Origin of the sequence: Streptomyces sp. NBC_01515, from assembly GCF_045040345.1 — a bacterium.
Lineage (GTDB): Bacteria > Actinomycetota > Actinomycetes > Streptomycetales > Streptomycetaceae > Streptomyces.
On record NZ_CP109416.1, the window covers coordinates 9,361,592 to 9,417,615 of the forward strand.

Annotated in this window: 49 protein-coding genes and 3 tRNA genes (1 of these 52 cut by a window edge); 28 read left to right on the plus strand and 24 right to left on the minus strand. The window is 71.2% G+C overall.

Features of this window, described 5'->3' with window-relative positions:
- Positions 1–384, minus strand: the 5' portion of a protein-coding gene (locus OG407_RS41755; protein ID WP_405865532.1) for a CoA transferase subunit B. Its footprint begins 261 nt before the window's first position; 384 of the gene's 645 nt are visible here — the first part of the coding sequence; its start codon is at positions 382–384; the stop codon falls past the left edge of the window.
- Entirely contained in the window at positions 384–1,139 is a 756-nt protein-coding gene (locus tag OG407_RS41760) for a CoA transferase subunit A (protein ID WP_327399896.1), read from the minus strand. Before OG407_RS41760 ends, OG407_RS41755 begins: the two co-directional genes overlap by 1 nt.
- A gap of 222 nt (positions 1,140–1,361) precedes the next feature.
- Between OG407_RS41760 and OG407_RS41765 the strand changes: the two genes are divergently transcribed.
- The gene (locus OG407_RS41765; RefSeq protein ID WP_405865534.1) at positions 1,362–1,826 is read left to right on the plus strand and encodes a MarR family winged helix-turn-helix transcriptional regulator; all 465 of its coding nucleotides are present in this window, start codon (positions 1,362–1,364) and stop codon (positions 1,824–1,826) included.
- 17 nt (positions 1,827–1,843) lie between these two features.
- On the opposite strand, the gene OG407_RS41770 is transcribed toward OG407_RS41765, so the two are convergent.
- Both OG407_RS41770 and OG407_RS41775 read right to left on the minus strand, forming a co-directional pair.
- Complete coding sequence (locus tag OG407_RS41770) at positions 1,844–2,848, minus strand: DUF3048 domain-containing protein (RefSeq protein WP_405865536.1); 1,005 nt, start codon at positions 2,846–2,848, stop codon at positions 1,844–1,846.
- Positions 2,849–2,975: 127 nt separating this feature from the next.
- Positions 2,976–4,046, minus strand: coding sequence for an ATP-dependent DNA ligase (locus tag OG407_RS41775; protein ID WP_366492090.1), 1,071 nt, complete (start codon positions 4,044–4,046; stop codon positions 2,976–2,978).
- 75 nt (positions 4,047–4,121) lie between these two features.
- Here OG407_RS41775 and ligD point away from each other — a divergent pair, with 75 nt between their 5' ends.
- The 3 genes from ligD to OG407_RS41790 all read left to right on the plus strand — a co-directional run bounded on the left by ligD (position 4,122) and on the right by OG407_RS41790 (position 7,306).
- Positions 4,122–5,225: a non-homologous end-joining DNA ligase gene (gene ligD / locus OG407_RS41780; protein ID WP_405865539.1), complete on the plus strand. Its 1,104-nt coding sequence runs from the start codon at positions 4,122–4,124 to the stop codon at positions 5,223–5,225.
- 4 nt (positions 5,226–5,229) lie between these two features.
- Positions 5,230–6,159, plus strand: coding sequence for an ornithine cyclodeaminase family protein (locus tag OG407_RS41785; protein WP_405865541.1), 930 nt, complete (start codon positions 5,230–5,232; stop codon positions 6,157–6,159).
- Positions 6,160–6,259: 100 nt separating this feature from the next.
- Positions 6,260–7,306 carry a LacI family DNA-binding transcriptional regulator gene (locus tag OG407_RS41790; protein WP_403585818.1) on the plus strand — a complete coding sequence of 349 codons (1,047 nt, stop codon included), beginning with the start codon at positions 6,260–6,262 and terminating at the stop codon, positions 7,304–7,306.
- Positions 7,307–7,365: 59 nt separating this feature from the next.
- On the opposite strand, the gene OG407_RS41795 is transcribed toward OG407_RS41790, so the two are convergent.
- Positions 7,366–8,157 (minus strand): VOC family protein, encoded by a 792-nt coding sequence (locus OG407_RS41795; protein WP_405868871.1) that lies wholly within the window; start codon positions 8,155–8,157, stop codon positions 7,366–7,368.
- 287 nt (positions 8,158–8,444) lie between these two features.
- Between OG407_RS41795 and OG407_RS41800 the strand changes: the two genes are divergently transcribed.
- The 5 genes from OG407_RS41800 to OG407_RS41820 all read left to right on the plus strand — a co-directional run bounded on the left by OG407_RS41800 (position 8,445) and on the right by OG407_RS41820 (position 11,720).
- On the plus strand, positions 8,445–8,693 hold the full coding sequence (locus tag OG407_RS41800; protein WP_328676244.1) for a WhiB family transcriptional regulator: 249 nt from the start codon (positions 8,445–8,447) through the stop codon (positions 8,691–8,693).
- A 60-nt stretch (positions 8,694–8,753) separates the two neighbouring features.
- A tRNA-OTHER gene (locus OG407_RS41805) sits at positions 8,754–8,826 on the plus strand.
- A 10-nt stretch (positions 8,827–8,836) separates the two neighbouring features.
- Positions 8,837–8,908: transfer RNA gene (locus OG407_RS41810), tRNA-Ala, on the plus strand.
- Positions 8,909–8,937: 29 nt separating this feature from the next.
- The gene (locus OG407_RS41815) at positions 8,938–10,317 is read left to right on the plus strand and encodes an SDR family NAD(P)-dependent oxidoreductase (RefSeq protein ID WP_405865544.1); all 1,380 of its coding nucleotides are present in this window, start codon (positions 8,938–8,940) and stop codon (positions 10,315–10,317) included.
- Positions 10,318–10,349: 32 nt separating this feature from the next.
- Positions 10,350–11,720 (plus strand): ribonuclease inhibitor, encoded by a 1,371-nt coding sequence (locus OG407_RS41820; protein WP_405865546.1) that lies wholly within the window; start codon positions 10,350–10,352, stop codon positions 11,718–11,720.
- Here the strand turns inward: OG407_RS41820 and OG407_RS41825 are convergent.
- Positions 11,698–13,524, minus strand: a complete 1,827-nt coding sequence (locus OG407_RS41825) for an AAA family ATPase (protein ID WP_405865548.1) — start codon at positions 13,522–13,524, stop codon at positions 11,698–11,700. The genes OG407_RS41820 and OG407_RS41825 overlap by 23 nt on opposite strands.
- Complete coding sequence (locus tag OG407_RS41830) at positions 13,525–14,928, minus strand: DUF2201 family putative metallopeptidase (RefSeq protein ID WP_405865550.1); 1,404 nt, start codon at positions 14,926–14,928, stop codon at positions 13,525–13,527.
- Between the two features lie 92 nt (positions 14,929–15,020).
- On the opposite strand from OG407_RS41830, the gene OG407_RS41835 reads away from it, so the two are divergent.
- Positions 15,021–15,096 (plus strand) — tRNA-Trp (locus OG407_RS41835).
- A 25-nt stretch (positions 15,097–15,121) separates the two neighbouring features.
- Here the strand turns inward: OG407_RS41835 and OG407_RS41840 are convergent.
- From OG407_RS41840 to OG407_RS41855, 4 genes are all read right to left on the minus strand, one after another.
- A complete protein-coding gene (locus OG407_RS41840) occupies positions 15,122–15,964 on the minus strand; it encodes a hypothetical protein (RefSeq protein ID WP_405865552.1) in 843 nt (280 codons plus the stop codon).
- 80 nt (positions 15,965–16,044) lie between these two features.
- Positions 16,045–17,019 carry an acyl-ACP desaturase gene (locus OG407_RS41845; RefSeq protein ID WP_405865554.1) on the minus strand — a complete coding sequence of 325 codons (975 nt, stop codon included), beginning with the start codon at positions 17,017–17,019 and terminating at the stop codon, positions 16,045–16,047.
- A 215-nt stretch (positions 17,020–17,234) separates the two neighbouring features.
- Positions 17,235–18,011, minus strand: a complete 777-nt coding sequence (gene ddaH, locus OG407_RS41850) for a dimethylargininase (protein WP_405865556.1) — start codon at positions 18,009–18,011, stop codon at positions 17,235–17,237.
- A 135-nt stretch (positions 18,012–18,146) separates the two neighbouring features.
- A complete protein-coding gene (locus tag OG407_RS41855; RefSeq protein ID WP_405868873.1) occupies positions 18,147–19,766 on the minus strand; it encodes an ABC-F family ATP-binding cassette domain-containing protein in 1,620 nt (539 codons plus the stop codon).
- Positions 19,767–20,102: 336 nt separating this feature from the next.
- On the opposite strand from OG407_RS41855, the gene OG407_RS41860 reads away from it, so the two are divergent.
- Complete coding sequence (locus tag OG407_RS41860; RefSeq protein ID WP_405865558.1) at positions 20,103–20,960, plus strand: isocitrate lyase/phosphoenolpyruvate mutase family protein; 858 nt, start codon at positions 20,103–20,105, stop codon at positions 20,958–20,960.
- A 1-nt stretch (position 20,961) separates the two neighbouring features.
- Here the strand turns inward: OG407_RS41860 and OG407_RS41865 are convergent, their stop codons facing one another.
- On the minus strand, positions 20,962–21,378 hold the full coding sequence (locus OG407_RS41865) for an SsgA family sporulation/cell division regulator (protein WP_405865560.1): 417 nt from the start codon (positions 21,376–21,378) through the stop codon (positions 20,962–20,964).
- A gap of 280 nt (positions 21,379–21,658) precedes the next feature.
- On the opposite strand from OG407_RS41865, the gene OG407_RS41870 reads away from it, so the two are divergent.
- The 3 genes from OG407_RS41870 to mmpA all read left to right on the plus strand — a co-directional run bounded on the left by OG407_RS41870 (position 21,659) and on the right by mmpA (position 23,699).
- Positions 21,659–22,714 carry a WD40/YVTN/BNR-like repeat-containing protein gene (locus OG407_RS41870; RefSeq protein WP_405868875.1) on the plus strand — a complete coding sequence of 352 codons (1,056 nt, stop codon included), beginning with the start codon at positions 21,659–21,661 and terminating at the stop codon, positions 22,712–22,714.
- 69 nt (positions 22,715–22,783) lie between these two features.
- A complete protein-coding gene (locus OG407_RS41875; protein ID WP_405865562.1) occupies positions 22,784–23,473 on the plus strand; it encodes an endonuclease V in 690 nt (229 codons plus the stop codon).
- Between the two features lie 88 nt (positions 23,474–23,561).
- Entirely contained in the window at positions 23,562–23,699 is a 138-nt protein-coding gene (mmpA, locus tag OG407_RS41880; protein ID WP_199810979.1) for a morphogenic membrane protein MmpA, read from the plus strand.
- Between the two features lie 268 nt (positions 23,700–23,967).
- Here mmpA and OG407_RS41885 read toward each other — a convergent pair whose 3' ends face one another.
- Positions 23,968–25,146, minus strand: a complete 1,179-nt coding sequence (locus tag OG407_RS41885; RefSeq protein ID WP_405865564.1) for a saccharopine dehydrogenase family protein — start codon at positions 25,144–25,146, stop codon at positions 23,968–23,970.
- A 91-nt stretch (positions 25,147–25,237) separates the two neighbouring features.
- Here OG407_RS41885 and OG407_RS41890 point away from each other — a divergent pair, with 91 nt between their 5' ends.
- From OG407_RS41890 to OG407_RS41915, 6 genes are all read left to right on the plus strand, one after another.
- A complete protein-coding gene (locus tag OG407_RS41890) occupies positions 25,238–25,636 on the plus strand; it encodes an MmcQ/YjbR family DNA-binding protein (RefSeq protein ID WP_405865566.1) in 399 nt (132 codons plus the stop codon).
- Positions 25,637–25,742: 106 nt separating this feature from the next.
- Complete coding sequence (locus tag OG407_RS41895; protein WP_405865568.1) at positions 25,743–26,912, plus strand: CaiB/BaiF CoA transferase family protein; 1,170 nt, start codon at positions 25,743–25,745, stop codon at positions 26,910–26,912.
- Positions 26,913–26,936: 24 nt separating this feature from the next.
- Positions 26,937–28,151, plus strand: a complete 1,215-nt coding sequence (locus OG407_RS41900; protein ID WP_405865570.1) for an acetyl-CoA C-acetyltransferase — start codon at positions 26,937–26,939, stop codon at positions 28,149–28,151.
- A gap of 97 nt (positions 28,152–28,248) precedes the next feature.
- The gene (locus tag OG407_RS41905) at positions 28,249–30,426 is read left to right on the plus strand and encodes a 3-hydroxyacyl-CoA dehydrogenase NAD-binding domain-containing protein (protein ID WP_405865572.1); all 2,178 of its coding nucleotides are present in this window, start codon (positions 28,249–28,251) and stop codon (positions 30,424–30,426) included.
- Between the two features lie 98 nt (positions 30,427–30,524).
- A complete protein-coding gene (locus tag OG407_RS41910; RefSeq protein ID WP_405865574.1) occupies positions 30,525–32,156 on the plus strand; it encodes a thiamine pyrophosphate-binding protein in 1,632 nt (543 codons plus the stop codon).
- Positions 32,157–32,253: 97 nt separating this feature from the next.
- Positions 32,254–32,994, plus strand: coding sequence for an IclR family transcriptional regulator (locus tag OG407_RS41915; protein ID WP_405865576.1), 741 nt, complete (start codon positions 32,254–32,256; stop codon positions 32,992–32,994).
- 17 nt (positions 32,995–33,011) lie between these two features.
- Here the strand turns inward: OG407_RS41915 and OG407_RS41920 are convergent, their stop codons facing one another.
- From OG407_RS41920 to OG407_RS41930, 3 genes are all read right to left on the minus strand, one after another.
- Complete coding sequence (locus OG407_RS41920; RefSeq protein ID WP_405865578.1) at positions 33,012–34,514, minus strand: sugar ABC transporter ATP-binding protein; 1,503 nt, start codon at positions 34,512–34,514, stop codon at positions 33,012–33,014.
- A gap of 1 nt (position 34,515) precedes the next feature.
- Positions 34,516–35,577 carry a sugar ABC transporter substrate-binding protein gene (locus tag OG407_RS41925; RefSeq protein ID WP_405865580.1) on the minus strand — a complete coding sequence of 354 codons (1,062 nt, stop codon included), beginning with the start codon at positions 35,575–35,577 and terminating at the stop codon, positions 34,516–34,518.
- Between the two features lie 76 nt (positions 35,578–35,653).
- Entirely contained in the window at positions 35,654–36,703 is a 1,050-nt protein-coding gene (locus tag OG407_RS41930; protein WP_405865582.1) for an ABC transporter permease, read from the minus strand.
- A gap of 135 nt (positions 36,704–36,838) precedes the next feature.
- Here OG407_RS41930 and OG407_RS41935 point away from each other — a divergent pair, with 135 nt between their 5' ends.
- Complete coding sequence (locus tag OG407_RS41935; protein ID WP_405865584.1) at positions 36,839–37,564, plus strand: SDR family NAD(P)-dependent oxidoreductase; 726 nt, start codon at positions 36,839–36,841, stop codon at positions 37,562–37,564.
- Here the strand turns inward: OG407_RS41935 and OG407_RS41940 are convergent.
- On the minus strand, positions 37,550–38,290 hold the full coding sequence (locus OG407_RS41940; protein ID WP_405865586.1) for a MerR family transcriptional regulator: 741 nt from the start codon (positions 38,288–38,290) through the stop codon (positions 37,550–37,552). The genes OG407_RS41935 and OG407_RS41940 overlap by 15 nt on opposite strands.
- A 219-nt stretch (positions 38,291–38,509) precedes the next feature.
- Between OG407_RS41940 and OG407_RS41945 the strand changes: the two genes are divergently transcribed.
- Positions 38,510–39,442 (plus strand): adenosine kinase, encoded by a 933-nt coding sequence (locus OG407_RS41945; RefSeq protein WP_405865588.1) that lies wholly within the window; start codon positions 38,510–38,512, stop codon positions 39,440–39,442.
- Here the strand turns inward: OG407_RS41945 and OG407_RS41950 are convergent.
- Positions 39,439–40,200 (minus strand): TioE family transcriptional regulator, encoded by a 762-nt coding sequence (locus OG407_RS41950; protein ID WP_405865590.1) that lies wholly within the window; start codon positions 40,198–40,200, stop codon positions 39,439–39,441. The two genes, OG407_RS41945 and OG407_RS41950, sit on opposite strands and share 4 nt — an antisense overlap.
- A 58-nt stretch (positions 40,201–40,258) precedes the next feature.
- On the opposite strand from OG407_RS41950, the gene OG407_RS41955 reads away from it, so the two are divergent.
- Positions 40,259–41,512, plus strand: coding sequence for an erythromycin esterase family protein (locus OG407_RS41955; protein ID WP_405865592.1), 1,254 nt, complete (start codon positions 40,259–40,261; stop codon positions 41,510–41,512).
- Here the strand turns inward: OG407_RS41955 and OG407_RS41960 are convergent.
- Entirely contained in the window at positions 41,493–42,980 is a 1,488-nt protein-coding gene (locus tag OG407_RS41960; protein ID WP_405865594.1) for a M1 family metallopeptidase, read from the minus strand. The two genes, OG407_RS41955 and OG407_RS41960, sit on opposite strands and share 20 nt — an antisense overlap.
- A gap of 233 nt (positions 42,981–43,213) precedes the next feature.
- On the opposite strand from OG407_RS41960, the gene OG407_RS41965 reads away from it, so the two are divergent.
- Entirely contained in the window at positions 43,214–45,163 is a 1,950-nt protein-coding gene (locus OG407_RS41965; protein WP_405865596.1) for a Xaa-Pro dipeptidyl-peptidase, read from the plus strand.
- Positions 45,164–45,265: 102 nt separating this feature from the next.
- Here the strand turns inward: OG407_RS41965 and OG407_RS41970 are convergent, their stop codons facing one another.
- Entirely contained in the window at positions 45,266–46,219 is a 954-nt protein-coding gene (locus OG407_RS41970; RefSeq protein WP_405865598.1) for an FAD-dependent oxidoreductase, read from the minus strand.
- Positions 46,220–46,296: 77 nt separating this feature from the next.
- Here OG407_RS41970 and OG407_RS41975 point away from each other — a divergent pair, with 77 nt between their 5' ends.
- Together OG407_RS41975 and OG407_RS41980 are read left to right on the plus strand one after the other, a co-directional pair.
- Positions 46,297–47,322 (plus strand): oxidoreductase, encoded by a 1,026-nt coding sequence (locus OG407_RS41975; RefSeq protein ID WP_405865600.1) that lies wholly within the window; start codon positions 46,297–46,299, stop codon positions 47,320–47,322.
- 70 nt (positions 47,323–47,392) lie between these two features.
- A complete protein-coding gene (locus tag OG407_RS41980) occupies positions 47,393–49,036 on the plus strand; it encodes an ABC-F family ATP-binding cassette domain-containing protein (protein ID WP_405865602.1) in 1,644 nt (547 codons plus the stop codon).
- A 16-nt stretch (positions 49,037–49,052) separates the two neighbouring features.
- Here the strand turns inward: OG407_RS41980 and OG407_RS41985 are convergent, their stop codons facing one another.
- From OG407_RS41985 to OG407_RS41995, 3 genes are all read right to left on the minus strand, one after another.
- The gene (locus OG407_RS41985) at positions 49,053–49,706 is read right to left on the minus strand and encodes a DinB family protein (protein ID WP_405865604.1); all 654 of its coding nucleotides are present in this window, start codon (positions 49,704–49,706) and stop codon (positions 49,053–49,055) included.
- A 110-nt stretch (positions 49,707–49,816) separates the two neighbouring features.
- The gene (locus tag OG407_RS41990) at positions 49,817–52,216 is read right to left on the minus strand and encodes a Tex family protein (RefSeq protein ID WP_405865606.1); all 2,400 of its coding nucleotides are present in this window, start codon (positions 52,214–52,216) and stop codon (positions 49,817–49,819) included.
- Between the two features lie 93 nt (positions 52,217–52,309).
- Positions 52,310–53,179 carry an SCO6745 family protein gene (locus OG407_RS41995; RefSeq protein ID WP_405865608.1) on the minus strand — a complete coding sequence of 290 codons (870 nt, stop codon included), beginning with the start codon at positions 53,177–53,179 and terminating at the stop codon, positions 52,310–52,312.
- Between the two features lie 113 nt (positions 53,180–53,292).
- Here OG407_RS41995 and OG407_RS42000 point away from each other — a divergent pair, with 113 nt between their 5' ends.
- Positions 53,293–54,264, plus strand: a complete 972-nt coding sequence (locus tag OG407_RS42000) for a GlxA family transcriptional regulator (RefSeq protein WP_405865610.1) — start codon at positions 53,293–53,295, stop codon at positions 54,262–54,264.
- Positions 54,265–54,491: 227 nt separating this feature from the next.
- On the plus strand, positions 54,492–55,127 hold the full coding sequence (locus tag OG407_RS42005) for a DJ-1/PfpI family protein (protein WP_405865612.1): 636 nt from the start codon (positions 54,492–54,494) through the stop codon (positions 55,125–55,127).
- On the opposite strand, the gene OG407_RS42010 is transcribed toward OG407_RS42005, so the two are convergent.
- Complete coding sequence (locus OG407_RS42010) at positions 55,114–55,899, minus strand: enoyl-CoA hydratase/isomerase family protein (RefSeq protein WP_405865614.1); 786 nt, start codon at positions 55,897–55,899, stop codon at positions 55,114–55,116. The two genes, OG407_RS42005 and OG407_RS42010, sit on opposite strands and share 14 nt — an antisense overlap.
- Positions 55,900–56,024 lie beyond the last annotated feature (125 nt).

Sequence of the window (56,024 nt, forward strand, 5' to 3'; positions counted from 1 at the left end):
CCCGCCGATCCCGGTGATCATCTTCCCGGGGATCGCCCAGTTCGCCAGGTCACCGCCCGCCGACACCTGCATCGCGCCCAGCACGGCGACATCGATGTGCCCGCCCCGGATCATCCCGAAGGAGAGCGCCGAGTCGAAGAAGGAGGCACCCGGCAGGACCGTCACGGTCTCCTTGCCGGCGTTGATCAGATCCGGGTCGACCTGGTCCTCGGTCGGATATGGGCCGGTGCCCAAGATGCCGTTCTCCGACTCCAGGATCACCTCGACGTCCGGCGGGAGGTAGTTGGGGATCAGGGTCGGCAGGCCGATGCCGAGATTGACGTACTGCCCGTCCTGGAGTTCGCGTGCCGCGCGGGCCGCCATCTCCCCGCGTGTCCAGGCCATCAGCTGCTCACCGTCCGCTGCTCGATCCGCTTGTCGGCGGCCTGCTCGGGGGTGAGGGCCACCACCCGCTGCACGAAGATCCCGGGCAGGTGCACCGCGTCCGGGTCGATCTCGCCGGGCTCGACCAGCTCCTCCACCTCGGCGATGGTCACCTTGCCCGCCATCGCCGCGAGGGGGTTGAAGTTCCGGGTGGATTTGTTGAAGACGAGGTTGCCGTGCCGGTCGCCCTTGGCGGCGCGGACCAGGGCGAAGTCGGTGCGGATGCCGCGCTCCAGGACGTACTCGGTGCCGTCGAACTCCCGCACCTCCTTCGGTGGCGAGGCGAGCGTGACGCCGCCGGAGCCGTCGTAGCGCCAGGGCAGTCCGCCCTCGGCGACCTGGGTGCCGACACCGGCCGGGGTGTAGAAGGCGGGAATCCCCGCACCGCCGGCGCGCAGGCGCTCCGCGAGGGTGCCCTGGGGGATCATCTCGACCTCCAGTTCGCCGGCGAGGTACTGGCGGGCGAACTCCTTGTTGGCGCCGATGTAGGAGCCGGTGACCCGCGCGATCCGCCCGGCGGAGAGGAGGACGGCGAGGCCGGACTCCATCGCCCCGCAGTTGTTGGAGACCACGCCCAGGCCGGTCGTACCGCGCTCGTAGAGGGCCTGGATCAGCACGTTCGGTACACCGCTCAGACCGAAGCCGCCGACCGCGAGCGTCGCTCCGTCCGGCACATCGGCCACGGCCTCGTCGGCTGTGGCGACCACCTTGTCCATCCGTGAAGCTCCGTCCCGTTCGAGCGCCCGGTCAGTAGGTAATCAGGGCACTGAGCATTTCGGTGAAGTTTCCTTCACGCTGTCACTGTGGGGGCCCGCCGTCAAGACCTGGGAGAAGTGCGAGGTCAAGTACGGGGGCTTGTCGGTGCACGAGGCTGGACTCACCCTGCGGGCCTCCAGGTATCGTTCAGTGCACGGATGAATTTGACGTCGGGAGGGCACATGGCCGCGGTGGACCTCACCACCCACCCCGGGCACCTCGCCCGGCGACTCCAGCAGGCGCACTATCTGCTGTGGAACACCATGGTCTCCGAGGAGATCACCTCCCCGCAGTTCGCGGTGCTCAACGCGCTCGCCGAGGAGCCGGGGCTCGACCAGCGCACGGTGGGGGAGCGGGTGGGGCTTGACCGGTCGACCATCGCGGAGGTGATCAGCCGGCTGATCAGGCGCGGGTTGCTCGACAAGGTGCGTGATCCGCAGGACGGGCGGCGGTTTCTGCTGCGGCTCACCGGTGACGGCACGCGTGTCCACCGCAAGCTGGTCGTGCGGACGGCTCGGATGAACCAGGTTTTTCTGGCTCCGCTCTCCGCCGAGGAGCAGGGCGTCTTTTTTGACCTCATCCAACGTGTCTCGGATGCGGCGGAGGGGCTCCGCAATCCGGGGGAGCCCCTCGCCGTGCAACGTTAGGCCGTCGCCGCCCGGCATCACGCCTTCGCGAACACCACCCAGACCTGGCCCTTCGCGAAGTTCATGGGCTTGCCGTCCGCGGTGGTGAACTCCGTGCCGTCCGCGGCCTTTTGTCGCTTCCAGTCGACGCTGTACGTACGACCGTCCCGCAGCACGTCCGCCTTCCCGGAGCCGACGGTCTCCGTGTAGGGCGTGTTGTTGCCGAGGACGTCGTGGTACTTGGACTTGCGGATCTTGACGTACTGGACGACGACCGTCGCCGGGGCGACCCGCTTGCCGTTGGTCAGCACGGTGGGTGTGCCGTCCTCGGTGACCAGCCAGCGGTGCTTGGTTCCGGACCAGGTGAAGGTGAAGCGGGCCGCCGGGTAGCGGACGCTGCGGGAGGCCGTGGGCTTGCCGCCCGTAGGGGCCGCGCCGTAGTGGAAGCCGGTGGTCAGGGCCGCCGCGCCCGGGGCGGAGGGGAGCAGCTTGTTCGGGTGGAGGTAGAGGTTGTGCGGGGCGGACTTGCCGACGCCCCGGTAGTAGGCGGCGCCCTCCTCGTCGGGCGACGCCGATCGCAGCGGGGCCTTGGCGATCAGCGGCAGGAGCTTGTGCTGCGCCCCGGAGAAGGCGAGCGTCGGGTCGTCGAACTGGCGCAGCAGCTCCAGGTCGGAGACGCGGGCGCTGCGCACCGGGCCGACGGACTGGGGCAGCTTGGTGGCGAAGACCGCCATCAGCCGGCTCAGCCCGCCCTCGACCTGCTCCGCGTACACGATGTCCGCCGAGTCCAGGCCCGTCTGCGGGCGGGCCGCGGGCACGTTGTCGATCTTCACCGCGAGCAGCGGACCGGCCGCGGGGGCGACCGTGCCGCCGGCGCTCGGGCTCTGGGCCGGGGTCTGTGCGGGGGGCGGGCTCTGTCCGCGCCCGTCGTCGGCGGAGCTGCCGTGATGTGCCGTGCAGCCCACCGCCAGGGAGGCCGTCAGCGTGGCGGCCAGCAGCGCCGCTCTTCTCGCGCCGCGACGCTCAGGTGCCTTTTGTCCCATGCCCACCGTTGCCACCAAGTCTGTGTTTTCGATTGTGCGCTTATAAGTTCATTGGTGGCCATACCCGCTCGGTTGTGTTTGTGCGCGTCGAATGGGCCGATCGGCCCACCGGAAGATCCGGAAGGGGTCAGTCCGGCGGACCGAGGATCTCGGCGAGGTCGTAGCGGACCGGCTCCTCCAGCTGCGCGTACGTGCAGCTCTCGGGCGTGCGGTCGGGGCGCCAGCGGCGGAAGCGCGCCGTGTGCCGGAAGCGCGCGCCGTTCTCCATGTGGTCGTACGCGACCTCGGCCACCCGCTCCGGTCTGAGCGGCACCCAGGAGAGGTCCTTCTTGCCGGACCAGCGGCTCGGGGCGCCCGGCAGCCGGGCGGATTCGTGCGCGGCCTCCTCCGCCCAGGCCGCCCACGGATGCCCGGTCGGGTCGTCCATGCGCAGCGGCGCGAGTTCCTCGATCAGCTCGGCGCGCCGCTTCATGGTGAAGGCCGCGGACACTCCCACGTGTTGCAGGGCGCCCTGACCGTCGTAGAGGCCGAGAAGGAGTGAGCCCACGACGGGGCCGCTCTTGTGGAGGCGGTAGCCCGCGACGACGGCGTCCGCGGTCCGTTCGTGCTTGATCTTGAACATCGCGCGCTCGTCCTGGCGGTAGCGGAGATCGAGTGGTTTCGCCACGACACCGTCGAGCCCGGCGCCCTCGTACTGCTCGAACCACCGTTGCGCCACCTCGATGTCGGTGGTCGCGGGCGCCAGGTGCACGGGTGCGGTCACGCCGGACAGGGCCCGTTCGAGGAGCGCCCGACGGTCGCCGAGCGGCACGTCGAGCAGTGACTCGTCGGCCAGGGCCAGCAGGTCGAACGCGACGAAGGAGGCCGGGGTCCGCTCGGCCAGCGTCCGCACCCGCGACTCGGCCGGGTGGATGCGCTCGCTCAGCGCGTCGAAGTCCAGCCGCCCGTCCCGGGCGATCACGATCTCGCCGTCCAGGACGCACCGCTCCGGCACGCGCTCCTTCAGCGCCTCGACCAGTTCGGGAAAGTACCTGGTCAGCGGCTTTCCGGTACGGCTGCCCAGTTCGACCTCGGCCCCGTCCCGGAACACGATCGCCCGGAAGCCGTCCCACTTCGCTTCGTAGTGCATGCCCGGCGGAATCCTCGCCACCGACTTGGCGAGCATGGGCTTCACGGGCGGCATCACCGGCAGATCCATGCTCCCGATTCTGCTCTCGTCCATCGCTTGCCGCCCGGTGTGCGATGTCCGCGCGCCGGGCCTACGGTGGCTCGCATGGGCGAAGCGGTGGAACTGGAGGCGGGCGGCCGGACCGTACGGCTGTCCAGCCCAGGCAAGATCTTCTTCCCGGAGCGCGGCTTCACCAAGCTGGACCTCGCCCGGTACTACATCGCGGTCGGCCCCGGAATCCTCCGCGCCCTGCGCGACCGCCCCACCACCCTGGAGCGCTATCCGGACGGGGTCGAGGGCGAGAACTTCTTCCAGAAGCGGGCACCCAAGAACATGCCCGACTGGATCCCGACCGCCCACATCACCTTCCCCAGCGGGCGCAGCGCCGACGAGATGTGCCCCACCGAGGAGGCCGCCGTGCTGTGGGCCGCCCAGTACGGCACCCTCACCTTCCACCCCTGGCCGGTGCGCCGCGACGACGTCGACAGCCCCGACGAACTCCGCATCGACCTCGACCCGCAGCCCGGCACCGACTACGACGACGCGGTCCGCGCCGCCCATGAACTGCGCGCCGTACTCGACGAGTTCGGGGGTCTGCAGGGCTTCCCCAAGACCTCCGGCGGTCGCGGCCTGCACGTCTTCGTGCCGATCGAACCCCGCTGGACCTTCACCCAGGTCCGCCGCGCGGCCATCGCGGTCGGCCGCGAGCTGGCCCGCCGGATGCCGGACCAGGTGACGATCAAGTGGTGGAAGGAGGAACGCGGCGAGCGCATCTTCGTCGACTACAACCAGACCGCCCGCGACCGCACCATCGCCTCCGCCTACTCCGTACGACCCCGCCCGCACGCCCCCGTCTCGGCACCCCTGCGCTGGGACGAGGTCAACGCCGCGCACCCCCGGGACTTCGACCTCGCGACCATGCCGGTCCGTTTCGCCGAACTCGGCGACGTGCACGCCGACATGGACGACCACCGCTACTCCCTGGACGCCCTCCTCGAACTCGCCCGCCGCGACGAACACGACCACGGGCTGGGCGATCTGCCGTACCCGCCGGAGTATCCGAAGATGCCGGGCGAGCCGAAGAGGGTGCAGCCGAGCAGGGCGAAGAAGGCCGCGACGGCCGCGGATTCTGCCGCTGACTCCGCGACGGACTCCGCCGCCGACTCCTCCGGCTCCTGCGCCCCTGACTCCGCTTCCGACGGATCATGAGCGCATGACTCGCCTGCTGACGCGGAGCGCCCTCGGCGCCCTGTTGGAACCCTCGGCCTGCCTCGCCGCGCTGCGGGCCGGCTTCCTCGCCGTAGGTGCCCCGGTGGCGATCCCGGGTCAACGGGTGCGCACCGACCTGCCGTTCCCCGGTACGGCCACCGCCCTGATGCCCGGACTGCTGCCCGGCATCGAGGCCTACACCGTGAAGGTCAACGCCAAGTTCCCTGACGCGCGGCCCGCGTTGAGGGGCGTGCTGTGCCTGCACAGCGGCGTGGACGGCGAGTTGCTCGCCCTGCTGGACTCGGCGACGGTGACCGCGTGGCGTACGGGGCTCGCGGCTGCCCTGGGCACGCATGCCCTCGCGGGTTCGGCGGAGGGTGCGGTGGTGGGAGTGATCGGCGCGGGGGCGCAGGCGGAGTTGATGGTGAGGGGGCTGGGCGTGCTCCGGCCGTACGGCGAACTCCTCGTCCACGACACGGACTTGGACCGTGCGACCGAGTTCGCCGCCCGACACGGTGGCCGGGTGCTCGGCTCGCCGAAGGAGATCGCCGCGGTCGCCGACATCGTCCTCCTGGCGACCTGGTCCCGCACCCCGCTGCTGTCCCTCGCGGACACCCGGGAGGGACAGCACCTCACCAGCCTGGGCGCCGACGAGCCGGGCAAGCGGGAACTCGGCGCCGACCTGCTGGACGCGGCACTGGTCGTCGTCGACGACCGCCAACTGGTCGAGTCCGTGGGCGCGTTGACCCCGGCCCACATCGACACCACGCTCGGCGACGTACTGCGCGGAGACCATCCGGGGCGGACCGATGCCGGTGCGCGTTCGGTCTACGCCCCGGTCGGGCTGCCGTGGCAGGACCTCGCGGTGGCGTGGCTGGCGTATGAGAGGGCGGAGCGGGACGGAGTGGGGCGGCGGGTGGATCTGCTGGGGTGAACCGCTCTCCGGCAAGTGCGTCTCGCCGAACTGGGAGCGCTCTCACCGTCCTGTTCCGCCGCGGCTATCCTGATCCGCATCATCGAGGAGGGGTCCAACCGTGACCGAGACAGCACCGCGTCCCACGTTGGAGGCCGTGGCCGCGCGGGCGGGGGTGTCGCGGGCCACCGTTTCGCGGGTGGTCAACGGCGGGGACGGGGTGCGGGAATCGCTCGTCGAGCGGGTCCGGCAGGCCGTGGACGAACTCGGGTACGTCCCCAATCAGGCGGCCCGGAGCCTCGTCACGAAGCGGCACGACGCCATCGCCGTGGTGATCGCCGAACCGGAGACCCGCGTCTTCGCCGACCCCTTCTTCGCCATGCAACTCCGGGGCATCAGCAAGGAGTTGACCGCCCACGACTCCCAACTCGTGCTGCTCCTCACGGAAGGCCGCGACGACCACGCCCGCGTCGGCCGCTATCTCGCCGGCGGTCACGTGGACGGCGCGCTCGTCTTCTCCCTGCACCTCGACGACCCGCTGCCCGGACTGATCCAGCGGGCCGGTGTCCCCACCGTGTTCGGCGGCCGGCCCTCCTGGAGCGAGGGGACACGCGCCTCCGGACCGACGGTCTACGTCGACTGCGACAACCGGGGCGGCGCCCGCGAGGCCGTACGGCACCTCGTCGGGCTCGGCCGCACCCGGATCGCGCACATCACCGGCGCGCTCGACCAGACCTCCGCGGTGGACCGGCTCGACGGGTTCCGGGACGTCATGGTCGACGTGGATCCGCGGCTGATCGTGGAGAGCGACTTCACCCCGGGCGGCGGTGAGCGCGCGATGCGGGAACTCCTCGACAACTGCCCCGACGTGGACGCCGTGTTCGCCGCCAACGACCTCACCGCCTACGGCGCCCTGAAGGTGCTGCGCGAGGAGGGGCTGCGGGTGCCCGAGGACGTGGCCGTGATCGGCTTCGACGACATGCTTCCGGTCGCCGAGCAGACCGAACCGCCGCTCACGACGGTCCGTCAGGACATAGAGGAGATGGGCCGGTTGATGGCCCGCCTGCTGCTGCGCGGCCTCGACCGCCGGGGCGCCCCGGACGGCGTCGGAGGCGCGCCGTCCAGCGTGATCCTGCCGACCACACTGGTCCACCGCGCCTCCGCGTGAGCCGTGCCCGTACGTGGGCGTAGGACTGGCCAGCCAGCCCGCCCCCTCGGGGGGCGCCGTCAACCCTGCGGCGGCTCGCTCCTGATGACGGCGAAGCGGGCGCCGTGCGGGTCGGTCAGCTGGGCGATGCGGCCGACGCCCTCCATGCTGGTGGCCGGCACGGCGACCTTGCCGCCGGTCTCCTGCGCCTTGGCCACCGTGGCGTCCACGTCGGCGACCTCGAAGTACGCCAGCCAGTACGCCCCCGAGGCCGCGCCGTCCGGGTCGACGTCGAGCGGGACGACACCGCCGTACATCGCGTCCTCACCGCCATCGGACGGGTTGAGGCAGGTGTAGTCGCCGCCCGGCATGGGGACGGCGGAGGTCTCCAGGCCGAGCGAGGCGTAGTAGAACGCAGCCGCCGCGGCGATGTCCGGCGTGTACAGCTCGACCCAGGTCAGCGAACCGGGGTCGCCCATGACGTCAACACCCTTCATCTGGCCCGGCTGCCAGATGCCGAACGCGGCACCCCCCGGGTCCCTGAGGATCGCCATGTGGCCCTGGCCCATCACGTCCATCGGCTGGAACAGGACCGCGCCGTGCGCCTGCTCCACGGCCTTGGCCGTGGCCTCCGCGTCCGGGCTCTGGAAGTACACGGTCCAGGCGGACGAGTCGTGCTCCGGGGGCAGTGGCATGCCGCCGGCGACCGTCCTGCCGTCGAGTTGGAAGAAGCCGTAGCCGCCGGCCTCGGGTCCCGCCGACTGGAACTGCCAGCCGAAGAGACCGCCGTAGAAGGAGATGGCGCTGTCGATGTCGGGCGAGCCGACGTCGAGCCAGTTGGGAGCGCCGTTGACGAAACGGGTGGTGAGCATCATTGCCCTCCTCATTGAAGGGTCCCGTAGGAAGGGCCCGTTCTCTGCACTGCCGAGTCTTGCACCGCCCACTGACAATCGCTGCCGGAGCGCGGCGGCGGTTCGCGGATACGGCGTTGGTCACCCTCGGTGACCGCTGAAGTTCTCCGTGTTTTCATACCGGTTCCGCGCGCCGCCGTGCGCCGGTGCGGGCGCAGGGGTCATCATCGGGGCGGCCGGAGGCCTCGGAGCGCGGCGTTGATCCCGCGTTGATCGAACGTTTTTCGCCGGACGGCACGATCCTGGCCATGCACATCGACACGATCACCTCGCCCGACCTGGACTGGCAGCAGGAGGCGTTGTGCGCGCAGACCGGGGCGGACTTCTTCTTCCCCGAACCCGGCAGCTCCGTCCGGGAGGCCAAGCGGATCTGCGGCATGTGCCCGATCCGCTCGGCCTGCCTGGAGTGGGCCCTCGACCACGACGAACGCTTCGGCGTGTGGGGCGGTCTGTCGGAGAAGGAACGCCTGGAGATCCGACGCACCACCTCACGCTGAACGGGCGCGTTTATTCGGTGCGGCGCGCGCGGGGGAGTGCGGTTAGGATCCGGAGGCGCACCCGGGCGTAGCGCAGAGGCAGGCGCACGTCGTGCTCTGACGAATCACATCGGTTCGAATCCGATCCCCGGGCTGCGTTCGGGGGCCCTGTAGAGCAGAGGCAGACTCGCCGCCTTGGCAAGGTGGATACGCCGGTTCGAATCCGGCCGGGGCCCACTTCATGGCACGGCCGGGGCGGGAAGCGATGACTGACGAGGGCGGGATCACCGAGGCGGAACTGGCCGCCTTCCACCACGCGGTGGGCAGGCTGCGGGAGTTGCCCGTCGACGATCCGGTGCGCCTGCGCGCGGAACAGGTCGCCGTGTCCTTCGCCCGGGACGGCCGACTGCGGCGCCGCAAGGCCCGCGGTGCCGACGTGTCCGCGGCCGACGCGGCGACGATGGCGGCGACCGCGACGGGGGCGGTGGATCGACGCGAGGACGCTCCGCTGGGTGCCGCGGGTGAACTGGTCGGGCGTGCGGACGAGTTGGCGGGGCGTGCGGATGCCGCTGGGGGTGTCTATCGCAGGCCGCGCAGTTGCTACGTCTGCAAGTCGCCCTATCGACAGGTGGATTCCTTCTACCACCGGCTGTGTCCCGACTGCGCCGCCGACAACTCCGCACGCCGGGCGCTGAGTACGGATCTGAGCGGGCGCCGGGTGCTGCTCACCGGCGGGCGGGTGAAGATCGGTTTCCAGTTGGCGCTGATGATGCTGCGGGACGGCGCGCAGCTGCTGGTCACCTCGCGGTTCCCGCACGATGCCGTACGCCGGTTCCGTGCCGAGCCGGGCAGCGAGAAGTGGCTGGACCGGCTGACGGTGCTCGCCGTCGACCTCCGCGACCCCCGCCAAGTACTGGGCCTGTGCGAGGAGTTGAGGCAGGCGGGCGAACCGTTGGACATCCTCGTCAACAACGCCGCGCAGACCGTACGACGCCCTCCGCAGTCGTACGCGCTGCTGACCGCGGGGGAGCGTGACGCGCTGCCGGAGGGGGCATGGCAGGCGCCGGGCTTCACACCGATGCGGATGCTCGCGGGCGGCGCCTCGACGCTCCCCGTCGTACTCCGCGAGGCCGACGAGGCCGGACTCCTGCCCGACCCGTCCCCGGAGAACTCCTGGTCGGCCCGGCTCGGCGCCCTCGACCCGGCCGAGGTCCTGGAGACCCAACTCGTCAACGCCCTGGCCCCGGCCCTCCTCTGCGACCGCCTGCTGCCCCTGCTGCTCGCCTCGCCGCGCCCCCGCCGGTACGTCGTCAACGTCACCGCGGTGGAGGGCCGGTTCGCCGTCCGCAACAAGATGCCCGGCCATCCCCACACCAACATGGCCAAGGCCGCCCTCAACATGCTCACCCGCACCAGCGCCGCCGAACTCGCTCACCAGGGCGTCCACATGTGCGCCGTCGACACGGGCTGGATCACGGACGAGAACCCCGCCCCCAAGAAGGACCGCATGGCCGACGCCGGCTTCCGCACCCCCCTCGACATCGTGGACGGCGCGGCCCGCGTCTACGACCCGATCGTGCGCGGCGAGTCCGGCGACCCGGTGTCCGGGGTGTTCCTCAAGGACTATCGGGAGGCGGCGTGGTGAGCGGGGGCGTGGAGGACGCGGGAGGATCTGCTGTGGCGGGTCCGGGGGAGGGCGCGGGGGTCTCGGAGTCCCCGTCGCCCGGCTCGGGCGAGGCTCGTCCGGCGGATGCGTCGACCGGTCCGGAGGCGGCGACGTCCGTCCAACCGGGCGAACCGGACCCGGTACCCGTACCGACCGCCCCTGCCTCGCCGTTGCCACTTCCCCCGGCGATCACCTTCGCCGGTGTCCCGTACATCGTGCCGAGACCCGTCGCCGAACTCGCCCCGCTGCTCGACTGGTTGAGGGCGGGCCGACCTGCCGGAGAGCGCCTCGACTTCGCCGTAGGCACGGCCCTGCCCGACGGGCGGCTCGACCTGTGCAAGCAGGAGTTGGGGGTGGAGGGTGCCGCGCTGGTCGCCGAGGCGTTGGCCCAAGGACCTTCTCCCGTACGGCACTTGCTGCTCGGTACCGACGGGCTCGGGGACGAGGGGGCCGAGGTCGTGGCCGCGGGGAGTGGGGACGTCGAGACGCTCTATCTCGGCTGCAACGGGATCACGGCCGGTGGTGCCTGTCGGATCGCGGACCAGTTGCGGGCCTCGCCGCAGGTCGTCACCGGGGTGTGGCTCAAGCGCAACCCGTTGGGCAGCGGGGGCGGGCGGGCGGCGGCCGAACTCATCGAGTCCGCGCGGTCGTTGCGCACGCTCGACCTCGTGCAGACCGGGATCGATCCGGCGGGCGTCGTCGTTCTTGCTGACGCGTTGCTCGCGGCTGCCGGTAATGGGCGCCGTATCGAGCGCCTCTTCATCGGCGGCAATCCGCTCGGCGCGGACGGCGCCGCACCCCTCGCCGCCGTCGTCGCGGCGGGTGCGATCGACGAACTCTACGTATCCGCCGCGCAGTTGGGGGACGCCGGTGCCCTCCTCCTCGCCGACGCCCTGGAACGCGCGCCGTACGGGCGGCTCGCGCGGCTGTCCGTCGCCAGTAACGACATCGGTCCGCAGGGCGCGGCGCGGTTGGTGGCAGCCGCCACCGCGGCCGGGGTCGGCCTGCTGGACCTCGGTCGGGTGAGAGCGGCGGCTGTGCTCGGCGCGGCCGACAACCACGTTGATCTGCGCGCCGCCGAGAGCATCGGCCGGACCCTCGTCGCCGCCGAGCACCGCCTCACCCACCTCGTCCTGTCCCACACCGGGATGCGCAGCCGCGAGGCCCACCGCCTCCTCGACACGGCACCCCGCGCGGTCACCCCCACCCGCTTCGTCCTCGGCCAGGGGATCGCCGCCAGCGTCAAACGCCGCCTGGAGGCACTCGCCGCCCACATCCCGGCCCCCTCGCTCGCCCCGGACGTGGCGGCCGTGCGCAGCGTGCACCGCACCGCGCGGCCGGGGGAGGCCGAGCACGGGGTCAGCGACGCGCCAACCCCGTGAAGATGTCCGTCCAGAACCGCTGTTGTTGCGCTGAAGCCCCTACCAGATAGGTCGCCCGGAGCTTCGCCGGCAGCAGGGCCACCATGCGGGCCACCACCGGGCGGTGCTTCTTCAGCTGGGACAGCTCCGCGTTGGCGAGGATCTGGTGGACCACGTCGCTGTCGTCGCCGCCCTCGTCGGTGTGCTCGGCCGCGCGGCGCAGCCGGGCCTCCCAGAGGTCCGCGTCACGGGCCAACTCGCGCAGCCCCGTCACCGGGCGGCCCTTGAAGCGGTCGATCAGGGCGGTGAGCGGCACGGGCGCGTACTCGCCGTCGCCGAGGTAGACCGTCGCCATCTCCAGCGGCAGCCCCCGCCGGTGCAGCTTGATCAGCCGCTCCAGCGTGCGCTTGGTGATCCAGGCGCGGCCGTCGTCGTCGATGTCGTGCTTCCACCACTCCAGTACCGTCTCCGCGTCCGAGCCGTACCGCGCGAGCAGCCACTCGTTCGCTGGAATGTCCTCCGGGTCCACCGTCAGCGAGGCCGTGAACCGCGTCGCCTGGGCGATGTTGTTCCGCGACACCAGCAGCTTGCGGCCCAGGTGGTACGGCGGGTTCTGGACGGCGATCTGCGCCCGCAGGTTCTCGATCCGCCGTCCTGCGAGCGACCACTCCTGGGTGATCTCCATCAGTTTGGCGAACGCGGCCTTGTCCTTGGGGCGGTTGTACTCGTCCCACACGATCGCCTTGGGGCCGGGCCCGGTGAAGTTCGCGGCCAGCAGGTTGTCCAGGGTGCCGCCCGGTGACGGGATCGGCGCGCACAGGTCCTCGACGTTCGTCACCGGCAGCGAGAAGTACAGCGGCTCCCGGCCCAGGCCCGCGCGGACCGTCTCCCGGACCAGCTCCGTCTTGCCGCAGCCGGGCGGCCCTTGGAGCAGCACCGTCCAGCGGTTGCGCAATGCGGCCCGCACCACCTGCCGTACCGGGTCGGGGATCGTGGCCGGGTTGGGCACGCCCAGGGCCTCGGCGACGCGGTCCAGGATCTCCGCCGTGCGGTTCTGCCCGGGCCTGCCGTCCGGGCCCGGCTCGGCCAGCCGCAGCCGCTCGCCGTCGATCAGGGGCAGGCCCCAGCGGAGCGGGAAGCCCTCCTTCGCGTTGGCCAGGACGTGGTCCAGCGTGCGCGGGGACAGCAGTTCGCGCAGCGCGGGCGAGAGCGACGCCCAGACACTGAACACCGAACGGAGGTCCCAGGGGCGGTACTTGGCCGCCAGGTGCCGGCGCCAGGACGTGTCGTTCGCCGTGATCCGCATCGTGACCATGCGGTCGAGCAGCGCGAGGTCGCCGCGCCGGGCCGAGGTCTCGGACAGCGACTCGTTGTCCGTGAGGAAGACACCGACGCAGCCGAGCGCCCGCAGATCGTGCTCGCCGAGCGTCCAGTTGCAGGCGATCTGCATCAGCTGCGACTGGATCGTGTCGCCCGCCTGCAACGAGTCGTCGATGAGCAGCACGAACGGCGTGCCCGGCTTGAGCTGGCTCATCACCAGCTGGCGCAGCACGAGTTCACCGGTGTGCGGGTCCCGCACCGGCGCGTTGACGAGCAGGTCGTCCGGTGTCAGATTCGCCGCCGGGACGTACACCAGCGCGGTGCCCGGGTGGGCGCGGCCGATGTGCGAGAAGAACGTCGCCGTCTTGCCGATGCCGTGCTCGCCGAAGATCTGCCCGGTCTGCCCGATGTCGATCATCGCGTCGATGAAGGACTCCAGGCGCGACGGCTCACGCCGGCCGTGTCCGGCCTCCGGGGTCGTCAACTGCCCTGTCTCCGTGGTCATTTACGTCGATCCTGTCGTGACGCGATGGCAGTCCATCGCCGGGTTGTGCGTCTCGGGCCACTCGCTGCCGCCCTCGGTGATCAGCCAGATCCACTTGTCCGGCTCGGCGGGCGTGACCGGCGGCGCGTACCCGTCCGTGAGCACCACGACCGCGTCCGGGGTCACGTCGAACCGCCGGCCGTTCACCTCCGTACGCCCCTCCAGGTAGTCCGCGACGACCTGGAAGCTCGTGCCGCCACCGCCGTAGACCCGCTCGCCCGGCCTGAACGGCATCACCACGGCGTCGAAGGAGAGCCAGTGCGCCTCGACCCCGTCGATGCGGCCGACGAGTTCGGTGAGCCAGGTGATCACCCGGTGCGGCATCGAGCCCGAGGTGTCGTACGCGACGACCAGGACCTTGTCCCGGACCGGGCCGCGGCGCGAGAGCATCGGGTCCTGGCCGAGGGCCGCGAGCAGGGCGCCGCGCTTCTTCGGGTACACCAGCCGCTCGCCGTCGCGCAGTTTCGAGCCGAGGACGTCGACGAGCCAGCGCTGCCACCAGTGGACCGTACGCGTGCGTGCCGTCTCGCCGCGCAGGACGCCCGCGCCGAGGTTCCCCCAGATCCGGCCGGCCCGCGCGGAACCGTCCTCGGTGCGGCCCATCAGGTCGAGCAACTCCCGCTCCGCGCCCGCGTGTCCGCGCCGGGCCGCCAGCAGGGAGTTCAGCAGCGCGGACGACGCCACCGCGTCCACCGTCTCCTGGTCGGCCGGTACCCATCCGTCCACCAGGTGCACGCACAGCTGCCGCTCCGGGACCGGAGGGTGCCGCATGCGCTTCAGTTCGCCGAACACCTTCATGTCGGTCGCGATGAACTCCTCGTAGGGGACCGGCTCCAGGCCGTGTGCGGTGAGGTCGTCCCGGTACAGCCGGTGGATTCCGCGTGGGTCGATGCCTGTCGGTCGGCCGTCCAGCAGGGGCAGTTCGGTGCGGCCGAGGCGGACCAGGGCGACATGGTTGATGGATACCTCGGCGGCCAGTTCGAAGACCGGGTCGTCGCGCAGTTCGAGGTCGGCGAACAGATGGCGCTGCACCAGGTGCCGTGCCTCGTGGAAGAGCACGAACTTCACGCCGTCCAGGCCGAGTCCGACGAAGAAGTCCGGGTTGAAGAGCAGCAGGCAGGAACCGTCGCCGGAGGCGACCACGGCCGCCGTGTCCACGGCCGTGGTCGGGATCTGGTGATGGCACTTCGCGTACAGCCAGGACGCCACCGCCGACTCCGTCAGCCCGAAGTCCAGCAGCGCGGCCTCCTTCAGCCGCCGCGCCTCGGCGACCGACGCCGGGTCCGCCGGCCGGTACCGCTCCAGCGCCCTGCGGTCGGCCAGATCGACCAAAGGGTTACGCCGACCCCGCTCCCCGTACGCCATGTCACGCCCCCCCCGTGCCGCATTTCCCCCGTGCCCAATTGGTACCAGGCGGCACTGACAATGGGCCAAGGCATTACGCTCTGGTCCCAAGGGCGGGGTCGTAGCGCAGAGGCAGGCGCTCTGGTCTCCAGAACCGGAACACGCTGGTTCGAATCCAGCCGCCCCGCCCCCCTCGGCGACTCATGACCAGCGCTCAGGCGATCGCGCCCGCCGTCACCACCAGCTCCACCACGTTCCCGTGGAACGTGTCGATCAGCTGCGCCAGGACCGCCCAGGCGTCCTCGTGGTCGGCCAAGTGCTCGCGCACGAGCGGTCGTAGAGCGTCCTCGGCCTCGGCCGCGCGCGAGGGGAACATGAGTTGGCCCGTGGAGAGCACCTGAAGGACGTGCGACGCGGGGCCCCAGGCGGTCGCGTAGTCGGCGGGGCCGTCCAGGACGCCTGCCTCCTCCACCCGGTGGGTGAACTTGCGGTGGGTGCCGAAGTGCGCGCGCAGTGCGGGTGGGCAGTCCGGGCGTATCGACAGGGCCCAGCGGGCGTAGCCGGGCAGCGGGCGATCCTGGTCCGCCTCGGTGACCGCCTGCCAGTCGGAGCGCTCCAGGACCATCGACGCGGCCGTCCGCGCGGACTGCATAGAGGTGCCCTCGCGCAGGGCGCCGACCAGGCCGAACCGGGTGAAGTTGACGGGGACCGCCGGTTCGTCCGCCCGTTGCACGCTCTCGGCGACGGTCAACGGCTCTACGCGCGCGTGGCCGAACGGCACACCCCGCGCGATGGCGCGCCGCATCGCGTTGTCCGCGGAGACGTGCCGCCAGACCCACTGGTTCAGTTCCGGATCGTCCTCCTCCAGAACCCACAACAGCACGGAGGACGGCACGGCCGTCCTCGTCCAGGACCAGAGCAGAGTGTTGCGCCGGGCCTCGGAAGTTCCCTCGGCCTCCGGGAGGCCGATCCGCCGCCGTATCCGCTCGGCGTCCGCGCTGTCGATCAGGTGCAGCAGAAAGCCGACGGCCGCCCCCGACGTGCTGTTGTCACGCATGGCGGCATGATGCCGCAGCGGGGGCACGTCCCGCACCGGTAAATCGATCACCGGGCGGTTCGAGGGCGGCCGGGGGTCGGTCAGGCGCTCGCGCGGGCCGCCATGCGGGCCTTGCGGTTCGCCAGCTTCTCGTCGAACTTGGACGCCTCGGAGTCCAGACCGCCCATGTAGAGGCCGATCTCCTCCTGGGCCTGCTGGCCCTCGGGGCCGAGACCGTCGATGTCCATGACCTTCAGGAAGCGCAGCACGGGCTGGATGACGTCGTCATGGTGGATGCGCAGGTTGTAGACCTCGCCGATGGCCATCTGCGCGGCGAAGCGCTCGAAGCCGGGCATGCCGTGACCGGGCATCCGGAAGTTGACGAGGACGTCGCGCACGGCCTGCATGGTGAGGTCGGGGGCGAGGTCGAACGCGGCCTTCAGGAGGTTGCGGTAGAAGACCATGTGGAGGTTCTCGTCGGTCGCGATGCGGGCCAGCATGCGGTCGCAGACCGGGTCGCCCGACTGGTGGCCGGTGTTGCGGTGCGAGACGCGCGTGGCCAGCTCCTGGAAGGCGACGTACGCCACGGAGTGCAGCATCGAGTGCCGGTTGTCCGACTCGAAGCCCTCGCTCATGTGCTGCATGCGGAACGCTTCGAGCTTCTCCGGGTCGACCGCGCGGGAGGCGAGCAGGTAGTCCCGCATGACGATGCCGTGCCGGCCCTCCTCCGCCGTCCAGCGGTGCACCCAGGTGCCCCAGGCGCCGTCGCGGCCGAAGAGGGAGGCGATCTCGTGGTGGTAACTGGGGAGGTTGTCCTCCGTGAGGAGGTTCACGACGAGGGCGATGCGGCCGATCTCGGTGACCTTGGACTGCTCCTTGTCCCAGGCCTCGCCGTCCTCGAAGAAGCCGGGGAAGTTCCGGGCCTCGCTCCACGGCACGTACTCGTGCGGCATCCAGTCCTTGGTGACCTTGAGGTGCCGGTTCAGCTCCGTCTCGACGACTTCCTCCAACGCGTACAGCAGCTTGGCGTCGGTCCAGACTGCGGGGCTGCCGAGGTGCGGGGAAGTGATCGTCACGGGGACTCCAGGGGGACGTCGTACAAAACTGAACAAACCGGCGAGCGGTGCCGGGACCTGTGCAACTTACGGAATCGTAGGCTACGAAACCGTAGGTTACGAGACCGTAGGTTAAGGGCGCCGTAAAGATCGCTGTTCAGGCCGTATCGCCGGGGAATCCCGCGGAGTCGCAGGACCGCAGGTCCCGGCGCCGAACGGGCGGCTCCGTCACCCGTTCAGGCGTACAGATCCCGGAGTCGGACCGAGAGGCACGTCACACATCCTTCGAGTTTCTCGAACTCGCCGATGTCCACCACGACCGGTTCGTGGCCGAGGTCGGCGAGCAGATCGGCCGTCTTGGGCGCGCTCGCCGCCATCAGCACCTTGTCGCCGCCGAGCAGCACCACATGAGCGCCGGCCTCTTCGGGCACCGACAGGAAGCGCGGGAAGAGCGAGGGCCGGTCCACCTTCGGGATGTGCCCCAGCACCGTCCCCTCGGGCAGCGCGGTGACCGCCGACTTCAGATGCAGCACCTTGCTCACGGGCACGGTGACCACCCGCGCCCCGAGCGGCTCGAACACGGCCCGCAACTGCTGGACGCCGGCCGCGTTCGTCCGGCCGCCCCGCCCGACGTAGATCGTGTCGTCGACCTTGAGGACGTCGCCGCCCTCCAGGGTGCCCGGCTCCCAGACCCAGTTCACCGAGCAGCCGAGCCGGGCCACCGCCTCCTCGACCCCGCCCGTCTCCTCGCGCCGGGACTCGGCGCCGGGCCGGGCGATCAGCGCCACGTTCTTGTACATGACCACCGCGTCCTCGACGAACACGGAGTCGGGGCAGTCGTCGGCCGGATCCACCTCGATCGTCTCCCAGCCGTGCACCCGCAGCGCGTGCGCGTACGCCTCCCACTGCTCGACGGCCTGCTCGACGTCGACCTTCTCCCGCTCGATGTGCGTGACCAGCCCTTCGGCCAGGCGCGGGCTGGGGCGGCGGACGAGGGCCTTCTTGCTGGGCACGAGCGGGACTCCGTATCGGCGGGATCGTTTCGGCGCCCTTGTCGGGGCACCGGTTGGCCATCATGCGTCACCCGTCCGTGCCGACAAAACCCCTCACGTGAGGCTGTGGCCCTCCTGAGACGCGCGCGAATCACCTCAGGCCGGGTGTTCCACCTCCTCCGCCGTGATCGTCCGCAGCTCCCCGTCCAGCAGCAGCCAGCGGGTGATGCCGATCGATTCGAGGAACGGCACGTCGTGACTGGCCACGATCAACGCCCCCTCGTACGACTCCAGCGCCGTGGTGAGCTGCCGCACGCTCGCCATGTCGAGGTTGTTCGTCGGCTCGTCCAGCATCAGCAGCTGCGGGGCCGGCTCCGCGAGCATCAGCGCGGCCAGCGCCGCCCGGAAGCGTTCGCCGCCGGACAGGGTCGCCGCCTGCTGGTCGGCGCGGGCGCCCCGGAACAGGAAACGGGCCAGCCGCGCCCGGACCCGGTTGTTGGTGGCGCCCGGCGCGAACCGTGCCACGTTCTCCGCCACGGTCAGCTCACCGTCGAGCACATCGAGCCGCTGCGGCAGGAAGCGCAGCGGGACATGCGTCACCGCCTCACCGGACACCGGCTCCAGCTCCCCGGCGATCGTGCGCAGCAGCGTCGTCTTGCCCGCGCCGTTGCGCCCGATCAGCGCGATCCGCTCCGGCCCGCGCAGATCGAGGCCGCCCGCCCACGCGCCGTACGCGAGTTCCAGGTCCATGAGGGTCAGGACCTGACGACCCGGCGGTACGGCCGTGTACGGCAGGTCGACGCGGATCTCGTCGTCGTCCCGTACGGCCTCCACCGCCTCGTCGAGCCGTTCCTTCGCCTCGGCGAGCCGCTCCTCGTGCAGGATGCGGTGCTTGCCCGCGGACTCCTGCGCGGACCGCCTGCGCGCCCCCATGACGATCTTCGGCTCGCGCTTCTGCTCGAACATCTTCTGTCCGTACTTCTTGCGACGGGCCAACTTGACCTGGGCGTCGGACAGTTCGCGCTTCTGTTTGCGGAAGTCGGCCTCGGCGACGCGCACCATCCGTTCGGCGGCGTCCTGTTCGGTGCCGAGGGCCTCCTCGTAGGCGGAGTAGTTGCCGCCGTACCAGGTGATCTCGCCGGAGCGCAGATCGGCGATCTGGTCGACGAGGTCGAGGAGTTCACGGTCGTGGCTGACCACGATCATCACCCCGGGCCAGGCCGCGACGGCCGAGTACAGCCGCCTGCGGGCGTACAGGTCGAGGTTGTTCGTCGGCTCGTCGAGGAGCAGGACGTCCGGCCGGCCGAGCAACAGCGCGGCCAGCCGCAGGAGAACGGACTCGCCGCCCGAGACCTCGCCGACGGTGCGGTCCAAGTCGATGTGCCCCAGGCCGAGTTCGCCGAGCGTGGCGAGCGCTCGCTCTTCCACGTCCCAGTCGTCGCCGAGTGTCTCGAAGTGCTCCTCGGCCGCGTCACCGGCCTCGATGGCGTGCAGGGCGGCGCGTTGAGCGGCGATGCCGAGTGTCTCGTCGACGCGCAGGGCGGTGTCGAGCGTGACGTTCTGCGGGAGGTAGCCGACCTCGCCCGCGACCCGTACGGTGCCGTCGGCCGGGGTGAGTTGACGGGCGATCAGTTTCAACAACGTTGACTTCCCTGATCCGTTGACGCCGACGAGCCCGGTTCCGCCGGGTCCGAAGGCGGCGTCCAGGTCCTCGAAGACGGAGGTCCCGTCGGGCCACGCGAAGGAGAGGGACGTACAGGTGACGGAGGTATGCATGAGGGCCTCGCGGGTGCTTGACGCGGTCATGGGCCGACGCGTATCGAGACACCGCGAGGCGGGAGACCGGTCCCGGGGCAGAGGGAAAAGGCCCTGTTCCGGAGGACGGCTCGGACGCCGAGGTCGTACACGACGGACACACCTCACGGGTGTGTGCGCGGTGTCTCAGAACCTCAGACGAGCAACGTCCTACTCCGATCGACGGCAACAGAAGCGAGGACAACGCTACGAACGGCCTCGGGGGGCTGTCAACGCATTAAACGGGGTCCGCGACCCGCACGCCGATGTCGGATTCCTGCCAGCCAGGGCGCGCCCGCGACTGCTTGAGTGGGGCGTATGACGAACCAGAACACCCTCCGTGACCGGGCTCTGGCCTTCCGCGCGCTGCATGTGCCGGGACGTCCGCTGATCCTCCCGAACGCCTGGGACGCCGCGAGCGCCCGCATCGTCGAGGACGCGGGCGCGTCCGCCGTCGCGACCACCAGCGCGGGCCTCGCCTGGGCCCTCGGCGTCCCGGACGGCGACCGGCTGGACCGGGAGCGGGCCCTGGAGGCGGTCGCCCGCATCACCGCGACCGTCGCCGTACCGGTGAGCGCCGACATCGAGAGCGGCTTCGCGAAGGACGCGGCGGGCGTCGCCGACACGGTCCGCGCGGTGCTCGCCGCGGGCGCGGTGGGCGTGAACATCGAGGACGCGCTCTACGGCGCTGAGATCGACGCGCTCCACGGCGGTGAGGGAGTCCTGCGGCCGGTCGCCGAGCAGGCCGAGCGGATCGCCGCCGCCCGCGAGGCCGCCGACGCGGAGGGCGTGCCGTTGTTCGTCAACGCGCGTATCGACACGTTTCTGCGGGGCGTCGGGGGAGTGGACGCGACCCTGGAGCGGGCCGCCGCGTTCCGCGCTGCGGGCGCCGACGGGATCTTCGTCCCCGGGGTCGTCGAACCGGGAACGGTCAAGGAACTCGCCGACGGGATCGACGCGCCGCTCAATGTGCTGGTCGGCCCCGGAGCACCGCCGGTCGCCGAACTGGCCGCGCTGGGCGTCGCCCGCGTGAGCGCCGGCTCCAGCGTCGCGCTGGCCGCGTACGCCGTGGTGCGCCGTGCCGCGCGGGAGCTGCTGGACACGGGTACCTACGGCGCGCAGACGGGAGGGCTCGGCTACGGCGAGCTCAACTCCCTGCTGGCCCGGGAGGATTAGCTCAGCAGGCGTCCCGCATCAGCTCGGCGAGGTCGTGGTCCAGGTCGAGCTGGAGGTGTTCGAGACCGACGGGCACCAGCTCGCCGGTGGCCTGCAGGAAGCGGCGTATCTCGGACGAGTGGACGTGCACGACGGCGGTGCCCTCGGGGGCGTGGAATTCGAGGACGGTGCGGTCGAAGCCGTAGGGCCGCACCCGGACGTCGCCGTGGCCCTCGGCGTCGTGCAGACCGGCCGCGAGGAGTTCCCGGGCGAAGGTCCAGCAGACCTCGACGCCCTCCAGGGTGGCCGGTGCCGGGAAGGTCATCCGGACGGCGAACGGGTCCCGTCGGTCGTAGTGCAGGGTGGCGGGAATGCTCGGCATCCGCGGTGCGGCGGCGACGAGACGGGCCTCTACGGGCTGCTCGATGACGATGGACAACGCCTTGCTCCCTTGTGTGACGGCGGTGCGGACTGCGGTGACGACCGGACGGACTCCCGTACGTATTCCGGAGCGGACCCCCTGGTGGATGGGTCCGCACTGGAAGAGACGCCGGAACAGGCCCATTCGTGCACACGAATTTCGAGTGACCTCTGTCACCGCCGCCCAAATGCGCCCAAGGCGGGCGGGGGCATCTGGACGGCCCCCGGGGAGTGGGCTAGCTTCGCCCGCCATGAGGCGCATGGGGAAGACGCGACGGGTGGGACGTACGTACCGGGGCATGGCCGTGGCCATGGCGTGCGGGGCGGCGCTGGCCGCGCTGACCGCCGTACCGGCACAGGCGCGGGACACGGCGCACCGGGCTCCGCACTGGGAACTCAAGGACAGCGGGGCCGCCGATGTGCGGTTCCGGGGGCTGTCGGCGGTCAGCCGGAACACCGCGTGGGTGGCCGGGACCGCGGGCACGGTGCTGCGGACGACCGACGGCGGGGCGAGCTGGCGTAACGTCTCGCCGCCCGGCGCGACCGACCTGCAGTTCCGGGACATCGAGGCGTTCGACGCGCGGCGCGCGGTGGTCCTCGCGATCGGCGAGGGGGAGGCGTCCCGCGTCTACCGCACCGACGACGCCGGAGCGACCTGGACGGAGTCCTTCCGCAACACCGACGCGAACGCCTTCTACGACTGCATGACCTTCTTCGACAGCCGCCACGGCCTCGCGATGAGCGACCCGGTGGACGGCAAGTTCCGCATCCTCTCCACCGGCGACGGCGGCCGCTCCTGGAAGGTGCTGCCGAACACCGGGATGCCGGCCGCCCTCGACGGCGAGGCGGGCTTCGCGGCCAGCGGTCAGTGCCTGGTGAGTTCCGGGCCCCGTGACGTCTGGCTGGCCACGGGCGGAGGTGCACGCGCGCGTGTCCTGCACTCCGCGGACCGGGGCCTCACCTGGACGGCGACCGACACGCCGATCCCGGCCGGTGACCCCGCGCGCGGGGTGTTCGCCCTCGCCTTCCGCGACCGTACGCACGGCCTCGCGGTCGGCGGCGACTACACCGCGGACCAGCCGTCACCGCTGGCGGCGGCCGTCACCGGCGACGGAGGCCGCACCTGGCGCCCCGCCACGACCCCGCCGCCCGCCTACCGCTCCGGCGCCGCCTGGCTGCCCCGCAGCCGCTCCACCGCCCTCGCGGTCGGCCCCACGGGCACCGACGTCACGACCGACGCCGGCCGCACCTGGAAGACGGTGGACACCGGCTCGTACGACACGGTCGACTGCGCGGCGGACCTGGGCTGCTGGGCGGCGGGGGAGAAGGGGCGCGTGGCACGGCTGGAGGACTGACGGCGGTGTCCGGGTGGGAGGTCCTCGCGCCCACCCGTTCTCCGGGATCCCCGTACGCTCGGCACCACCATGACGACCGTAGACATTCCCGCGGGCTGGCCCGCGACCGAGGAGCAGGCCCGCGCCGTCCAGGACGAGTTGCGGGAGCGGGTGGTGACCGACGAGCCGGGGCCGCCGCCAAGGACCGGGCACGTCACGGGAGTTGACGTCGCCTACGACGACGAGCGGGACGTGGTGGTGGCCGCGGCCGTCGTGCTGGACGCGGCGGACCTCACCGTCGTCGCCGAGGCCACGGCCGTCGGCCGGGTCTCCTTCCCGTACGTCCCGGGGCTGCTCGCCTTCCGTGAAATCCCCACGGTGCTGGCCGCGTTGGAGGCGCTGCCCTGCCCGCCGGGCCTGGTCGTGTGCGACGGCTACGGCCTCGCCCACCCCCGCCGCTTCGGCCTCGCGAGCCACCTCGGCGTCCTCACCGGCCTGCCCACGATCGGCGTCGCCAAGAACCCCTTCACGTTCACCTACGACGATCCGGGCATCCCGCGCGGCTCCTCGTCGCCGCTCCGCGCGGACGCCGACGAGGTCGGCCGCGCGCTGCGCACCCGGGACGCGGTGAAGCCGGTGTTCGTCTCCGTGGGCCACCGGGTGACCCTGGACAACGCGTGCGCCCACACCCTCGCGCTCACCCCGGAGTTCCGCCTCCCGGAGACGACCCGCAGGGCGGACGCGTTGTGCCGGCGGGCGTTGCGGGAGGCGACCGCGTAAGCGGTTGGGGGCGGGTCGCGGTCTGAGTACCTGATCTGAGTACCTGTACGGATGTGGCCGCACCCGCGTGATCGGCAGGCTGTCCCGCATGACAACCCACCGTTCCCCGAAGCCCGTTGCCCACCCGAGCCAGCCCGTCGAGCGGGCCGTGATGGTCGCGCTCGTCCTGTCCGTGGCGGCGGGCCTCGCGTGGATCGGCGGGATGATCTACACGCTGTGGCCGTGAGGCGCGGGTCGTACCGGTGCGGGAAACACGCGAGCCCCACCCCGCAAGTAGCGGTGTGGGGCTCGGAGTTGAGCGCCGGGCAGGCCTTGCACCTGCATTTCCCCGCAGGAAGCGGGGCGTCTTTCCTTGGACCACCGACGCACGACCAGACCCCGGATACTCCGGCGACCGGCTCATGATCCATCGTATCCCATTCCGAGAGTCACTCCGAACTCCCCGATGGGCCCGGCCAGTTCGAGGCCCGACGCTCTGCGGCGGCCCGACACGCTCACCGGGTCGCCGCCACCCGGAACGTGATGCCCGCGCTGCGGAGCCGTTCGATGAGGGCGTCTCCCATCGCCGCAGCCGTCGTCACCTGGCCCGCTGTGGGCGGGAGTTCGTCGAGGGCGAGGGAGAGGGCCGACTCGGCGAACATCTTCGCCGTCTCGTCGTAGCCGGGATCGCCGCCCGCGACCTCCGTGAAGACCCGGCGGCCGCCGCCCTCGCCGACGAACTTCACGGAGAACCAGCTCTTCGCGCGCTTCTCGGGGCTCGGTCCGTCGCCGGGCTTCAGGCGGTCGGACAACCAGCGCCGGGCGGGCGGGAGTTGGGCGGCCGTGGCCAGCGCCCCGACCGCCGTGACACCGCCGAGTACCACGGGGAGGTGGCGCACGGCCGCGTAGTGGCGGTAGCGGAAATCGGGGCCGTAACGCTCCAGGGCCCTCGCGGATCGTTGAACGACCTGCGGGTCGATGGTCGGCAGGGGCACCGCCCAGGAGCCGACCTCCCCGGCGAACCGCGGTGCCCCCATGGGCGCGCCGGCCCGGCGCCCCACCAGCCGCGGTTCGTGGCGGCGCCGCTCCCGGGCGGCGGCCAACACCTGCCTGCCGCGCCCGAGTTGGGTCAGCGCCGTGGCGAACGTGCCGCCGGAGAACATCGCGTCGGCGGTCACGAAACCGTCCACCGTCAGAGGTACCCCCTCCGGCAGCTGCTGGACCGTGAAGTACGCCCCCAGGTCGTGGGGGATCGAGTCGAAGCCCGCGCAGTGCACCAGCCGTGCGCCGGTCTCACGCGCGCGTGCGTCGTGGCGGACGTACGTCAGGTCGACGAACTCCGGCTCGCCGCTGAGGTCGAGATAGTCCGTGCCGGTGTCCGCGCAGGCGGCGACGAGGTCCTCGCCGTAGGTGACGTAGGGTCCGACCGTCGTGGCCACCACGCGTGCGTGCTCGGCGAGTTCGCGCAGGGAGGCCGGGTCGGAGACGTCGGCCCGGAGCATGCCGACCGACGTCCCGCCGGGGAGCCGTTCGCGCAGCCGCTTCAGTTTGAGTTCGTCGCGGCCGGCGATCGCCCAGCGCAGGCCCTCGGGTGCGTGCGCGGCGAGATACTCCGCGGTGAGCACGCCGACGAAGCCCGTTGCTCCGAAGAGCACGATGTCGTAGGGACGGTCCGTCCTGTTCAGCCTGCTCATGACACTCCTGGATCCCGCAGCCCGTGCCGCTGTCGGTGGCTGAGGCTAGCGTGAAGAGTGCGGAGTCCGACGACGAGCCCGGAGGTATCAGGTGGCCGTGACCGACAACGCCCTGAAGAAGCGGGCGAAAGTACGCGAGTTCGCCCTCGGGCTGCCGGGTGCCGCAGAGGAGTTCCCGTGGGGCGAGACCGTCGCGAAGGTCAACAAGAAGGTGTTCGTCTTCCTCGGCGTCGACGACGGCAGCCACCCGCCGGGCATGACGGTCAAGCTCACCGACCAGGCGGCCCACGCCCACGCGCTCACCGCACCCGGCGCCGAACCCGCGGGCTACGGCCTCGGCAAGGCGGGTTGGGTGCACCTGCCGCTCGCCGAGCAGGGCGCCCCGGCCGCCGAGCTGCTGTGCGACTGGGTGGAGGAGAGCTACCGCGCGATCGCCCCGAAGCGCCTGATAGCCGAGTTGGACGAGCAGGGCACGGCCGGCCGTGACTAACGGCGGGTAACTTGGCTAAGCGCTTGCTCGCCCAGGTCTTGTGTCGGGTGGAACGTGTTCTTACCATCGCTGGTGTTACATCGGTTGTGTCACAGCTGGGGGCTGGATGACAGCGGCAACGACGCCCGGGCACGGCCCGCTCTCCGGCGTGCGCGTGGTCGAGCTGGCCGGGATCGGCCCCGGCCCCTTCGCCGCCATGCTCCTCGCCGACCTGGGCGCCGACGTCGTCCGCGTCGACCGGCCCGGCGGCCCGGTGCTCGCCGTCAACCCCGAGTACGACATCACCAACCGCAACAAGCGCTCGGTCCTCCTCGACCTGAAGACACCCGACGGCCCCGCGCGCGTGCTCGACCTGGTCGAACGCGCCGACATCCTCATCGAGGGCAACCGCCCCGGCGTCACCGAGCGCCTCGGCGTGGGCCCCGCACCCTGCCACGCCCGCAACCCCCGGCTCGTCTACGGCCGGATGACCGGCTGGGGCCAGGACGGCCCCCTCGCCGAGCGCGCCGGGCACGACATCGCGTACATCGCGCTCACCGGCACCCTCGGCATGATCGGGTCCCCCGGGGAGCCCCCGCCCGCCCCCGCCAACCTGCTCGGCGACTACGCGGGCGGCGCGCTCTACCTCGTCGTCGGTGTCCTCGCGGCCCTGCACCACGCGCGCGTGACCGGCACCGGCCAGGTCGTCGACGCGGCCATCGTCGACGGCACCGCCCACCTCTCCTCGATGATCCACGGCATGCTCGCCGCCGGCAGCTGGCAGGACCGCCGCGCCGCCAACCTCCTCGACGGCGGCTGCCCGTACTACGGCACCTACGAGACCGCCGACGGCAGGCACATGGCCGTAGGCGCCCTGGAACCGCGGTTCTACGACGAGTTCGTGGACCTGCTCGGCCTCGCGGACTTCGCCGACGCCCGCCGGGACTGGACCCGTTGGGGCGAACTGCGCGAGGCGGTCGCGGCCCGCTTCCGCAGCCGTACGCGGGACGAGTGGACCGCCGTCTTCGCGGGCACGGACGCGTGCGTGGCGCCCGTGCTGTCGCTGCGCGAGGCCCCGCACCATCCGCACCTCGTCGCGCGCGGCACCTTCACCGAGCACGGCGGGATCACCCAGCCCGCCCCGGCACCCCGGTTCTCCGCGACGCCCACCTCGGTGCGCGGCGGGCCCGCCCGGCCCGGCGCGGACACGTCCGACGTGGCCCGGGACTGGGAACTCCCCGGACTTCTCGACGCCGTTGACGCCCCTCAGCGAGGAAACCCCTCGGAGAGTCCCTGAACACCCCCAGTGAAAGGCTTGGCAGTGAGCACCGAAGCGTATGTCTACGACGCGATCCGCACCCCGCGCGGGCGCGGCAAGGCCAATGGATCCCTGCACGGCACGAAGCCCATCGACCTGGTCGTCGGGCTCATCCACGAACTCCGTGACCGCTTCCCGGACCTGGACCCGGCCGCGATCGACGACATCGTGCTCGGCGTGGTCGGCCCGGTCGGCGACCAGGGCTCCGACATCGCCCGGATCGCCGCGGTGGCCGCCGGACTGCCGGACACGGTGGCCGGGGTGCAGGAGAACCGCTTCTGTGCCTCGGGCCTCGAAGCCGTCAACATGGCCGCCGCCAAGGTGCGTTCGGGCTGGGAGGACCTCGTCCTCGCCGGTGGAGTCGAGTCGATGTCCCGGGTGCCGATGGCCTCGGACGGCGGCGCCTGGTTCAACGACCCGATGACGAACCTCGCCGTCAACTTCGTACCCCAGGGCATCGGCGCCGACCTGATCGCCACGATCGAGGGATTCTCCCGGCGCGACGTGGACGAGTACGCGGCGCTCTCCCAGGAGCGGGCGGCCACCGCCTGGAAGGAGGGCCGCTTCGACCGGTCCGTCGTCCCGGTCCTGGACCGCAGCGGCCTCGTCGTCCTCGACCAGGACGAGCACCTGCGCCCCGGCACCACCGCCGACTCCCTCGCCCGGCTCAAGCCGTCCTTCGCGGACATCGGCGAACTCGGCGGCTTCGACGCGGTGGCCCTGCAGAAGTACCACTGGGTCGAGAAGATCGACCACGTCCACCACGCGGGCAACTCCTCCGGCATCGTCGACGGCGCCTCCCTCGTCGCCATCGGCTCCAAGGAGATCGGCGAGCGCTACGGCCTCACCCCGCGCGCGCGGATCGTCTCCGCCGCCGTCTCCGGCTCCGAGCCGACCATCATGCTCACCGGCCCCGCGCCCGCCACCCGCAAGGCCCTCGCCCGGGCCGGGCTGACCATCGACGACATCGACCTCGTCGAGATCAACGAGGCCTTCGCCGCGGTCGTCCTGCGCTTCGTGCGCGACATGGACCTGTCCCTGGACAAGGTCAACGTCAACGGCGGCGCCATCGCACTCGGCCACCCGCTCGGCGCCACCGGCGCGATCATCCTCGGCACGCTCGTCGACGAACTGGAGCGCCAGGACAAGCGCTACGGCCTCGCCACGCTGTGCGTGGGCGGCGGCATGGGCATCGCGACGATCGTCGAGCGCGTCTGAAGTCCCCGGCGGCCACCGGAGATCTCTGCTGCGACCAGAGATTTCCCCGGCCACCCGAGGCTTCCGCGGCGACCAGAGACTTCTACGGAGAACCCTCATGACCGAGAGCACCACCATCCGCTGGGAACAGGACGACACCGGGATCGTCACCCTCGTCCTCGACGACCCGGACCAGTCCGCGAACACCATGAACGCGGCCTTCCGCGACTCCCTCACCGCGATCGCCGACCGCCTGGAGACCGAGCGGGACTCCATCCGCGGCATCATCGTCACCTCCGCCAAGAAGACCTTCTTCGCGGGCGGCGACCTGCGCGACCTCATCCGTGTCACCCCGGACACCGCCCAGGAGTTCTTCGAGGGCGGCCTCGCCATCAAGCGGAACCTGCGCCGCATCGAGACCCTGGGCAAGCCGGTCGTCGCCGCGATCAACGGCGCGGCCCTGGGCGGCGGTTACGAGATCGCCCTCGCCTGCCACCACCGGGTCGCCCTCGACGCCCCCGGCTCCAAGATCGGCTGCCCGGAGGTCACCCTCGGCCTGCTCCCCGGAGGCGGCGGAGTCGTCCGCACGGTACGGCTGCTCGGCATCGCCGACGCCCTGCTGAAGGTGCTCCTCCAGGGCACCCAGTACAGCCCGCGGCGCGCCCAGGAGAACGGCCTCGTCCACGAAGTGGCCACCACCCCGGACGAGTTGATCGCCAAGACCCGCGCCTTCATCGACGCCAACCCGCAGTCGCAGCAGCCCTGGGACAAGCCCGGCTACCGCATCCCGGGCGGCACCCCGGCGAACCCCAAGTTCGCCGCCAACCTGCCCGCGTTCCCGGCGACCCTGCGCAAGCAGACCAACGGGGCGCCCTACCCGGCGCCGCGCAACATCCTCGCCGCCGCCGTCGAGGGCGCCCAGGTCGACTTCGAGACCGCCCAGGTCATCGAGACCCGCTACTTCGTCGAGCTGGCGGTCGGCCAGACCTCGAAGAACATGATCCAGGCGTTCTTCTTCGACCTCCAGGCCGTCAACTCCGGCGCCAACCGCCCCCAGGGCATCGCGTCCCGCCCGGTCCGCAAGGCTGCAGTCCTCGGCGCCGGGATGATGGGCGCCGGCATCGCCTACTCGTGCGCCCGCGCGGGCATCGACGTCGTCCTCAAGGACGTCACTCCGGAGGCGGCGGCCAAGGGCAAGGCCTACTCCGAGAAGCTCTGCGCCAAGGCGGTCTCCCGCGGCCGTACGACACAGGAGAAGGCGGACGCGCTGCTCGCCCGCATCACCCCCACCGCCGACCCGCAGCACCTCGCGGGCTGCGACGCGGTGATCGAGGCCGTCTTCGAGGACACCTCGCTCAAGCACAAGGTGTTCCAGGAGATCCAGCACATCGTCGAGCCCGACGCGCTGCTCTGCTCCAACACCTCCACCCTCCCCATCACCGCCCTCGCCGAAGGCGTGGAGCGCCAGGCCGACTTCATAGGGCTGCACTTCTTCTCGCCGGTCGACAAGATGCCCCTCGTCGAGATCATCAAGGGCGAGCGCACCGGCGACGAGGCCCTCGCGCGCGCCTTCGACCTGGTCCGGCAGATCAAGAAGACCCCGATCGTCGTCAACGACTCGCGCGGCTTCTTCACCTCACGGGTGATCGGCCAGTTCATCAACGAGGGCGTCGCGATGGTCGGCGAGGGCATCGAGCCCGCGTCCATCGAACAGGCCGCCGCGCAGGCCGGCTACCCGGCCAAGGTCCTTTCCCTGATGGACGAGTTGACGCTCACGCTCCCGCGCAAGATCCGCAACGAGTCCAAGCGGGCCGTCGAGGAGGCGGGCGGCACCTGGCCAGGGCACCCCGCCGAGGCCGTCATCGACCGCATGGTCGACGAGTTCGGCCGCACCGGCCGCAGCGGCGGCGCGGGCTTCTACGACTACGACGAGAACGGCAAGCGCGCCGGTCTGTGGCCGGGCCTGCGCGAGCACTTCACGCGTGAGGGCGCTGAGATCCCCTTCAAGGACATGCAGGAACGCATGCTCTTCTCCGAGGCCCTCGACACCGTCAAGCTCCTTGAAGAGGGCGTGCTGACGTCCGTCGCCGACGCCAACATCGGGTCCATCTTCGGGATCGGCTTCCCCGGTTGGACCGGCGGTGTCCTCCAGTACATCAACGGCTACGAGGGCGGCCTGCCCGGCTTCGTGGCACGCGCGCGTGCGCTCGCCGAGCGCTACGGGGAGCGGTTCACGCCGCCCGCGCTGCTCGTGGAGAAGGCGGAGAAGGGGGAGCGGTTCAGCGACGCGCGCTGACGTATCGCTGAGCGACACGCTGCCCTTGCCCTCGTGGGGACGGGACCCCGACGCTGACCGGCGAACCGGTCACCGGTCCCGTCCCCCGAGGAGCCCCCATGGGATACCGTCCCGCCCTCGCCCTCCTCGACGTCCTGCGCGGCGAGGGCGTGGACCGGATCTTCGGCAACCCCGGCACCACCGAACTCCCGTTCCTGGCAGCCCTGTCGGAGGCCGAGAACGCCCCCGAGTACGTCCTCGGCGTCCACGAGGGCGCCGTCGTCTCCATGGCCGACGGCTACGCGCGCGGCACCGGCCGCCCCGCGTTCGTCAGCCTGCACATCGCCGCCGGACTCGCCAACGGCCTCATCGGCCTTCTCAACGCCCGCCGTTCACGCACCCCGCTCGTCGTCACGGCCGGCCAGCAGGACCGCCGCCACCTCCAGCAGGACCCCATGCTCTCCGGCGACCTGCTCGGCCTCGCGAGGCCCGCGGTGAAGGCCACGTACGACATCCAGCACGCCCGCGACCTGCCCCTCGCCCTGCGCCGCGCCTTCGCCCAGTCCCAACGGCCGCCCGCCGGGCCGGTGTTCCTCTCCCTCCCCATGGACCTCCTCGCCGAGGACACCGAGGTCGAGGTCCCCGCCCGTACCGCCCCGGCACGCCAGGGGCCCGCCACAGGGCTCGACCGGGCCGCCCTACTGCTCGGCGGTGCCGCGCGCCCCGCGATCGTCGCCGGGGACGGAGCGGGCCGCGAGGACGCGGTGGCGGCGCTCGTCCGCACGGCGGAGGCCTGCGGGGCGACGGTCTACCACCAGCCGATGGCGGACTGGCTCAACTTCCCTGCCACACACCCCCTTTACGCCGGGATGCTGCCGCCCCGCCACGACGCGATCCGGGACATGCTGTCGTCGTACGACACCGTCCTCATCGTCGGAGCCCACGCCTTCACACCCCACCACTACAGCCCGGGGCCCGCCCTGCCGCCCGGCATCACCGTCGTCCAACTCGACTCGGACGCCGACGAGATCGGCCGCAACTTCCCCGCCGACGCCGGGCTCGTCGGCGCCCTCGCGCCCTCGCTCAACCGGCTCGCCGAGCTGCTGCGCGAGCAGGTCCCCGACCACACCGCCAAGGCGCGCATGCTGCGCGCCGGTGAACGGCACACCGCCGAACGGGACCGCGCCGAGTCCGCCGCCCACGCCGCCTACTCGACGGCACCGCTCGCACCGTGGGCCGCCGCCCACGCCGTCGCGCGTGGCCTGCCGCCGGACGCCGTGGTCGTCGAAGAGGCCATCACCGTGGGCCTGTTGCTCCGCCGGCTGCTACGACTCGACCGCCCCGGCAGCTACACCCACGCCGTCGGCGGCGGCCTGGGCTGGGGCATCGGCGCCGCCGTCGGCCGCTCGCTCGCCGAACCCGGGCGACCCGTCGTCTCGGTCCTCGGGGACGGCTGCGCGCTGTTCGGACTCCAGGGGCTGTGGAGCGCGGCACGGCAGCAAGTACCGGTGCTGTTCGTGGTGATGGGCAACGGCAGCTACCGCACCCTCCAGGACACGTACCAGGCGATGGGCGGCACGGGCAGGTGCCCCGGAACCGAACTGGGGGACCTGGACTTCACCCGGGCGGCGCGGTTCTTCGGGGTCGACGCGGTACGCGCGGACAGCGCCGACCACCTGCGTGAACTGGTCGCCGGGGCATACGAGTTGACCCGGCCGCTGCTCGTGGACGTACCGCTTCGACCGTCGTGACGCCGTGAACTCGACGAGGTACCGCTTCGATTGCGGTTCCTGACTCACCGTCACCGACACCTTGTCACCCGTGCGCGACAGCGACCACCATCGGTCCATGACGGACGGGCCGCTGCCGAAGTCGGTACTCGCACGCGGGGTGTTGCTGCTGCGCGCCTGCGGCGACGCCGAGACCGCGCTCTCCCTCGCCGAACTGGCCCTGCGCACCGGGCTGCCCAAGCCGACGGCGCACCGGCTGATCGGCGAACTGGTCCGGCTCGGTCTGGTCGAGCGCACCCCCGAAGGCAGCTACCGCATCGGGCTCGCCCTCTTCGTCCTCGGCCAGTCGGCGCCGTCCGTACGGGAGTTGCGCACGGTGGCGCTGCCCTATCTGGGCGACCTGCACGAGGCGACCCACGAGAACGTGCACCTGGCCGTCCCGGACGGCACCGACACCCTCTTCCTGGAGAAGATCACCGGCCGCCGCGCCACCCCGATCGTCTCCCGCACCGGCGGCCGGCTGCCCGCCCACTGCACCGCCACCGGCAAGGTCTTCCTCGCGCAGGACCCACGCCCGGCCCGCCGCACCCTGGCCCGCCTCACCCCGCGCACCCTGGTCCTCCCCGGCCAACTCGCCCGCGACCTCGCCCTGACCCGGGCCCGCGGCTACGGGGTGAACCTGGAGGAGGCCGAGATCGGCATCTCGGCGGTCGCGGCCCCCGTGTACGCCCATGACCGCGGCCTCGGCCCGATCGCCGCGATCTCCGTCACCGGCGGTACCCGCCGCCTGGACGTGGACCGCATCGGGGCACGCCTGTTGGCGGCGGCGCGGGCGATCACGCGCATGCTCTCCGACTGACGGGCCGGGGCTGAAGTTCAGCGGTCGGCAGGGGAGTCGGTCCCGGTTCCTGAAGCTCCCGCCCCGTTCGTCCGCTGCATCGCCGCCGCCAGCCCGTGCTCGGTCAACCGCTCCCCGCGCACCTCCTCGGTGACCCGCCCGCGCACGAACACCAGCACCCGGTCACACACCTCCGTCAGCTCCGCGAGGTCGGTCGAGGCGACCAGGACGGCCGCGCCGCCCGCCGCCAACTCGCCCACGATGCGGTGCATCTCGGCGCGTACGCCGACGTCGACACCCCGGGTCGGATCGTCCAGGACGACGATCTTCGGGTCGGTCGCGAGCCACTTGGCGAAGACGACCTTCTGCTGGTTGCCGCCGGACAGCCGGGCGACCAGGTCGTACGGCCCGCCGCGCAGCCGCAGCCGCTCGGTCAAGTCGACCGTGCGGCGCACGAGTTCGGAGCGGGAGGGGGCGATCCCGCCCCGGCCCAGGGCCAGCCAGCTGACCGCCGTGGTGTTCTCCCACACCGTGCGGTCCACCATCAGCCCGTACCGTTTGCGGTCGCTCGGCACGAAGGCGACGCCCGCGCGCACCGCGCCCCGCAGCGAGCGCGGCAGCCCCCGGCCGCCGACGTCCACCCGGCCCGCGGAGATCGCCGTACGCCCGCACACCACCGCCAGCGCGTCGAGATGGCCCGCGCCCTGCAGCCCGGCGACCCCGACCAGCTCACCCGCCCGCACGGTGAACGTCACGTCGGTCAGCCGCCCGTCGACGCTCACCCGGGACAGCACCACGGGCGGCGGCCGGTCGGCCAAGGACCGTACCCGGCGCGGCGGTTGCTCCGGCCGGCCGCCCAGCATCGCCGACACCAGCTCCGGCACATCGACCTCGGCCCGCTCCACACCCGCCAGGACGACCCGCCCGTCCCGCAGGACCGTCACGCGCTGCGCGAAGCGCATCACCTCGTCCAGGAAGTGGGACACGTACAGGACGGCGATGCCCCGGTCGGTCAGCGCGCGCAGGACATGGTCGAGGCGGTCGACGGCGGCGGCCGGGAGCGCCGACGTGGGCTCGTCGAGGATCAGCAGCTTGGGGCGTCGGAGCAGAGCGCGCGCGATCTCCGTCAACTGCTGGTCCGCGAGGGGCAGTTCACCCAGTTCCGTGCGGGGGTCGACATCCAGGCCGAGTTCCGCGAGGACCGGTCGGGCCGCCCGGTCCATGGCGCTCCGGTCCAACAGGCCCAGGCGCCGGGGCGGATGCTGCGGGAAGAGGTTCTCGCGCACGGTGAGGTCCGGGAAGAGGCTCAACTCCTGGGAGACGACGGCGATCCTGGCATCCTCGGCCGTCCGCACCGTCCCGCCGTCCGCCGCCAGGATCCCCGACAGGATGCGTACCAGCGTCGACTTCCCGGCGCCGTTCTCACCGACCAGCGCGTGCACCTCGCCGCCGCGCAGCCGGATCGACGCCCCGTCCAACGCCCGTACCCCGCCATAGGACTTGACCAGTTCCTCCGCCGCGAGGATGTCGTCGTGAGTCATCTCAGCGCGCGTCCTTCAGCGGCTTGAGGCCGGCCGCCTCGTCGCCGAGGAGCTTGTCGATCGTCGGCTTGTACCAGTCGTACGCCGCCTGCGCCGACTTCTGCCGGGCGATGATCTCGTCGATGTTGGACGAGTCGACGACCCCGCCGGGCGACAGGAACCAACCGTCGGGCAGCTTGCCCTTCTTGTCGCGCACGGCCTCGATCAGCATCGCCGTGGACAGATAGCCCTTCAGGAAGTGCTGCGGGTCGATGGTGACGAAGTTGGAGCCGTCCTTGACCGCGTCCAGGGTCTTCGGGTCGACGTCGAAGCCGGCCGTCAGCCACTTTCCGTTCTCGGCCTTCTTGATCTTGGCGAGGTTGTAGCTGTCGGCGTCACCCACGCCGAGGAAGGCGAGCGCGTCCGGGTGCGCGTTCACCTGCGCGGACCAGGCGCTGTAGTTCTGGCCGGGATCGCTGTACGTCTGGAAGGGGCCGAGGACCTTGACGCCGGGCGCCTCCTTCTTGAACGTGTCGGAGATGCCCTTGGCCCGGTTGTCGAGCACCGGCGTCCCCGGGTTGGGCACGCCGATCACGATCTGGCCCTTCGGGCTGCTGCCGAGCCGCTTCAGCGCCTCCTTCGCCATTAGCTCACCGAGCGCGTAATTGTCGTTCCCCACATAGAAGTCGACCTTGCTGCCGTCGGTGGGGGAGGTGTCCAGGGCGACGATCGGGACGCCCTGGTCGACGGCGCGTGCGGCGGGCCGGGTGAAGATCGGCGGATCGAGGTTCTCCAGGACGATGCCGTCCTTGGCGACGGCGGTGAGGTTCTGAAACAGCTGCACCTCGGCGGGCCCGTCCGTGTTGGGCGGTCCTACGGCCTTGAAGTCGACCTTCCCCGCGTGACTCGCCGCGCTCTGCGCGCCCAGCACCATCTCGTGGGCGAAGTTCAGGGAGATGTTGGCGACCGAAATACCCATCTTCAGCCTGCCGTTGCCGCCGCCGGAACCGCTGCCGCAGCCTGCGGTGGCCAGCAGGACCAGGGCGCCGAGCGCCGCGGACCAGGTACGCGAACGGGAGTGCATCACGGCCTCCAAAAGGCAGGACCACAGGGGGACTTGACGACAGGGCGACATGGACGACTTGGACGACGGGGAGACTTCACTGGCGACGGCGTCCCGTGCGGCGCAGCGCGCTGTCGGCCGCGACGGCGACGAGGATCACCCCGCCGGTCGCGAACGACGTCCAGTTGATGGGTACTTCGAAGAAGACCAGGCCGGAGGCGACGACCGACAGGATCATCGCCCCGGCCACCGCCCCGACCACCGAGCCGCGGCCCCCGGCCAGCGGAGTGCCGCCGATGATGCACGCGGCGATCGCCTGCAACTCGTAGCCCTGTCCCAGAGTCGGGTCCCCGGCGCCGTAGAAGGCGAGCGCGAGGACGGCGGCGCACGCGGTGGTGAGCCCGGAGAGGGCCAGCGCCTGGACGCGGGTGCGGACGACCGGGATGCCGCTGAACGCGGCGGCGTCGGGGTTGGACCCGATCGCCCGCACCCGGGCCCCGAAGCGCGTCCGGGACAGCACGACCGCCAGCACGACGATCACGGCGAGCAGCACCCACAGGGCGAACGGCACCCCGCCCGGATCACCGCCCGCGAAGGTGAAGAACGAGTTGTCCAGGGGGAGATCGGTGATCTGCTTGCCGTCGGCCAGCGCCAGCCCGACACCCCGGAAGAGCATGAGCGTGCCCAGCGTCACGATGAACGACGGCAGCGCGAGCAGCGTCGTCACCAGCGCGTTGAACACGCCCAGCCCGATCCCGGTGACCAGCATCACCGGCACCGCCAGCCAGGGCGGGGTGCCGTCCCGGATCAGCAACGCCCCGACGACCAGGCACATCGCGTAGGTCCCGCCGACGGACAGATCGACCTCGCGCATCGACAGCGCGAACACCATGCCGCACGCCATCAGCGAGATGTAGACGGAGTTGTGGGCCGTGGACAGGAGGTTGTTCGTGCCGAGGAAGTCCGGGTACGGGATCCCGATCCCGGCGATCAGCAGCCCCAGCACGAGCAGCACACCGAACTCGTCCCGGACCAACCGGCGCGGACGCGGCCCGAGTCGGCGCCGGACGGTCGCCAACCGGCCCTGCCCGCCGCCCTGTTCGCGGGCGCGCTCGGCGTCGTCCACGGCACGCTCGGTCTCGGTCATCGGGCACGGCTCCCGTACGGCTGGTGCTGGGGTCGTCACGCAGGGTGGGCCCACCGGGCGCGGGCGGCAACAAGGGCGTTTCAGCGAGTGGAATGCGCTCTTGCCGTGCACTTGACGGGTCGTCACACTCGCCCCATGGAGACACGTACCGCCCTGGTGACCGGAGCGGCACAGGGCCTCGGGCGGGAGTTCGCCGTCGCGCTCGCCGGGCACGGCTGCCGGGTCGCCGGACTCGACCTCGTCGCACAGCCGGAGACCGCCGAACAGGTGCCGGGCTACGTGGAGTTGATCGGAGATGTCACCGACGAGGGCCAGATCCAGGGGGCGTTGGAACGCGTCATCGAAGAGTTCGGCACCCTGCACATCCTCGTCAACAACGCCGGTGTCTACCCGTCGTGCCCCTTCGAGGAGATCACACCCGGGGAATGGCGCCGGATCATGCGCGTCAACCTGGAGGCCCCGTTCCTGCTGACCCGCGCGGTCCTGCCGTATCTGAAGGCCGCCGGCTGGGGCCGTGTCGTCAACATCGTCTCGGCCGCCGTCCTCACCGCGCCGCCCACGATGGTGCCGTACGTCGCTTCGAAGATGGGCCTGATCGGCTTCACCAGGTCACTCGCCGCGGCGCTCGGGCCGTACGGCATCACCGTCAACGCGATCGCGCCCAGCATGGTGCGCACCGCGACGGCCGAGCGGACGGTCGGCGCGGACGGTGGCTTCGAGCACGTACGGGTCGGTCAGGTCGTCCCGCGCACGCAGGAGCCGTCGGACCTGATCTCGACGCTGCTGTACGTCGTCGACGAGGGCAGCGGGTTCCTGACCGGGCAGACGCTGAACGTGTCGGGCGGCTCAGCCTTCCTCTGACTCCCGCGGCCCCTCCGGCCCCTTGAGCCACTCACGGAGCTCCTCCCGCAGCGACCGCTGAAAGGCCGTCAGAAGGGCCTGCACGACCAGGGGTTGCATGTGCGCGGACAGGGACTTCACGTCCTGCGCGGCGCGTTGGGAGACCTCCCCGCGGAACACCTGCGACAACTCGTGGGCCGCCGCGCGGGAGTGCTCGATCAGGACGTTCCGGGACGCGAGGATCGCCTCCTGCGACACCGGTACGTCGAGCAGTCGTACGCCGAGCCGCAGCAGACCGGAGTCGACGCGGTAGGAGGCCCCGTCGAGCCCGACCACGCCCATCGCGACGAGCCGCTCCACGTCCTCCTCGCTCAGCGCCCGGCCCGCCCGCCGCTCCACCTCCCGCCTGCCCAGGGTCTCCACCGTGTCCGGCGCCCACGAGGCCACCACCGCGCGGTGGATCGCGAGGTCGTGCGCGCTGAGGTCCGGCGGCAGTTGCCCCAGATAGCGCTCGATCGCGGCCAGCGTCATGCCCTGGTGCTGCAACTCCTCGATCAGCGCGAGCCGCGACAGATGCTCCGGCCCGTAGTGCCCGACCCGCCGCGCCCCGATCACCGGCGGCGGGAGCAGCCCCTTGGTGCTGTAGAACCGGACCGTGCGGACCGTGGTACCGGCCCGCGCGGCCAGTTCGTCGATCGTGAGCGTCGGCTCCTCGGTGTCGGTATCGGTCTCGGCGTCGGTCGTCATACGCAGCAGTATCGCTGTCTCACCAACACTGTGAAACCGCACGAGGCCCGTTGTCAGTGGTGCCGCCTACGGTGGGTGTCATGGGGGAGATCAACTATGTCCGAGGTGACGCGACCGTTCCGTCGGTGTACGACCACGGGGACTGAGCCCCCGATCCAACTTGCCCCAGGCTGAAAGGAGTTGCAGAATCTTGCGCAACTGCAGGAAGGGCCGTGAGCCATGAGCCGTGACATTGATGTCCTCGTCCTGGGTGGCGCCGGAGTCGACACCATCGTCCACGTCCCCGAACTACCGCTCCCGTACGCCGACAGCTACATGATCGACCCCGGCATCCGCACCCGCGCCGGCCAGACCGGCGACTTCGTGGCCCTCGGCCTCAGCGCGCTGGGCCTGCGCACCCACCACCTCGACATGATCGGCGCCGACCCCGAGGGCGACCTGGTCCGCGCCCTGCACCGCGACCACGCCCTCCCGCTCACCGAAGTCCCGCAGGCCGCCGGCACCAAGCGCGCGGTCAACCTCGTCGGCCCCGACGGCCGGCGCCTCTCCCTCTACGACGCGACCCGCGCCCACCCCGACGACCGCCTCCCGGAACCCACGGTCCGCGCCCTCGCCACGACGAGCCGCCACGCCCACGTCTCCATCACCCAGCCCTGCGCCCACGCCCTCCCGCTGTTGCGCGAGTCCGGCACGACGATCTCGGCGGACCTGCACAACTGGGACGGCGAGAACCCGTACCAGGCGGAGTTCGCCCACGCCGCCGACATCGTCTTCCTGTCCACCACCGCCCTGACCGGCGACCCCGAACGCGCCATGCGCGCCATCGCCGAGCGGGGACGGGCCGAACTCGTCGTCGCCACGGCCGGAGCGGACGGCGCGTATCTGCTGGCCGACGACGAGGTGACCCACATCCCGACCACCACACCCCGGAGACCGGTCGTCGACTCCAACGGCGCGGGCGACGCCTTCGCCTCCGCCTTCCTCTTCGGTTGGCTGAACGGGGAGTCCCCGCAGCGGTGTGCCCGGTACGGCGCGATCGCCGGGGCGTACGCGTGCACGGTGCCGTCGACGGAGATCGACGCGATCGGGCGGGATGAACTCCTCGTCCAGGTCGCGGAGTTGGAGGCCTCGACGGTCGGCACGCCGCACTAGACCGTAGTCGACGAGGCGAGGGCAGAGACGCTCGGGCCGTCTCCGGGCGCCGGTGGGCAGCCGAGGTAGGCGTCCAGCGCGGCGGCGCCGGTGAGCAGGGCGCGCCCGCGGGCCGAGAGGCGGGCGTGCCAGTCGCGCAGCGTCGATGCGAGCGGCGCGACGCCTCCGGCGGAACGGACCTGGGCGATCAGCGGGGCGATCTGTTCGAGCAGGTGGCCGCCCCGTCTGAGCTGGTGGACCAGGAGGGCGTCGCGTACGTCGACCGGGCCGTAGACCCGGTAGCCCGTCCGCGGGTCGCGGCGCGGCTGGACCAGACCCGCGCGCTCCCATGTGCGCAGGGTCGCCGGACGGATGCCGAGCCTTCTCGCCAGCGGGCCGACGAACGTGTCGCCGCGTTCCTCCGGTACGGGCCGGAGGTCGCGAAGCGCGCCTTCGACGGCCTGGAGGGTGCGGCGGTCGTCGAGAAGCTGCACATGACTGTCGTCGATGAGCCGGAGCGCGTCCTCGATGGCGTCCCGGTTGACCGCCCGCATGATCGCCGCGGCCGTCTGGTGGCCGTGTCCGGGCACGAGCGCGAGAAACGCGTGCAGGGCCCGGGCGTGCCGCCGCGTGTAGGTGCGGTAGCCGTGCGCGGTGCGTTCGGCGGCCGGAAGGATGCCGGCCGCTTCGTAGTTGCGGACCGCCTGCGTCGACAGACCGTGACTGCGCGCCAGGTCGACCGGCCTGAGACGACCATCGCTTTGAGGGTTTCGCTTCACTTTCCCGCCACTGCCGACCAAAAGTCTCAACCGTCGCTTCAACGATAGCGTTGAAGGTATGACTCCCCGCATCACAGCTGCCGTCCACGCCCTCGACCCCGCCGCCGTCATGAGGTTGCTCCCGACCAGGCCACGGCTGCTCGCCCTGGGTGAGCCCACCCACGGCGAGGACGTGCTGCTCGACATACGGAACGAGCTCTTCCGCCACCTCGTCGAGCAGGAGGGATACCGCACGATCGCCCTCGAAAGCGACTGCCTGATGGGCCTGGTCGTGGACGACCACGTCACCTCGGGCACAGGCACCCTCGACGAGGTCATGGAGCGCGGCTTCAGCCACGAGTGGGGCGCCTTCGCGGCCAACCGCGAACTGGTGCGCTGGATGCGCGCGTTCAACGACGGCCGGCCCGAGTCCGAGCGGGTGCGGTTCGCCGGTTTCGACGGCCCGCTGGAGATCACCGGCGCCGCGAGCCCCCGGCAGGCCCTCACCGCACTCCACATCTACCTCACCGCCAGGGTCGACGCGGCTCTCCTTCCCTGCACCGCGGAAACCCTCGACGAGCTGCTCGGCGCCGACAACCGGTGGACCGACACGGCCGCGATGACGGACCCGGCCAAGTCCGTGGGACAGACTCCCGGCGCCAAGCAACTCCGCCTGCTCGCCGATGACTTGACGGCCCTGCTCGACACCCGGACGCCGCAACTGGTCGCCACGTCCACACCGGACGAGTGGCAGCGGGCGCGCCTCTACGGACGTACCGCCGTCGGGCTGCTGCGCTACCACTCCTCGATGGCCGACCCGTCACCGAGCCGCATGGCGCGGCTGGTCGCCCTGCGGGACTCGATGATGGCCGCCAACCTGCTCGCCGTCGCCGAACGGAGCCCGACGCTGGTGAACGCCCACAACGGCCACCTCCAGCGGAACCGGAGCACGATGCGGATGGGCGGCCGGCCGCTGGAGTGGTGGAGCGCCGGGGCGATCGTCGCCGCCCACATGGGAGAGGAGTACGCCTTCCTGGCCACCGCCCTCGGCACGATCCCCCACCAGGGAGTGGACGCCCCGCCACCCGACACCGTCGAGGGGCTGCTGTACGCGCTCCCGCAGGAGCGTTGCCTCGTCGACGCCCACCGACTGGCCGGCGCGCTCGCGGACACGACGCCGGTCCCTCGCGTGTCCCCTTGGTACGGCTACGCCCCGCTGGACCCCGCGCACCTGGCCGGCACCGAGGGGATCGTGTTCGTCAAGGACACGGCAACAGACCAGCAGCCCCCCCACCACCGAACCCGTCAGACGCTCAGTGCACGTCGTTCGTAGCCGCGATCTTCTTCCAGGACTTCGGCTGCACCGGAGCCACACCCACCCTCGCGATCGACGCACTGCGCGCAGCCGGAGCCGCAGGCTTGGTCGGCTGGAACAACCACGTGTCGAACAGCGCGCCAAGCGGCTTCCCCGACACCTGCTCGGCGAAAGCCCGGAAGTCCGCGACGGACGCGTTCCCGTAAGCGTGCTCCTTCGGCCACCCCTTCAGGATCGCGAAGAACGCATCGTCGCCGACCTCGTTCCGCAGCGCCTGGATGGCCAGCGCACCGCGGTCGTAGACCGGCAGCTCGAACTGATCCTCCGGACCGGGGTCACCCGGCGCGACCGTCCAGAACGCGTCGTCCGCCGGGTGCGAGGCGTAGACGTAGTCGGCGAGCTGCTGCGTCGTGCCCTCGCCCTCGTGCTCGGACCAGAGCCACTGCGCGTACCGCGCGAAGCCCTCGTTGATCCAGATGTCCTTCCAGCCCTTCAGGGACACGTCGTCGCCATACCACTGGTGGGCCAACTCATGCACCACGACAGAGGTGTTGGCGCCGTTCGCGAACTGCTTCTGGCTGTAGTAGACGCGGCTCTGGGTCTCCAGCGCGTACCCGGTGGTCGTGTTGGGGACGTACCCGCCGGCGTTGCTGAAGGGGTACGGACCGAAGTAGCCGCTCAGCCAGTCGACGATCTCGCCGGTGCGCTCGACGCTCGCCCGCGCCGCCCCGTCGTTGTCGCCGAGGTCCTTGCTGTAGGCGTTGATGACCGGGACGCCGCCGTCCGAGGTGCTGGTCGTGATGTCGAACTTGCCGAGGGCGAGCGTGGCGAGATAGGTGGCCTGGGGCTTGTTCTGGCGCCAGTTGTAGCGGGTCCAGCCGAGTTGTGAACTCGTCGACTGGAGCGTGCCGTTGGAGATGGCCTGGGTGCCGTTCGGCACCGCGACCGACACGTCGTAGGTCGCCTTGTCGCTCGGGTGGTCGTTGCTCGGGAACCACCACCACGCCGACTCGGGCTCGTCCGCCGCGACCGCGCCGTCCGGCGTGCGGTGCCAGGTGGTGAAGCCGTACGCGCTCTTCGTGGACGGCACCCCGCTGTAGCGGACCACGACCGTGATCGGCGTGCCCTTCGGCAGCGGGGTCCTCGGGGTGATCTCCAGCTCGTGCTGGCCGGAGGTCGCGAACGTCGCCGCCGCGCCGTTGACCCGGATCTCGCTCACGTCCAGCAGGAAGTCGAGGTTGAAGCGGGACAGATCCTGGGTGGTCTTCGCGAGGATCGTCGCCGTGCCCGCCAACTCGTCGGTGGCGGGCTGGTATTGAAGTCTGAGGTCGTAGTGCGAGACGTCGTATCCGCCGTTGCCGTAGGCCGGGTAGTAGGGGTCGCCGATGCCCGGAGCGCCGGGGGAGTAGCTTGCCGCCGACGCCGGGATCGCCAGCATGAGCGAGGCCGCCGCGAGTGCGCCCGGCGCGATGATTCTGCGGTGCACGAGAACTCCAAGTCGTAGGGCTCCACGAGAAGTTCGGAGAGCCGTGGGGGTCCACGAGGGTCGAAGAGCCGTAGAGGTCGGTCCACGAAGTCTGTACGAAGCCTATTCACCCCCTGTGGCCCCGCGCCTGTCCACGGCACCTCCTGTCACACGATCGCCATTCGGCCGTCATGACCCCGAACGGCCCGGAGTGCCTCTTCCAGCACGGGAGTTGACCGATGTACCGTCCGCGCATGCCGAAACGCACGCGCTTCACGATCTGGAGATCGCTCGCGACCGCGGCGATCGCCGCCCTCCTGGCCGCCTTCCTCACCCCGACAGCGGCCCAGAGCGCCCCACAGGAGAGCCAACCCGTCTACTCCTACGCCAAAGCCGTCCGCGAGGCCGTCTGGGTGGACACCGGCCTCGACGGCGACGGCGACGGAAAGACCGACCGGGTCGCCGTCGACATCGTCCGGCCGAGCGAACCCGCCCGCCAGGGCCGCAAAGTCCCCGTCATCATGGACGCCAGCCCCTACTACTCCTGCTGCGGCCGCGGCAACGAGAGCCAGCTGAAGACGTACGACGCCAGCGGCAACGTTGTCCAGATGCCGCTCTTCTACGACAACTACTTCGTGCCCCGCGGCTACGCCTTCGTCGGCGTCGACCTCGCCGGCACCAACCGCTCCGACGGCTGCGTCGACGTCGGCGGACGCTCCGACATCCAGTCCGCGAAGGCCGTCGTCGACTGGCTCAACGGACGCGCCAAGGCGTACACGACACGCACCGGAACCGTTCGCTCGCAGGCGAGTTGGACCAACGGCAAGACCGGGATGATCGGGAAGAGCTGGGACGGCACCATCGCCAACGGCGTCGCCGCCACCGGCGTGAAGGGCCTGAAGACGATCGTCCCGATCAGCTCCATCTCCTCCTGGTACGACTACTACTTCGCCCAGGGCGCCCCGCTCTACGACTCCGGCCCCGACTGGCTGTCCGACGCCGTCGAGAGCCCCGACGCGCAGGCCAAGTGCGCGGCCGTACAGCAGAAACTCGTCGACGGCGCCCCGCGCACCGGCGACTGGACCCCGCTGTGGACCGAGCGCGACTACGTGAAGGACGCGAGCAAGGTCAAGGCCAGCGTGTTCCTCGTGCACGGCATGCAGGACCTCAACGTCCGTACCAAGAACTTCGGTCAGTGGTGGGACGCCCTCGCGAAGAACGGCGTGGAGCGCAAGATCTGGCTCTCCCAGACCGGCCACGTCGACCCCTTCGACTACCGTCGCGCGGACTTCGTGGACACCCTGCACCGCTGGTTCGACCACGAACTCCTCGGCTACGACAACGGGATCGACCGCCAGCCGATGGCCGATGTCGAACGCCACCCCGACCAGTGGGTCACGTCGTCGACCTGGCCGCCGAGCGGCACCGCGACGACCACCCTCCACCCGGCGCGGGGCACCCAGGCGGGCGTGGGCACGCTCGGCCTCGGCACCGGCGCGGGCACCGAGACGTTCACCGACAACCCGCAGGAGAGCGAGACGGACTGGGCGGCGGCGATCGACAAGTCGACCGCGGACAAGGCCGGTTTCGTCACGCGTCCGCTCACGAAGGACCTGCGTCTGTCGGGCTCCTCGAAGGTGACGATCACCGCGACGCCCACGACCTCAACGGCCCATCTGTCGGCGGTACTTGTCGATGTCGGCCCCGACACCATCCGCGACTACGCCGACTCCGCCGAGGGCATCACCACGCTCACGAACCGCACCTGCTGGGGTGAGAGCACGGCGGGCGACAGCGCGTGCTTCCTCGCAACTCAGGCCAAGACCAAGGCAGTCGACTACAACGTCTTCAGCCGGGGCTGGGCCGACCTCGGCCACTACGCCTCCGCCACGAAGGGCGTACCGCTCACCCCGGGCAAGGCCTACACCATCACCCTCGACCTGGCGGCGACCGACCACGTCGTCCCGGCCGGACACCGCCTCGCCCTGATCGTCGCGGGCACGGACAAGGACCTCATCGACCCCCCGTCCACCACCCCGACCCTCACCCTGAACCTGCTCCGCACCACGGCCCAACTCCCGCTCGTCGGCGGCCCGTCGGCATTCGCCAAGGCCACAGCGGGCAGCAAGTCCGTCACCTCAGACGCCGAGCTCCTCGACGGCGTACGCGCACCGCGTTCCGCACAATGGGTACCGGGCAACTGACCGCGGCTGGACGGCTCGACGGCTGGACGGCTCGACGGGGGCGGCGGAGCGAGTGGGCTCCGTTGCCCCCGTCACGCGGGTGCGCCGAGGCGGCCGAAATCCTCAGGCCGCTCCCGCTCCCGCTCCCGCCAACTCCGCCGCCTCCCGCGCACACCCCCACGCCACCGTGATCCCCGCCCCACCGTGACCGTAGTTGTGCACCAACATCCGCCCGTCGCGCAGCACTTCACGCTCCAGCCGTACCGAGGGCCGTGTAGGCCGCAACCCCACCCGGTGTTCCAGCACGCGGGCCTCCGCGATCTCCGGGCGGATCGCCGCGCAGCGGGCGATGATCGCCTCGGCGACCGCGGGATCCGGTGTCATCGACCAGGCGTCCTCCTCGGCCGTGCCGCCCAGGATCAGGCCGCCCGGCTGCGGAAAGAAGTACGTGGAGGTGTCCGCGGAGTGGTCGACGGACGTCAGCCAGGTCGTGATCCCCGGGTTCTCCACGACGACCAACTGCCCGCGCACCGGCCGTACCGAGGGATCCGGCACGAGGTCCAGGGAGTCCAGCCCCGTGCAGTTGACGACGACGGCCGCCGGCACCTCCGTGAGGTCCACCACGGACTGCTCCTCGACGGTCCCGCCCAGCTCCAGGAACCGCTCGCGCAGCCACGGCAGATGGGCCGGCATGTCGATCAACGGCAACCGTGCCCACAGCCCGCCGCCCGCGTACTCCTCGGCCAGCGCAGGCCGCAGCCCCGGCACCCGGGTCGCCCAGGACCCCAGCTCGTCCAGCCGGGTCTCACCCTGTACGCCCTCGACCATGCGTACGCCCGTCTCCCCGGGCCGCGCCGCCAACTCCTCGTACACGACGAGCGATTGGAGCGCCCACTCCCCGACGAGCGCCTCCGGCTCGATCCGGTACGGCCACCACAGCGCGCCCGCGACCGCCGAGGTCGTCAGCTCGACAGGCTCCCGCGTCCACACCCGCACCCGGGCACCGCGCTCCGCCAGCACGACGGCCGTCGTCAACCCGATGACGCCCCCGCCGACCACGATCACATCGCCACTCATCCCGCTCTCCATGCGCGGACGGTAGCGGAATACGCCATGCAGCGCTCAGGTCCCCCAGTGCTGGGGATACTCACAACATGTCTGCCGAACACGCCGCCTTCGGCCTCGCACCGGCGATGCGCGCCGGTGAAGTCCTCGCCGACGGCGGCTACCAGGTGCACCGCGACTTCGTCGACTTCATCGTCGACGGCCGCCCGCTGCTGTTCCAGCTCACCGACCTGGACGCCGTCTCCCCGCTCGCCTCCGACGTCCCGCCCGCGATCTTCACCGCCCAGGTCCGCAGCCTCCTCCTGGAGACGGACCCACCCCTGAAGGGCGGCCGCTACGTCATCTACGGCTGCCCCGAGTGCGAGGACCTGGCCTGCGGCGCCGTCACCGCCGTCATCCAGCGGGACGGCGCCGACTTCATCTGGCGCGACTTCGCCTGGCAGACCGACGAACACGCCGACCTGGAGCGCAACGGCTACCACGGCATAGGACCGTTCCGCTTCGCCGGAGCCGAGTACCGCGCGGCCCTCGACTCCCTCATCGACGGCACCGAGCCCCCGGTGGCCAAACGCCGGGTCCTGCTGATCGGCGCCCGCGTGGCCGTTCTGAACAAGCTCGCCGCCGCCCTGCGCGCCATCGGCATCGGCGCCGACATCACCGGCGACGCGACCCACGTCCCCGCCGACGAACTCCGCGGCTACGGCGCCGTGGCCTTCGGCCGGGCCGTCACCCAGGCCGAACGGGCCGCCGTACAGGCCGCGTTCGACCGCGCCGGGGTCGACGTGGCGTACGTCGACGGTCTCGCCCCCATCGTCCCGCTCCTCGTCGCCCAGATCGAACACGCCCTGGACCGCCGCCCCGCCGACCAGCACCGGCTGACCCGCCTGGACGCCGCCGACGGCGAGGCGGGCATCGAGGTCACCTCACCGTGCCGGGTGCGCGTCACGGCGTACCGACTCGACCGCCTGTACCGCGGCCACACGCGGGACGTCTTCGACGGCGTACTGGAACCCGGCCGCCACCGCATCGCCCTGGACGCGAAGGCGGTGAAGGGCGAGTCGTTCGTGGTGGCCCGGACGACCGGGAGCGTGCTGGTGGAGGCGATGGCGCGCTGAAAACCGCGGCGCGGACGGAGAAGAACCGCGGCGCGGGCGGCGAAGGGGACCGATTAGGATCGGCGGTCTGATGACTGCCACTCTCGTCGCCAAGAATCTCGCCGCCGGACACGGCGACCGCGCCCTCTTCACCGGGCTCGACCTCGTCGTCGCCCCCGGCGATGTGATCGGCCTTGTCGGTGCCAACGGCGCGGGCAAGTCCACCCTCCTCAGGATGCTCGCCGGCCTGCTCACCCCCGAGGAGGGCGAACTGCGCCTGTCCCCGCCGGCAGCGACCGTGGGCCACCTCCCGCAGGAACCGGAACGGCGCCCGGGCGAGAGCGTGCGCGCATTCCTCGCGCGCCGCACAGGAGTCGCCGAGGCCCAGCGGACCATGGACGAGGCCACGCAGGCACTCGTCGACGGCGCACCCGGCGCCGACGACGCGTACTCGACGAGCCTGGAGCGCTGGCTCGACCTCGGCGGCGCCGACCTCGACGAGCGGGCCGAGGAGATCGCCGACACACTCGGCCTCTCCATCGACCTCGACCAGCCGATGACGTCCCTGTCCGGCGGCCAGGCGGCACGCGCGGGCCTGGCCTCCCTGCTCCTCTCCCGCTACGACGTCTTCCTCCTCGACGAGCCCACCAACGACCTGGACCTCGACGGCCTGGAGCGACTCGAACGCTTCGTCTCCGGCCTGCGCGCGGGCACGGTCGTCGTCTCGCACGACCGCGAGTTCCTCACCCGCACGGTCACCAAGGTCCTCGAACTCGACCTGGCCCAGAACCAGATCAACCTCTACGGCGGCGGCTACGAGGCGTACCTGGAGGAGCGGGACGTGGCGCGCCGGCACGCCCGCGACGACTTCGAGGAGTACGCCGACAAGCGCTCCGCGCTCCAGGACCGTGCGCAGATGCAGCGCGGCTGGATGGACAAGGGCGTCAAGAACGCCCGCCGCAAGGCGAACAACGACAACGACAAGATCGGCCGCAAGTTCCGCAGCGAGGCGAGCGAGAAGCAGGCGGCGAAGGCGCGGCAGACGCAGCGGATGATCGAACGCCTCGATGTCGTCGACGAGCCCCGCAAGGAGTGGGACCTGCGGATGGAGATCGCGTCCGCGCCGCGCTCGGGTGCGGTCGTCGCCACGCTGCGGGACGCGGAGGTACGGCGGGGCGACTTCAGCTTCGGGCCGGTGTCCCTGCAGATCGACTGGGCGGACCGGGTTGCCGTGACCGGTGCGAACGGTGCGGGCAAGTCGACGCTTCTCGGTGCGCTGCTCGGCCGTATCCCCTTGGACGCGGGGCACGCGACGCTGGGCTCGGGTGTTCTGGTGGGCGAGGTCGACCAGGCCCGGCAGTTGTTCCACGGTACGGAGTCTCTGCTCGACGCGTTCTGTGCGGCCGTGCCGGACACGGAGCCTGCCGAAGTCCGTACGCTGCTGGCCAAGTTCGGGCTGAAGGCGCAGCACGTGATGCGGCCGGCGGGGACGCTGTCACCGGGGGAGCGGACCCGTTCCGCGCTCGCGCTTCTCCAGGGCCGGGGTGTCAACCTCCTGGTCCTGGACGAACCGACCAACCACCTCGATCTGCCTGCCATCGAGCAACTGGAGTCGGCGCTCGACGCGTACGAGGGCACGCTGCTGTTGGTCACCCATGATCGGCGGATGCTGGACGCGGTTCAGGTGACTCGGCGGTTGGAGGTGGCGGACGGGAAGGTGACTGAGCAGCGGTGAGGTGCGGGTCGTTCGTTCACTGCGGGTCCGTCGTGGCTGGTCGCGCAGTTCCCCGCGCCCCTGAAGGGGCGCTGTTCGCACCGGAGTTGAGGCGCTCGGCCTCTTTTGCGGCCTGCTCCACCCGGTCGCGATGTTGCGCCCACCAACTCGCGTTGCCCGGAGCCATGTTGGTGCCCCCGACGCGTTGGCCCACCGTCCCGTCGATGAGTTCCCGTACGACGTCGGCGTGGCCTGCGTGGCGGGACGTCTCGTAGGTCATGTGGACGAGGGCGCGGTGCAGGGTGATGTCGTTCCCCCGCTCACCGGGTATGCGGCCGACCGCGTCCAAGGGCAGCGCTTCGATCGTCGCGTCAGAGTGCGCGCACACGCGGCGATAAACCCCGACGATCTGCTCACGCGTTTCATCGGGCGTCGCCCACAGATCCGCGTTCGGCTCGGCGTCCCCCGCGATCCACAACTCCGGCGCGTCGACCGGCCGTCCGAAGACCGTCCCGAAGTAGAACCCCTCGGCCCCCGCCAGATGCTTGACCAGCCCCAGCAGATTGGTGCCGGTCGGTGTCATCGGCCGCCGGCTGTCGTACTCCGACAGCCCTTCGAGCTTCCACAGCAACGTGTCACGGGCGTCCTGGAGGATGACGCGCAAGTCGTCCTTGAAGTCCGGTGAGATCATGCCCCCAGTCTGTCGCAGGGCGCTACGCGCCCTGTAGGGGCGCGGGGAACTGCGCGACCAGCCCCCACCGGCCCGCAGCTCCCCACAACACAACCTGACCGGCGAAGCCGTCAGCGCTTGCCCTTCTTGCCGGGGTCCAGCAACCCCGCCTTCCGCAGGGCATCAGCCATCGCACTGTTGCCCGGCGGCGGAGCCGCCTGCCGCGATCCACCGCCCTGGCCACCCTGCCGCTGCTGCTGGCGTTGCTGCGGCGGACGCCCACCGCCCTGCTGCCGACGCTCGCCACCCCCGCCCTGCTGTCGCCGCTCACCGCCGGAGGCCGGCGCCGCCGCCTCGTCGTCCAGCCGCAGCGTCAGGGAGATCCGCTTCCGGGGGATGTCGATGTCGAGGACCTTCACCTTGACGATGTCACCCGGCTTCACCACGTCCCGCGGGTCCTTCACGAACGTCTTCGACAGGGCGGACACGTGGGCGAGGCCGTCCTGGTGGACCCCGACGTCGATGAACGCCCCGAACGCGGCGACGTTCGTGACGACACCCTCCAGAACCATCCCGGGCGCGAGGTCGGAGATCTTCTCGACGCCGTCCTTGAACGTGGCCGTCTTGAACGCGGGTCGCGGGTCGCGCCCCGGCTTCTCCAGCTCCTTCAGGATGTCGGTCACGGTGGGCAGACCGAACGTCTCGTCCACGAACTCGGTCGGCTTCATCGAGCGCAGCACCGACGTGTTGCCGATCAGCGAGGCGACCTCGCTGCCCGCCGTCTTCACCATCCGCCGCACCACCGGATACGCCTCGGGGTGCACGCTGGAGGAGTCGAGCGGGTCGTCGCCACCCCGGATGCGCAGGAAGCCCGCGCACTGCTCGTACGCCTTCGGGCCGAGCCGCGCCACCTTCTTCAGCTGGGTACGCGACTTGAACGGGCCGTTGGCATCGCGGTGCGACACGATGTTCTCGGCGAGGCCGGAGGTGATGCCGGAGACGCGTGAAAGCAGCGGCGCGGAGGCCGTGTTGACGTCCACGCCGACGCCGTTCACACAGTCCTCGACCACCGCGTCCAGCGAGCGGGACAGCTTCACCTCGGACAGGTCGTGCTGGTACTGGCCGACACCGATCGACTTCGGGTCGATCTTCACCAACTCGGCGAGCGGGTCCTGGAGTCGGCGCGCGATGGAGACGGCGCCGCGCAACGACACGTCCATGTCGGGCAGTTCCGCCGAGGCGAACGCGGACGCCGAGTACACGGACGCGCCGGCCTCGGACACCATCACCTTGGTGAGGTTCAACTCCGGGTGCTTGGTGATGAGTTCACCGGCGAGCTTGTCGGTCTCGCGGGACGCCGTGCCGTTGCCGATCGCGATCAGCTCGACCGAGTGCTGCGCGGAGAGGTGGGCCAGCTTGGCGAGGGCGTCGTCCCACTTGTTCGCCGGGACGTGCGGGTAGATCACGTCCGTGGCCACGACCTTGCCGGTCGCGTCGACGACGGCCACCTTCACGCCCGTACGGAAACCGGGGTCCAGGCCGAGCGTCGAGCGGGTGCCGGCCGGGGCGGCGAGCAGCAGGTCCCGCAGGTTCGAGGCGAAGACGTTGACCGCCTCGTCCTCGGCGGCCGTACGCAGCCGCAGCCGCAGGTCGATGCCGAGGTGCACGAGAATGCGGGTGCGCCAGGCCCAACGGACCGTGTCCTGAAGCCACTTGTCGCCGGGACGGCCCCGGTCGAGGACCTGGAAGCGGTGGGCGACCATCCCCTCGTAGGAGGAAGGCCCCTCGGTGTCCTCCTCGGGCTCCAGGACGAGGTCGAGGACGTCCTCCTTCTCGCCGCGCAGCATCGCGAGGATGCGGTGCGAGGGCAGTGCGGTGAACGGCTCCGAGAAGTCGAAGTAGTCGGCGAACTTGGCGCCCGCCTCTTCCTTGCCGTCCCGCACCTTCGCGGCGAGACGCCCGCGCCCCCACATCCGCTCACGCAGCTCGCCGATCAGGTCGGCGTCCTCCGAGAACCGCTCGGTGAGGATCGCCCGCGCGCCGTCGAGAGCGGCCTGCGGATCGGCGACACCCCTGTCGGCGTCGACGAACGCGGCGGCAGCGGCCAGCGGTTCCACGCTCGGATCGCCCAACAGCCCCTCCGCGAGCGGCTCCAGGCCGGCCTCGCGCGCGATCTGGGCTTTCGTCCGCCGCTTGGGCTTGTAGGGGAGGTAGATGTCCTCAAGGCGCGCTTTGGTCTCCGCCGCGCGGATCTGCGCTTCCAACTCCTCGGTGAGCTTGCCCTGTTCGCGCACCGATTCGAGGATCGCGGTCCGCCGCTCCTCCAGCTCCCGCAGATACCGCAGCCGCTCTTCGAGCGTGCGCAGCTGCGCGTCGTCGAGCATCTCGGTCGCTTCCTTGCGGTAGCGGGCGATGAAGGGCACCGTCGAACCGCCGTCGAGCAGCTCGACGGCAGCCCTCACCTGCCGCTCCCGTACGCCGAGCTCCTCGGCGATCCTGCCTTCGATGGACCCTACGAGGGGTGTCGTCACGCCCGTACCGCCTTCTCCACTGAGGTTGCGCGGCAATTGTGGCAGGTGACACTGACAACCGGGGATCAGGGCGCTTTCCTGCGGGTCCGGTGGCTAGCTCTTGCCGAGCAGATCCCGGGGAAACGCCCCGGCGGCGAGCGCGAGCCGCGCGAACCCGGTCGCCAGTTCGGTCAGACGTACGACTCCTTCGGCGCCCAGGTGCTCGTACGGAGCCCGGTCCAGCCGGTCGGTCTCCGCCTCGATCCCGGCGCGCAGCGCGACCCCCGCCTCCGTCAACTCGCCGTCCCCGTCGAGCAACCCGCGCTCCCGGAGCCGTCCCGAAGCGGCGTCCCACTCCTCCTGGTTCCACCCGCGCGTGCCGAACACCCACTTCGGGGTCATGCCCTTGCCGGTCGCGGTGTGGGTGACCACGGCCTCCAGGCCGTCGAGTCCGGCGGACATCAGGGCGGCCAGGTGACCGTCGCCGCGGTGTTCGCGCAACAGCGTGGCCGCGTGGAAGTAGGCGAGGTGCGGCTCCTCGGGGACCGGCAGATCGGCGTGGGCGGCGTACAGGGGCCGGGCGGAACGGGCACACGCCTCGGCGGCCCGCAGCGCCAGCCGCGCGGCCTCCGCCATCTCCTCCGACGCCACCGCGTCCTCGCCGAGCAGGCGTCGCAGGGTCGCGTCGACGGCACGCGCGCGTGCGTGGAGGCACTGCTCCGGGGAGGCGGTCTCCCACACGGCGGGCACGTGCCGGGCCACGAGGTCGTACTTGTAGTTGTAGAAGGTCGCCGTCACCGTGCCGGGACCGACGGCTCCCATCGCCGCCGCCCGTACGGCGAAGTTGACGGCCCCGGGGTGCGTGACTCCGAGTGCGCCGAACTCCTTCCCCAGGTCGGGCGAGAAGTAGAGCGTGGAGTGCAGGGAGTTGAGCGCGTTGTAGCAGCGGCGCCCGGCACGGGGATCGACGGCGGCAGTAGTCATGACGGCCACGTTACCGACTGGTCGGTACGGGCTCCAGGGGTGGGCACCGGATGGCAGGAAAGGTGGGGTACCCGTCATTGCGGTCATCAGGGAGAGCGCGAAGAATCGAGAGTATGCGAACCGTCCTGGTGGTCCTCTTCGACGACGTGCAGAGCCTGGATGTCACCGGCCCCGTGGAGGTCTTCGCGGGCGCCGAAACACAGACCCCGGGGACCTATCGCATCCGTACGGCCTCCCTGGACGGGGGCCCGGTGCGCACGTCCAGCGGCCTGACCGTCGTACCGGACTCGTCCCTTGCCGACGCGCCCGCCCCGCACACGCTCCTCGTCCCCGGCGGCCCGGGCACACGCGGCCCGGACCCGCGCGTGACCGCCTGGCTGCGCGCACACGGGCCGCGCGCGGAGCGGCTGGTCTCCGTGTGCACCGGGGCGATCCTGCTCGCCGAGGCGGGCCTCCTGGACGGTCGCCGGGCCACCACGCACTGGGCGTACTGCGCGCAACTCGCCCGCGACCACCCCGCCGTCGAGGTCGACCCGGACCCGATCTACGTCCGTGACGGACCCGTCTCCACCTCGGCCGGTGTCACCTCGGGCATCGATCTCGCCCTCGCCCTGGTCGAGGAGGACCTGGGCCGGGACACGGCGCTGACCATCGCCCGGCACCTGGTCGTGTTCCTGCGCAGGCCGGGTAACCAGGCCCAGTTCAGCGCCCAGCTCGCCGCTCAGACGGCCCGGCGGGAGCCCCTCCGTGAGGTCCAGCAGTGGATCACCGAACACCCCGACGACGACCTGAGCGTCGATTCCCTCGCCGCCCGCGCCCGCCTCTCGCCCCGCCACTTCGCCCGCGCCTTCCAGTCCGAGACCGGCATGCCCCCCGGCCGCTACGTCGACCGGGTCCGCCTCGAACACGCCCGCCGCCTCCTGGAGGACACCGCCGACGGCATCGAGCAGATCTCCCGCTCCAGCGGCTACGGCACCCCCGAGTCCATGCGCCGAGCCTTCCTCAAGACCCTCGGCACGTCCCCGGCGGAATACCGCCGCCGCTTCCACCCGGCCCAGAGCGCACGGGCGACACCCGCTCGCTGAACGGAGGTCTCCCCCGGGATAGCCCCGCCACCCTCTGTCCAACGGACGCGGACAGCGCCCTCTAAGGGGCGCGGGGAACTGCGCGGCCAGCCCCCACCGCCCCGCAGTGAACGAACCACCCAAACTTCACCGTTGCTCACCGCTGCTCAGTCACTCTCCCGCCCGCCATCCCCAACCGCCGCGTCACCTGAGCCGCATCCGGCATCCACCGAACACGAAAGGCCCCGATGCAGATCGCCATCGTCCTCTTCGACCGCTTCACCGCCCTGGACGCCGTGGGCCCCTACGAGACCCTCGGCCGCCTCCCGGACTCGGAGACCGTCTTCGTCGCCGAGCGGACCGGCCCCGTCCGCAACGAGACCGGAAACCTGGCGCTCGTAGCCGACCGCACCCTCGCCGACGTACCGAGCCCCGACATCGTGGTCGTCCCGGGCGGCCCGGGTCAGACCCCGCAGATGGAGAACGAGACCCTCCTGGACTGGCTGCGCACCGCCGACGCCACGAGCACCTGGACGACCTCGGTGTGCACGGGCTCCCTGTTGCTCGCCGCCGCCGGACTTCTCCGGGGCCGCCGCGCGACCTCCCACTGGCTCGCCCTGGACCACCTGAAGCAGTTCGGCGCGGAGCCCACGGGGGAGCGGGTCGTGACCGACGGCAAGTACGTCACCGCGGCCGGTGTCTCCTCCGGCATCGACATGGGGCTCACCCTGCTAGGCCGGATCGCGGGCGACGAACACGCCCAGGCCGTACAGCTGTTGACCGAGTACGACCCGCGACCGCCCTACGACGCGGGGTCCCCGGAGAAGGCGCCCGCGCACCTCGTCGAGAAGCTCCGCGCGGGCAGCCGCTTCATCCTGAAGTAGTTCCGGAAGCAGTCCCTGGAGTGGTCCCTGACGCGGTCCAGGTGAAGCGCGGCGCCCGGCGTTCCAGGAACGCGGCGACGCCCTCCGCGGTGTCGCCGCTGCCGCGCGCCTGCTCCGCCCAGTAACCGTCCCTGTCCGTACGGCCGTTGGCGAACTCCTTCGCCGCCCCCTGCGTCAACTGCGAACGGGAGACCAGCACCCGGGTGAACTCCACGACCCGCTTGGCGAGTTCACCCTCGGGCAGCAGCTCGTCGACGAAGCCGGTGCGCAGCGCCCGTTCCGCGTCGATCAACTCGCCCGAGAACAGCAGATACTTGGCGGTCCCGGGACCCACCAGCGACACCAACCGCCGTGTCGCGGACGCCGGATACACGATGCCCAGCTTCGCCGGAGTCACCCCGAACAGCGCGCCCTCCTCCGCGAACCGCAGATCGCAGGCCGCCGCCAACTGCGCCCCGCCGCCCACGCAATGACCCCGGATCGCCGCCAGCGTCGGCTTCGGGAACGCCGCGAGCGCCTCCTCCGCGAGCACCGCCAGCCCCTGCGCCTCACCCGCCGACTCCCGCAGCGTCGAGATGTCGGCCCCGGCGCAGAACGTCCCGCCCTCACCGGTCAGCACGAGCGCCCGTACGGCCGGGTCGGCGGCCAGGGTGTCGAGCAGCGGCGGCAGCGACCGCCACATCTCGGCGGTCATCGCGTTGCGCTTGCCGGGGTGGTGGACGACGACGGTGGCGACCGCGTCGGTGACGTCGTGCAGCAGGCGGGGCTCCATGCGCCGGATGCTACGGACAACCCGAAGGGTTCGCGAAGTCGGCACAAGAGGAACAGAGGTGATCTCGCTGCCGACCGGGCCATACAGAAACGATCAGAAAGCGTCCGATAACTGCTGACTTCTGT

Excerpts from the sequence above, each read along its gene's own strand:
- OG407_RS41760 (WP_327399896.1), bottom strand. The coding sequence starts at position 1,139 with ATGGACAAGGTGGTCGCCACAGCCGACGAGGCCGTGGCCGATGTGCCG.
- OG407_RS41765 (WP_405865534.1), top strand. The coding sequence starts at position 1,362 with ATGGCCGCGGTGGACCTCACCACCCACCCCGGGCACCTCGCCCGGCGA.
- OG407_RS41770 (WP_405865536.1), bottom strand. The coding sequence starts at position 2,848 with ATGGGACAAAAGGCACCTGAGCGTCGCGGCGCGAGAAGAGCGGCGCTG.
- OG407_RS41775 (WP_366492090.1), bottom strand. The coding sequence starts at position 4,046 with ATGGATCTGCCGGTGATGCCGCCCGTGAAGCCCATGCTCGCCAAGTCG.
- ligD (WP_405865539.1), top strand. The coding sequence starts at position 4,122 with ATGGGCGAAGCGGTGGAACTGGAGGCGGGCGGCCGGACCGTACGGCTG.
- OG407_RS41785 (WP_405865541.1), top strand. The coding sequence starts at position 5,230 with ATGACTCGCCTGCTGACGCGGAGCGCCCTCGGCGCCCTGTTGGAACCC.
- OG407_RS41795 (WP_405868871.1), bottom strand. The coding sequence starts at position 8,157 with ATGCTCACCACCCGTTTCGTCAACGGCGCTCCCAACTGGCTCGACGTC.
- OG407_RS41800 (WP_328676244.1), top strand. The coding sequence starts at position 8,445 with ATGCACATCGACACGATCACCTCGCCCGACCTGGACTGGCAGCAGGAG.
- OG407_RS41815 (WP_405865544.1), top strand. The coding sequence starts at position 8,938 with ATGACTGACGAGGGCGGGATCACCGAGGCGGAACTGGCCGCCTTCCAC.
- OG407_RS41825 (WP_405865548.1), bottom strand. The coding sequence starts at position 13,524 with ATGACCACGGAGACAGGGCAGTTGACGACCCCGGAGGCCGGACACGGC.
- OG407_RS41830 (WP_405865550.1), bottom strand. The coding sequence starts at position 14,928 with ATGGCGTACGGGGAGCGGGGTCGGCGTAACCCTTTGGTCGATCTGGCC.
- OG407_RS41840 (WP_405865552.1), bottom strand. The coding sequence starts at position 15,964 with ATGCGTGACAACAGCACGTCGGGGGCGGCCGTCGGCTTTCTGCTGCAC.
- OG407_RS41855 (WP_405868873.1), bottom strand. The coding sequence starts at position 19,766 with ATGCATACCTCCGTCACCTGTACGTCCCTCTCCTTCGCGTGGCCCGAC.
- OG407_RS41860 (WP_405865558.1), top strand. The coding sequence starts at position 20,103 with ATGACGAACCAGAACACCCTCCGTGACCGGGCTCTGGCCTTCCGCGCG.
- OG407_RS41870 (WP_405868875.1), top strand. The coding sequence starts at position 21,659 with ATGGCCGTGGCCATGGCGTGCGGGGCGGCGCTGGCCGCGCTGACCGCC.
- OG407_RS41875 (WP_405865562.1), top strand. The coding sequence starts at position 22,784 with ATGACGACCGTAGACATTCCCGCGGGCTGGCCCGCGACCGAGGAGCAG.
- mmpA (WP_199810979.1), top strand. The coding sequence starts at position 23,562 with ATGACAACCCACCGTTCCCCGAAGCCCGTTGCCCACCCGAGCCAGCCC.
- OG407_RS41885 (WP_405865564.1), bottom strand. The coding sequence starts at position 25,146 with ATGAGCAGGCTGAACAGGACGGACCGTCCCTACGACATCGTGCTCTTC.
- OG407_RS41895 (WP_405865568.1), top strand. The coding sequence starts at position 25,743 with ATGACAGCGGCAACGACGCCCGGGCACGGCCCGCTCTCCGGCGTGCGC.
- OG407_RS41905 (WP_405865572.1), top strand. The coding sequence starts at position 28,249 with ATGACCGAGAGCACCACCATCCGCTGGGAACAGGACGACACCGGGATC.
- OG407_RS41910 (WP_405865574.1), top strand. The coding sequence starts at position 30,525 with ATGGGATACCGTCCCGCCCTCGCCCTCCTCGACGTCCTGCGCGGCGAG.
- OG407_RS41915 (WP_405865576.1), top strand. The coding sequence starts at position 32,254 with ATGACGGACGGGCCGCTGCCGAAGTCGGTACTCGCACGCGGGGTGTTG.
- OG407_RS41920 (WP_405865578.1), bottom strand. The coding sequence starts at position 34,514 with ATGACTCACGACGACATCCTCGCGGCGGAGGAACTGGTCAAGTCCTAT.
- OG407_RS41925 (WP_405865580.1), bottom strand. The coding sequence starts at position 35,577 with ATGCACTCCCGTTCGCGTACCTGGTCCGCGGCGCTCGGCGCCCTGGTC.
- OG407_RS41930 (WP_405865582.1), bottom strand. The coding sequence starts at position 36,703 with ATGACCGAGACCGAGCGTGCCGTGGACGACGCCGAGCGCGCCCGCGAA.
- OG407_RS41935 (WP_405865584.1), top strand. The coding sequence starts at position 36,839 with ATGGAGACACGTACCGCCCTGGTGACCGGAGCGGCACAGGGCCTCGGG.
- OG407_RS41940 (WP_405865586.1), bottom strand. The coding sequence starts at position 38,290 with ATGACGACCGACGCCGAGACCGATACCGACACCGAGGAGCCGACGCTC.
- OG407_RS41945 (WP_405865588.1), top strand. The coding sequence starts at position 38,510 with ATGAGCCGTGACATTGATGTCCTCGTCCTGGGTGGCGCCGGAGTCGAC.
- OG407_RS41955 (WP_405865592.1), top strand. The coding sequence starts at position 40,259 with ATGACTCCCCGCATCACAGCTGCCGTCCACGCCCTCGACCCCGCCGCC.
- OG407_RS41965 (WP_405865596.1), top strand. The coding sequence starts at position 43,214 with ATGCCGAAACGCACGCGCTTCACGATCTGGAGATCGCTCGCGACCGCG.
- OG407_RS41970 (WP_405865598.1), bottom strand. The coding sequence starts at position 46,219 with ATGAGTGGCGATGTGATCGTGGTCGGCGGGGGCGTCATCGGGTTGACG.
- OG407_RS41975 (WP_405865600.1), top strand. The coding sequence starts at position 46,297 with ATGTCTGCCGAACACGCCGCCTTCGGCCTCGCACCGGCGATGCGCGCC.
- OG407_RS41980 (WP_405865602.1), top strand. The coding sequence starts at position 47,393 with ATGACTGCCACTCTCGTCGCCAAGAATCTCGCCGCCGGACACGGCGAC.
- OG407_RS41985 (WP_405865604.1), bottom strand. The coding sequence starts at position 49,706 with ATGATCTCACCGGACTTCAAGGACGACTTGCGCGTCATCCTCCAGGAC.
- OG407_RS41995 (WP_405865608.1), bottom strand. The coding sequence starts at position 53,179 with ATGACTACTGCCGCCGTCGATCCCCGTGCCGGGCGCCGCTGCTACAAC.
- OG407_RS42000 (WP_405865610.1), top strand. The coding sequence starts at position 53,293 with ATGCGAACCGTCCTGGTGGTCCTCTTCGACGACGTGCAGAGCCTGGAT.
- OG407_RS42005 (WP_405865612.1), top strand. The coding sequence starts at position 54,492 with ATGCAGATCGCCATCGTCCTCTTCGACCGCTTCACCGCCCTGGACGCC.
- OG407_RS42010 (WP_405865614.1), bottom strand. The coding sequence starts at position 55,899 with ATGGAGCCCCGCCTGCTGCACGACGTCACCGACGCGGTCGCCACCGTC.